Consider the following 57,406-nt stretch of genomic DNA (forward strand, 5'->3'; position numbering starts at 1 on the left):
AGAGTCGCGAGTTGCTTGGCAAAGGTGATCGGGTCGTGCTGCGCGGGCAAACCGATGCCCGTCCCAAGACGAATTTTTTCCGTCATGGCAGCGGCGGCCGCAAGCGCGATATAAGGATCCAGGCTGCGCTTGTATTCCTCGGCCAGCTCGGCCTCGCCCGTAGGCGCCGGGGTACGGCGGCTTGTCGGGATGTGGGTATGCTCGGGGATATAGATCGAGTAGAAGCCGCGCTCCTCGGCCGCACGCGTCAACGCAACCAGATCCATGGTCAGGTCCGTTGCATGAATTGTAACTCCCAGCTTCATTGCGAAACTCCTCCCGACCAACCCTTCTCGAACGAGGCCAGCATCACTGTTTCCAACTGCATGGATGCATGCAACCAGACGCCATCAACACGATGGTAGGTGTCGTTCTCCACGCCGACCATCCAGCGCTGCGATCCGTCCTGCAGTGTACAGGGAGAAAAGAGATCCCAGGTACCCTCGGCAAAATCTCCCCGCACCCTGATCCGGGGCTTGAGAAAGAAATGCCAGGCCCATCGGACCGTCGGATTTGCCAGACGGTCCTGGATCGCGGCTCGACCGCGCGCCACACCCAGAGAGCGTCCGCCATCCCAAACCGCATCTTCGGTAAACAACTCGGCCACCCGAGCGGCCATTTCCGATACGTGGGCGGGGTCCGGTGCCCCAGCGGAAATATGCGCGTGGCGGGAATCGACACGGGCGGCGTACTCCGCCTTGAGGCGCTCGATCGCCAACGTGCTCTCGGCCGCATCCAGGCGGGTCTCCAGGCTGGCAATTCGTTCTTCGAGAGATGGCATGCAAGCTTCCTCTAGTCTTCCGCACCGCCAGTCTCCAGCGTCCATCCACCCGCACTTGCCGACCACCCTCTCCATAAGGCAATAGTCCTGAGTATGCGGATTCTTGTTACCGGCGGCGCCGGCTACGTCGGTAGCCATTGTGCCAAGCTCCTGAAAAGAGCGGGCCATGAGGTCGTCGTGCTCGACAATCTATCCCGCGGCCATCGCGAGGCGGTGCGATTTGGTCCCCTGATCGATGCGGACCTGCGCGACGGGGCGGCCATCCGGGCAGCCCTCCAGGAACATCCGGTCGATGCCGTCATCCATTTCGCTGCACTGGCGGCTGTGGGTGAATCCATGGCTGCGCCGGAGCTCTACTTCGAGAACAATGTGCATGGCACGCTGAACCTGCTTGAGGCCATGCGCCAACAAGGCATCGACAAGATTGTCTTTTCCTCGACGTGCGCGACCTACGGCATCCCGCAGGAGGACCCGATCTCCGAGGCGACTCAGCAGAATCCGGTCAGCCCCTATGGCGAGACCAAACTCATGGTCGAGCAAATGTTGCGCTGGTACGGAACCTGCCACGGTCTGCGATGGGCCGCCTTGCGCTATTTCAACGTTGCCGGTTGCGACCCCGAAGGCGAATTGGGCGAGGAGCACGACCCCGAGACGCATCTGATTCCTCTGGCCATTGATGCCGCGCTCGGCAAGCGCCCGCCATTGGAAGTATTCGGCGACGACTATGCCACACCCGATGGCACCGCCATCCGCGACTATATTCACGTCTGGGATCTCGTCGAAGCCCATCGCCTCGCGCTCGAGAAACTCTGCGGCGATACCGTGAGTTTCGCCTGCAATCTGGGTACGGGAACAGGTGCCAGCGTCCGTCAGGTTCTGGCGGCAGTAGAAGAGGTGACCGGACACCCTGTTCCCCACAACATCGGACCCCGGCGGGCCGGTGATCCACCCAGTCTGGTTGCAGCCCCCGAGAAAGCCAACAAGATTCTCGATTGGTCGCCAACCTACCCATCCCTGGTCGACAGCGTCCGGCATACGCTCCAATGGCGCCAAAAACGCTGACGCTTTCGTGGAGGCGCGCACAGATCGCCGAGGGTGGCGCCTCGAAGTCGCCGAGGGTGGCGCACCCGGCGGGCCTCGCAAGCTCGGCCGTGGCGCTACTGGACGCAGAAAAAATTACCTGGATCGGCCCTTCTCCCATTCCGCGGAATCCCTGTTAGAGGTAATGTAGGGACAATCGTCTTTCGAAGGAGAAATTTGTGCATACAGATCTTTGTGAACGTCTCGGTATCGACCTCCCCATTTTCGCTTTCACCCACTGCCGTGACGTCGTTGTCGCAGTGAGCAAGGCCGGTGGTATCGGCGTCCTGGGTGCGGTCGGATTCACCCCGGAACAGCTGAAGGTGGAATGCGATTGGATCGACGAACGTATCGGCGACAAGCCTTATGGCGTCGATATCGTGATCCCGGGCAAATACGAGGGCATGGACCAGGTCGATCCTGAAAAACTCGAAGAGCAACTTCGCTCGATGATCCCTGATCAGCACCGCACCTTTGCCAAGAAGGTCTTTGCCGACCATGGCGTGCCGGAGCTCCCCGCAGAAGACAAGCACCACGAACTCCTTGGATGGACGGCGGTGACGGCGGCCCCTCAAGTCGACGAGGCCTTACGTCACCCCAACGTCAAACTCATCGCCAACGCACTTGGCACCCCTCCCGAAGATGTCATCGAACAATGCCAGAACGCCGGGCGGCTGGTCGCCGCCCTCTGCGGTAGCCCGCGGCAGGCGCTCAAGCATAAGGAAGCCGGTATCGATATCATTATCGCTCAGGGCACCGAGGGTGGCGGACATACCGGCGAGGTCGGAAGCCTTGTTCTCTGGCCACAGGTCATCGACGCCGTAGCGCCCACTCCTGTACTGGCCGCCGGCGGCATCGGCACCGGCCGCCAGATTGCAGCAGCCATGGCACTCGGCGCCGCCGGCGTCTGGAGCGGCTCGCTCTGGCTTGCCGTAGAAGAAGCAGAAGCACCCCCCGCGCAGAAGGAAAGTTATTTCAGTGCTTCGAGTCGCGACACTGTGCGCTCGCGTTCCTTTACCGGCAAGCCCTGCCGCATGCTGAAAAACGAATGGACCGAGGCATGGGAGAACCCCGAGAATCCCGACCCGCTCGGGATGCCCCTCCAGGGCATGGTCACCATGGAGTCCATCAGGCGCTCGCACCAATATGCCGAGGTCGCCCAGCCCGTCGCCTTCAACCCGGTTGGTCAGGTCGTCGGCATGATCAACGAGAGCGAGTCCGTGCGTCGGGTAATGCAGCGCCTTTCCGAGGAATACCTCGGTGCTGTGGACCGTCTCGACAGCCTGCAACCCAAATAGTCGCGAATCGCGGGGAGAACCTCGATGGAAGATCGTCTTTCACGCCTGTTTGGCAGGCTGACCATGCCGAGCGAAAAGCTCAGCCTGCCCGCGGCAAACGAAGCCCTGCCCGGGCGGGACGAGGCCATACCGGTGGCTGGCAAGCACTTCGTTTTGGGAACCGATATCCAACCGCCTTTTCCCGAAGGCCTCGAGCAGATCGTGGTCGGGCTGGGTTGTTTTTGGGGTGCCGAAAAATGCTTCTGGACAATTGAAGGCGTCCATACCACGGCCGTGGGCTACGCGGCCGGGCACACACCCAATCCCACCTATGAGGAAGTCTGCTCGGGCCGTACCGGTCATAACGAGGTGGTATTGGTCGTCTTTGATCCGGCAAAGACGTCTCTCGAAGATCTGCTCAAAGCGTTTTGGGAAGGCCATGACCCCACCCAAGGTATGCGCCAGGGAAACGATATGGGCACTCAGTACCGCTCGGGCATCTATACAACCAGCGATGCCCAACAAGTAGCCGCGGTTGCCTCCCGAGACCGGTACGCGACCGCACTCCGAGCCGTGGGCATGGAGGCTATTACGACCGAAATTCTCGGATCGGGCCCTTTCTACTATGCCGAGGATTACCACCAGCAGTATCTCGCCAAGAATCCGGCAGGTTATTGCGGACTCGGCGGCACCGGCGTGGTCTGCCCGGGAAGCTAGCGCAGGAACATTTCCGACGCCGGCGATCTAGAGCGGTAAAATCAGGGAAACGCGAAGTCCGGGTTCCGCATCTTCCAAAGTCACCTCACCACCATGAAGGTGAGCCACTGCGCGGACCAGTGACAATCCAAGCCCGCTGCCGGGCTCGGTGCGGCTGCCATCGGCGCGGCTGAAACGCTCGAAGGCACGATCGCGAAAATCTTCTGCCATGCCGGGTCCATCGTCCTGAACCATCAGGGTCTGGGAATCTTCCGTGCGCACCAGACGAATCTGAATTCGACCTCCGGAGGGCACATATTTTATCGCATTATCGAGCAAGTTCGCGAGAGCCTGTGCCAACAAATGAGGCTCGCCGCGAACCAGTGCCTGCCCCGTCGAGTCGCGAACCAGCTGCAAACCCGTCTCGGTCGCCAGAGGCTCGTAGGTATCGACCACATCGCCGGCCATATCGTCGAGATCGACATCCTGAAAGCGCTCTCTCTCGGCACCGGATTCCGCCAGCGTAATGGCTAGCAGCGCATTGAAGATGGACAGGATCCGATCCGCTTCGACCACCGTTTCCTGAAGAACCTGGCGGTAGGAGCCAGGATCATCTTCGGTCAATAATGCGACCTCGATCCGGCTTTTGAGCCGCGAGATCGGGCTGCGGAGATCGTGGGCGATCTCGTCCGACACCGATCGCATTCCCTCCATCAGACCCTCGATACGGTCGAGCATCCGGTTGAGGTTCTCCGAGAGATCATCGAATTCGTCGCCACCCGAACCGACCGGCATGCGCCGAGAGAAATCTCCGGCGAGAATCGCGACACTATTCTGGTTGATCTTTTCCAGCCGCGAGGACACGCGTCGACCGACGAAAAGCCCGCCAGCCACGCCCAAAACCAGCGTCAGGCCGAAGGCGCCGAACATCGCCTGCACAATCAAATCACGGAGTTTGGCGACTTCACCCAAATTGCGCCCGACCAAAAGGCGCAACCCGTCGGGCAGGTCGACAGCGCGAGCGCGCGCAAGCTCACTGCTCTCCCCCAGCGGAAATTCCACCACCTCTTGTCCCGCGGCCTCTCCGGCCGGCCAGTCCCTCAGATTCCCCGCCACCCATTCGAGCCTTTGGGTAGCGAGCATATAGATGGTGCTCCCCCCCGGTCGATCGGTGCTGCGTCGCGCCAGAATCGTCTTGATCTCGGCGACGCCCTTGCGCGAGAATTTCTCCTGTAACAACTCCGCTTCGGCCGAAATTTCAGCATCCACGCGTCCCTGGTCCAGAGAGAACGTCGACCAATAGAGAAAGCCGAGAATCGCAAGACTCGTGACGCAAAAGAGCAGCGTATAGACGAGTGCGTAGCGGAAGATAAGGCTGCGCTTGCGAGACGGCTTCATTCGCCCAACCGGTAACCGGCGCCTCGAACTGTCTCAAGCAGCGGCCTGTCGGGCGATCCACCAAGTTTTTTTCGCAGGCGACTCATATGAACATCAATCACATTGGTCTGCGGATCGAATTGATAGTCCCAGACACTCTCCAGAAGCATGGTTCGAGTGACCACCTGGCCGGGATGTCGCATCAGAACTTCGAGAATTTTGAACTCTCGCGGTTTCAGATCCAGGGTCTCCCCGCCCCGCCGCACGCGACGCGCCAGGAGGTCCATTTCCAGATCTGCCACTCTCAATGTGGTATCCGCCAGCGGCTGTTGCCCTCGACGCGTCAGAGCCTCCAGCCGCGCCAGCAGCTCCGAGAAGGCAAAAGGTTTGGTCAGGTAATCATCGCCCCCGGCACGCAGCCCCTCCACCCGATTGTCGACGCTATCCATGGCGCTCAGAATCAGAACCGGCGTCGCACTGCCCGTGCGCCTGACGGTTTCCACAATCGTCAATCCATCCATCTCGGGAAGCATGCGATCGACGATCAATGCATCGAAAGGGCCACTCAAGGCCAACGCGAGTCCGCGAGCTCCATCCCCTGCCAAATCGACGGTCCAGCCGCTTTCCCGGAGGCCCTTGGCGACAAATTGGGCCGCCTCCGCATCATCCTCGATCACCAAAACCCGCACAGTCCTTGCTTTGGCCGATGCTCGCCTCGCTCGCAACCGCCCGCTGATCCCGAAATCTGATTGCAAATAAAACCCGTTTAAAAACAGCTACTTGGCAGAGTCCATCGTTCTCCTGCTTCGCGGATCACCCCCGCCTGAAAGCGTGGCGCAAAATACGCGAATTTTCTCAGTTTGTTCACTCCCCGCGGCGTGTTAATCCTCACAGAACTTGAGGTATTCATTGAAGGAGAAACATGCACAGACCGCGCGGTAGGCGCTTCGTACCGGTACGCCCCGAGGAATCCAATCGTATCAACCGGCAAATCCGGGTCCCCGAGGTTCGCCTTGTAGGGGTCGACGGAGAGCAGTTGGGCGTCGTGGAAACGCAGGAAGCGTTGCAACGAGCACAAGAGGCCGGCCTCGATCTGGTTGAAGTCGCTGCCAAGGCACGACCACCGGTGTGCCGCATGATGGACTACGGCAAATTTCGCTACGCCAAGCAGAAAAAAGAAGCCGAAGCGAAAAAAAAGCAGCACACCACGCAGGTCAAGGAATTGCGCGTGCGGCCAGGTACCGATGTTCACGATATCGCTCGCCAGACCAAAAAAGCTCAGGAATTTCTGGAAGATGGTCAGCGTGTGAAATTCACCCTCCGGTTCCGTGGCCGAGAGATGGCCCACCAGTCGCTCGGGAAGCAGAAACTTCTCGATATCGCGGAGAATCTCGTGGAGTGCGGATTTGTCGAATTGGCGCCGCGGACCGAAGGGCGCATCATGCATCTGGTGATGGCTCCCGGCGCACGTAAAGCCAAGATCGAGCGACCCGCAGTCGCGCCGACGCCTGCAGCCAAGACCGAGCCGCCCCCTGCGAAGTGACCACGAGAAGTGAGCACCCAGTAGGGGCTGGCGGGGGTACGGCACGAAATCAATCGCCGTATCCATTGCGGAGTCCGCCAAGCCCGGCGGGGGCGGGTAGTGGACCTTTGCAGGCCGCTCCGTCAGACTCGTCGACGTGACCGAAATCGATCTCGCGATTCGTGCGGAAGTGCTGCACAAATCCTTCGGAGGGCGCCGTATCCTGAACGGCTTGTCACTCGAGTTGCGCGCCGGAGAGTGTCTGGGGCTGATGGGAGGCAATGGGGCCGGGAAGAGCACCCTGCTCCGCGTTCTCGGGGGCACCATGCGACCCACTTCCGGCAAGATCGAAATCTTCGGCTCGACACTACACGGCGACAAGGGTGTCCGAGCCCGCTCGCGGATCGGGTTTCTCGGCCACGAGAGCATGCTCTATCGTGACCTGAACCCGCGCGAGAATCTGGAAGTCTTCGCATCGCTCTATCGCTTGCCGGAAATCGACATCCGCGCTTGCCTCGATCGTGTCGGTCTGAGCCACGTCGGAAACCGACCCACGCGAACACTCTCGCGCGGCATGCTGCAGCGACTGGCTCTCGCGCGAGCGACGCTCCACAAACCTTCAATTCTCCTGCTCGACGAACCGTTCACCGGACTCGATGACAACGGAGCCAGTCTGCTTCGCGAAATTCTCGGGGAACACACCCGCCATGGCGGGGCCACTCTTCTGATCAGCCACGCGCTGCCGGAAGTCGCAGAACTCTGCTCGCGGGGCGTGATTCTGGACCGGGGTGCGTTCGCCTGCGAATTGCCCGAAATGCCTGGGGTCGAAGATCTGCAGCGGGTCTATCGCCAGACGATTCAGGGGCGACCATCCTGATGTGGCAGATTCTCCGCAAAGATCTCCGCATCGAGTGGCGTACCGGCGAGATTCTCTCGTCCATGCTCCTGCTGTCGATTCTGATCACTTTGGTTTTTGCCTTTACGTTGGAGCCTTCCCGTCTCCGTGGGCCGGAATTTCTGGGGGGGCTTCTGTGGGCAACCCTGCTTTTCTCAGGCACGCTTGCCCTGAACCGATCCTTCCTCCTCGAGCGCGAAGCAGGTGCCTGGACTGCTCTGGCCCTTTGCCCGATCGATCGAGGCTCCATCTATCTGGGCAAATTACTCGCCAATCTCGTTGTTCTTCTCGTCGGGGCGGCTGTGCTGCTCCCCTTGATGGTCTTGCTGCTCGGCACTCGCGATCTGCAGCCGAACCTTCTGCTCCCCGCCTCCCTGATTCTGGGATTGATCGGATTTGCCGCCATCGGAACCTTGTTTTCGGCGATGGCGAGCGGCACCCGAGCTCGCGAAGTTTTGATGCCCCTGTTGACCTTTCCGCTCCTGGCGCCTCTTTTGATCGCCGCTGCTCGCACCACCACCGCCGGGTTGACCGGCGAGCCCCTGGAGGCTGTCCAATCGTGGCTCCTGCTGCTCGGAGCTTTTGACCTTGTATTCGCCGTAGCTGGCTGGTTGTTTTTCGATTATGTCCTTGAAGACTGACACTCGGGTTTCTCATCCGTGGCGAGATTTCGCACTGCCCTTGCTGACAGGCGGCTTCATGCTGGCCGCCGTGATCCTGATTTTTTTCGTTGTTCCCAACGAGAAAGTTCAGGGCGTCACGCAGCGAATCTTCTACTTTCATGTCCACCTCGCGTGGATGGCCTTTGGTGGTTTCATTTTCGTCGCGATCGCCAGCGTCTGGTATCTCAGAACCGGCAGCGCTCGAGCCGACCAACTCGCACTCGCCAATGCCGAGGTCGGGCTGCTCTTCACCACTCTGGTTCTGGTGACAGGAGCGATCTGGGCGCGACCAATCTGGGGCGTTTGGTGGACTTGGGATCCACGGCTGACCATGTCCGTCGTCCTATGGGCCATCTATGCGGCCTACATCATGTTGCGCCGGCTGGGGCGTGGGGATGAAACAATCACCCGCTATGCAGCCGTGCTCGGCATCGTCGGCGTTTTGGATATCCCGATCCTTGTTCTGGCAATTCGACTCTGGCGCGGCGTCCATCCCGCTGTGGTGATTTCCAAGGACCCCGAAGCCGGCCTCAAGGATCCGACCATGATCTGGACCCTCGTTATCACAGGGGTCGCACTCGCCTTGCTCTTTACTTGGCTGGTCTCGTTGCGTGCACGCTTCGCCGCCATCGATGATGAACTCGAAACACTCCATTTGGAGGGAGAACGCTGATGACTGGTATCGATTTTCTCGGATATGCGTACAGTGCGATCTGGGTCGCTTTTTTCTTCTACCTCGTTTCCCTCGGGCGCAAGGCCCATCGTCTCGAAGAGGAACTTCGAGATCTGAAGAAATGATCCCTGCGCCGGGGTGGAATCACGGCTTTAGCCAGGAGCCAAGCTGCGCATGAAACATGCCCTGCTTTCCATTGTCGCAAGCTGCTTTCTAATCCTCGGCAATACTGGTTGTGGACCGACATCACGAGGACACGTCTCCCCGAACCTGCGTACCCCCTGGACTCCTCCCTCCGCAGCCGTTCTCGCTGCACCGCAGGAGGCTCCTGCCTATCCTCTGGAGGCAATTCCCGCCGACACGGCGCTCGACCTCGCGCAGATCATTGATATCGGACTCACCAACGACCCGGCGACCGCTCGGGCCTGGCTTACCGCCAAGCGAGCTGCCGCAAAGCGCATGGAAACCTTTGCGCTCTATCTGCCGGAAGGATCCCTCGATATTCGCGGCGGATGGATCGATATTGATGCCAATAAAACAGTTGAACTAAAACCAACTTACAGCATCGTGAATTGGGGACCGTCGACCTCGGTGGGGCTCCTCCTCTTTGACTTTTTTGGTCGCGAAGCATCGGTCGCCGCAGCGACACGAGCTCTCGATGCAGCCAACTTCAGTTTCAATCAGGAACTGCAGGACACCGTCGCCCGGGTCAGTCGGCAATATTACGACCTATGGTCAGCAACCGAGTCGGCCACAGCTGCTGCTGCAAGCCTCGAGGATGCCGAGGCTTCGCTCGAAGCCACTGATGAGAAATTCGAGGCAGGCCTCGCTCCAGTGCAGGACGTTTATCGCTCCAGGGCCCGGCTGGAAGACGCGCGCTTTCAGCTCTCGGAAACGCGCACGCAGATCGAGGAAGCGCGCGCGAGCCTCGCGGCCAGCATCGGCCTCGAAGAAATAGGCGCACTGCAGATCCACCCGCCAAGTCTTCCGGAGGATCAGATCTTTCTACTCGAGACGGTAAACGAGGCCACCGCGCATGCACTCCGCGTCAAGCCATCCTTGCTGGCTTCCTACGCCGAATTCGCCGCCGCCGAAGAGATAACCCGCGCAACCGAAAGCCTCCTCTTCCCGCAAATCGTGGCGGCGTATAATGCGGATTGGACCTGGGGCAAGTACACCAACAACCCCAGCCAGCAGCAAACTGCGTTTGCCGAGCTCCGTTGGAACGTCTTCGACCTCTTTCGAAATTACTATCAATTGGAAGAGTCGAAGATGGCAGCTCAGGAAGCCGCCGAAGCCGCACGTGCCGCCGAGCTCGAAACCGTATCGTCTGTCTGGTCCAGCTGGTACGCGTTCCGCTCCTCCATAGAGCAGGCGCGAGCGCGCGCCGCCGGGCTCTCAGCCGCCGACGAGACCTGGAAACTCACCAAGGCCAGCTACGATGCCGGCCTCAGCGATATTCTGGATCTGCTCACAGCTCAGTCCGACCTCGCGAGTGCTCGCGAGGAGAATATTCGAGCGCAGGCCAATGTCGCCACAGGCCTCATCGACCTCGCTCATGCCACCGGAACACTTTTCCCCGGTGAGCCGCTGCCGGAGACCAACAAATGAGAATCTTCCCTGCCCTTGCTCTGCTGATACTACTGATCTCTGCCTGCGGCGGCGATAGCCCACCTCAGGTCAAACCGGGAACTCCCGTGGAGGTCGCCACCAGTCGGACCGCTACCGTACCGCTCTACCTCGATGCCTTGGGGCGACTGGCTGCTTCCGACGCAGTCAATATTACGCCCCAGGTCAGTGGGCAGCTACTCAGCGCTCACTTCGAACAAGGCAGTCGCGTCGAAAAGGGGCAACTTCTCTTCCGAATTGATCCGCGCAAATATACAGCGAACCTGCAGGAAGCCGCGGGCAGGCTGGAACAAGCGGTGGCTGAGCTCACGGTCCGAGAGTTGGAGCTCGCGCGTAACGCCAATCTGGCCAAAAAAGATTTTGTATCCAAGCAACAATACGACCGCTTCGGCGCAGAGGTTGCCGAGGCAGAGGGAAGCGTCCTCAGCGCACAAGGTTCTCTCGCGACGGCAGAAATCAATCTCGCCTTCACCGAAGTTCGCGCACCAATCGCGGGTATTGCCGGCCTCTACCAAACTGATGTCGGAAATATCGTCACCATGGGAGGATCGGATACCCTCACCACAATCGAGTCACATGATCCGCTGTGGGTCGATATCGGCCTTCCGGGCTCAAGCATCGGCCGGCTCACGAAGCATCTTGCCAAGGCCGGAGGCCAATTGACGATCGAGGTGCGCGCGCTTGGAAGCAAGGCACCTCCGGCACCCGCCTTGCTCTCGATTGTCGATAATCGGGTTTCGGACAAAACCGGGACGGTCACCCTCCGGGCGACCCTCGATAACTCTGCAGGGAATTTCTGGCCGGGCCAACCCGTGCAAACCAGAACCCTGCTCCAGCAGGTCCCGGGAGCCATTCTGGTTCCCCAGTCCAGCGTGGGAGTTGGTCAGGCCGGCCCCTTTGTCTTTGTGGTCGAGGAAGACAAAAAAGTTCGGCAGCAATCTGTGACTCTGGGCCAGACACAAGGCAAGGATATCGTCGTCCTCACGGGCCTGAAGGCAGGCGTCGAGGTGGTTACGACCGGACGCATTCTCCTGAGTGATCAAGCGGAAGTCCGAATCGAAACGGCACCGACACCGACCCCAGGGAAGAACAAGGCCTCGTGAACCTATCCGAACCATTTATCCGCCGCCCCGTCACGACCGTTCTGGTGGCACTATCCGCAGTACTCTTCGGCATCTACGCGTACCTCACCTTGCCCGTGAGCGATATGCCCGATGTGGACTATCCGGTCTTTGTCGTCAACGCACAATTTCCGGGGGCCGAACCCTCCGTGATGGCCAACAACGTGGCTACCCCGCTCGAGCGTCAGATGATGGAGATTCAGGGCCTTGCTCAGCTCATCTCCAACAACACCTTCGGCAACACCCAAATCGTTCTGGTCTTCGATCTCGACCGCGACAGTGCAGGGGCCGCTGCCGATATTGAAGGTGCGATCAGTCGCGCTCAGCCCCAACTCCCCCCGGACCTCCCGACGCCTCCCAGCTACCGAAAATATAACCCGAATGAATTGCCGATTTTTTATGCCGGCCTCGCCAGTACTACGCTCACCGAATCTCAACTCTATGACTACGCCTACACACAGGTTGCACAACGACTGAACATCCTCCCCGGTGTCTCGAATGTCGTGGTCTACGGCTCGCCGCGAGCCGTGCGGATTCAGGTCGATCCCGAGAAGCTCTGGGCGTTGGGGATAGACATCACGGAAATTGCGGATGTCGTGCAACAGGGCTCCATGCTCACAGCCTCCGGAAAACTGCGCGGGCAGAAAGAAGCCTTTCTGCTTCTCCCCGAAACCCAACTGGAGACGGCAGAGGATTACGGAAATCTTGTCGTCGCAACGCAGAATGGCGAGGTGGTGCGGATCCGCGATATTGCGGATGCCGTCGACGGGATCCAACAACAGTATTTCCATATGGACTTCTGGGCCGACGAAGGCCTGCCCGAAGGAGCCACATCCGCCGGGTTTGCCGCCGTCGTACTTGGCGTCAGCAAGGCCGACGGGGCGAACTCCGTAGAGGTCGTTTCCGAAGTACTGGGATTGCTGCCCTTGCTTCGCCAACTGCTCCCGGGGTCGATCGAAATCGTCCCGATCTACAACAAGGCTACCAGCATTGTTGCTTCAGTAGACGATGTGCAGACCACCCTGCTGATTGCGTTCCTGCTGGTAGTTCTCGTGATTTTCCTTTTTCTCGGTCGCTTTCGAGACACAATTATTCCAAGTGTCGCGCTGCCTCTTTCTTTTGTCGTCACGCTCATCGCAATGTCGCTGCTGGGATTCAGTCTTGATAACCTGTCGCTTCTTGCTCTGACTTTGGCCATCGGTTTTCTGGTCGACGATGCTGTTGTTTTTCTCGAGAACGCCGTGCGACGAATGCAGCAATACGGCGAAACAGCCCCGGTAGCATCCGTCCGAGGTGCCAAGGAAATCAGTTTCACAATTCTTTCAATGACGCTGTCCCTTGCAGCAGTCTTCATCCCGCTCGTCTTCATGCCGGGCCTGATCGGTCGGATCTTTCGGGAATTTTCGATCACGATCATGATCGCAATCCTCGCCAGCGGCCTGATCTCTCTTACCGTGACGCCCATGATGTGCGCTCGCATGCTCGCGGCCCGCAATGAAGAGAACGAAACCAGGCTCGAGGCGTTCGCCAATCGGCTCGAGAAGCGCGTACTCGGCTTTTATGGGCGCACGCTGAACTGGTTCCTCGATTACAAACCGGTATCGGTTGCGATCTGGATCGCATGCATGGCCGGCACCATCATCCTGTTTCGCGCGCTACCCTCCGAATTCATGCCTGTTGGCGATAGTGGTTTTATCCAGGGCGTCTTTATCAGCAGCAGTAGTACCTCCCCCGAAGAAGTCCAGAAGCTTCAGGCCCAGGTCGATGGTGTTCTACGCGAGAACCCGGCTGTCTCCCGTGTGGTCACTGTCACCGGAATTCCGCAATACCTTTCCGAATCGCAAGGAATGGTGATCGCATTCCTTCGCGACCTGGACGAGAAATACGAAGTCGACGGGGTGACGCGAACCCGCCCACCGATCGACGTGGTCAACGCCGAGCTGCTCGCGAAGATGGGGGACCTCCCGGGAGTCCAGACTCTGATACGCCCGCAGCCGGTCATGAATATTGGCGGCAGCTCGGGAGTCAGCACAAATCAGGGGCAATATGCCTATCTGCTTTCCGGACTCGATGAGGAAAAACTCTTTGCGGTGTCAGAGCAACTTGTCGCCGCCATGAAGAAAGAAAAGGGGGCCCTTTTTGCCGATGTTTCGTCGAGCCTCTTCATGGATCTGCCCGAGCTGAACGTGGCGATCGATCGCGACTATGCGTCCACGCTAGGCGTTTCCGCGGGCGAATTCGCTCAGGTGATGTTTAACGCCTACTCGCAAAACTACTCCTACCTGATCAAGGATCCGAACGAACAATACCAAGTCATCGTCGAGATGGCCGACGACTTTCGCTCGGAACCGCAAAACCTTGCCAACCTGTACTTCCAACCACCACCCTCTCTCATTGATTCAGGATCGCCTCAGGGCTCCTCCAACCTGCCGAACCTCATTCCGTTCGAGGCGATGGCGACGAGCAGCCTGACCGCCGGCCCGCTGAGCATTTCGCACTTCGGCGGCATCCCCTCGGTGACTCTCTATTTCGATACAGCGCCGGGCGTTCCCCTCGGGAATGCGACCGATTGGCTGGAGCAAAAAGCAGCCGAAATCATTCCGGGCGATATCACGCACGGGCTCACCGGAAGCGCACAGGAATTCGCTGCCGTTGGGGAAGAGCTCGTTCTCCTGCTTTTTGTCGCGATCTTCGTGATGTACGTGATTATGGGGATTCTTTACGAAAGCTATATCCACCCCCTGACTGTGCTGCTCTCCTTACCCACAGCGACAGTGGGCGGCCTTTTGACGCTCTGGATCTTCGGCTCATCGGTATCGTTCTACGTGTTTGTGGGCATGTTCATGCTGATCGGCATCGTAAAAAAGAACGGGATCATGATGGTCGACTTCGCAATCCAGAGGCAGGAAGCAGGTGCAGATGCCCGCACGGCCATCCACGAAGCATCCTTGAATCGCTTCCGGCCCATCTTGATGACAACGGTTGCGGCGATCATGGGCGCGATGCCGATCGCGCTTGGCCTCGGAGCAGACGCCTCCTCCAGGATCCCGCTCGGACTGACGGTCGTCGGCGGTCTGGTGCTCTCCCAGCTACTCACGCTCTACGTGACTCCGGTCACCTTCCTCCTGATGGAAGCCGTTCAAGTAGGCGTCCTCGACAAATCGGCATTTTTCTCGCGACGTGACGTTCTAGCCGAAGCTCAGGCCGCAGACGAGGCCGATCAGACCAGCCAGAGCTGACGCGCCATTCAGCTGAGTTCGAGTCCCTCGAGGCTCCCCTCATCGCGCCAGGCCTGCAACAATTCGAAGAACTTCACCGATCCAGCGCCATAGGGGCCATTCTGACCGCTGCGCTCCCCGGGCTTGCCCTCGTTATTATAATAGCCCGGGGTGCATTCCTCGAGGAACTTCTGGCCGTCCCGAGCAAGACTGATGATGGTTTCGACCCATGCATCTTCCGCTTCTCGCGTCGTCTCGACGCGCGTCACCTCATTGGCCAGAGCATGGTTCACGATATAGGCGAGGTGCTTGGCCTGCTCGGCCAGAGCGTGCGGGAAGTTGACAGTGAACGCCGACTGCGTGTTCGAGAGAATAAAACAATTGGGGAAATCGCGGCTATGCATTCCATGCAATGTGCGAACTCCCTGCTCCCATTTGTCGGACAGGCTCAGACCATCGCGGCCATGCAGCTCGTAGCCCGAGCGCCGCACGTAGGAAGTACCCACCTCAAATCCGGTGGCGTAAATCAGACAATCTATCTCGTAAGAGACACCATCTACGACCACCGCGTTCTCGGTAATCCGCTCGACCCCCTTGCCTGCCGTATCCACGAGACTAACTGAAGGCCGGTTGAAGGTCGCCAGATAATCATCATGGAAACAGGGCCGCTTGCAGAACTGGCGATACCACGGCTTCAATGCCTCGGCGGTCGACTCGTCCTCGACAATCTCGTTCACTCGGTCACGGATTTGTTCCATTTTCTGGAAATCCGCGAGTTCCATTTTCTTCGCAATACCCGCCGGTGAAAGGTCTGCATTCTCCTCGTTTTGGACCATCACGAGAAGCTTGCGAATGATATCCGTCCAACCGTCCTTGACCAGATCTTCCGGTTGCCAGCCTCCGGATACGAGAATGTTGAAGTTATCCATCCGCGCTTGCTGCCAGCCGGGTTCCAGCGACTCCGACCAGGAAGAATCTGTCGGTCGATTATCGCGAATATCCACTGACGAGGGCGTGCGTTGGAAAACGAAGAGTTCCTTGGCTGCGGCTCCGACATGCGGAACGCATTGGATCGCAGTCGCGCCGGTGCCGATGATCCCGACCCGCTTGTCCGCCAGCTTGGTCAGATTGCCCGTGGAGTCCCCGCCGGTGTACGCGTAATCCCAACGACTGGTGTGAAAAGTATGTCCCTTGAATGAAGAGACACCGGGGATGCCCGGCAGTTTGGGTCGGTGCAAGGGGCCGTTTGCCATGCAGACGAAACGAGCACGCATGCGATCGCCACGGTTGGTCGAAACAATCCAACGGTTGGTCTCCTCGTCCCAATCCATGGCTGTGACTTCCGTCTGGAAGCACGCGTTTCGATAGAGGTCATATTTCTCGGCAATCGCGCGACTGTGGCGCAAAATTTCCGGAGCGTGAGCGTACTTCTCCTTCGGTACGTAGCCGACTTCCTCGAGCAATGGCAGATAAACGTAGGATTCGACATCACAGGCCGCACCCGGGTAGCGATTCCAATACCAGGTACCGCCGACATCGCCGCCTTTCTCGATCAGGCGCAAATCTTCGACGCCCGCCTGCCGTAAATGCGCCGCCGTCAATAACCCTCCGAAGCCACCGCCAACAATGATGACATCCACTTCATCGGAGAGCGGCGCGCGTGTATCGGCTCCGTCGATATAGGGATCTTCGACATAGGACGAAAACTCACCACTTACGTCCACATATTGTTCATTCCCGTCGGTGCGAATCCGCTTGTCGCGCTCCTGCCGATATTTTTCGCGCAAAGCCTCGGGATTGAAGCCGAGATCCTCGGCTGAGCTATTTTCCGTGTTTTCTGTCGATGCCATTCAAAAGTCCTTCTTTCGTCCCTCGTACCATGCCTCACTACGACGGCGATCGCACGAAGATTCCGCAGCAACGGCGAATCCGGGCTCCCACCCGGTCCGCTGAGCTTCCTACCCGCACTTCTCCTGATCCATACGATCCAGAATTTCCGGCCGAGAGGGAGCTTCTTGCCCCTGGCCGTGCGCAGCCGTTGGCACTCTCGCACGGGGTCTGAAAAGCTGTGCCTGTTGATTGAACTAAAGAATATTACCAAGGTTTATGACGGCAAAAAAGTAGTCGATGAACTGGATCTGACCGTCCGGGAAGGCGAGCTGCTCGTTCTGCTCGGGAGTTCCGGGTGCGGAAAAACGACGACTCTCAAGATGATCAACCGCCTCATCGAACCAACCAGCGGCACGATCCGGATCGACGGCGAGGACCATCGCCGCCGTGAAGCGTACGAGGTACGCCGCAGCATTGGCTACGTTTTCCAGCGAATCGGTCTTTTCCCCCATATGACGCTGGCCGAGAATATCGCGATCACGCCGCAGCTTCTTGGCTGGGGCGATTCGAAGATTCGCTCCCGAGTCGACGAACTTCTCGAGTTGGTAGAACTCGACCCGGAGCGTTTGCGCGATCGTCTCCCCGAAGAGATCTCCGGCGGGCAACAACAACGCGTGGGGGTCGCCCGAGCGCTCGCAGCTTCCCCGCGATTGATGCTGCTCGATGAACCCTTCGGCGCGCTGGACCCAATGACCCGCGATCGCATGCAGACGTCCTTTCGCTCGATTCACCGCCAACTGAATCTCACCGCCATCTTCGTCACCCACGATATGACCGAAGCACTTCTTCTCGGAGATCGGATTGCCGTGATGAAGGAAGGTGCTCTCATCCAGATCGGGACGCCGACCGAACTCATCCAGAATCCAGCCAGCGACACCGTCCGAGAGTTGATGGATACCCCGCGTCGGCAAGCCGACGCCGTCGAGGCCCTGCTCGGCAGGTAGGCGCATGGAGCATCTACTCGAACTCCTCCCCGACTATCTGACCGGGCACCTCCAGCTAACGCTACTGGCACTGCTCGCGGCCACCCTGATCAGTATTCCGCTGGGCATCGCAGCCAGCAGAGCGGCGCGCGTACAATCGATCGTTCTGGGTTTTGCCGGAGTCGTGCAGACAATTCCCAGTCTGGCACTACTTGCGGCGATGGTGCCGCTGCTCGCGATGCTGAACTTGCCCAGCATCGGGTTTCTGCCGGCCATCATCGGTTTGACCCTCTATGGACTCTTGCCGATTCTTCGAAATACCGTGACTGGCCTGCAGGAAGTAGACCCCGCATACAAAGAGGCTGCACGAGGTGTCGGAATGACGACCTGGCAGCAACTGCGGCTCGTCGACTTGCCGCTGGCCATGCCCGTGATCGTCGGCGGCGTACGCACAGCCACCGTCTGGACGGTCGGGATCGCAACGCTCTCCACTCCCGTGGGAGCTACCAGCTTGGGAAACTATATTTTTGGAGGCTTGCAGACACGCGATTTTGCGTCCGTCCTGCTCGGCTCGGTTGCCGCCGCATGCTTGGCCCTGGTGCTGGATGGTCTGGTGAGCAGCCTCGAGAAAAGTATACGCACGGGAAATCGACGTCGACGCTGGGCGACGCTGGCGATGATGGCCGCGCTCTATATCTTTGCGATCGGCAGCCTTGTTCTTCCCTGGATTCGCGGCGGTGAGCGCCCCATCACTCTGGCCGCGAAGCCGTTCACCGAGCAATATATCCTCGCGGGCATCCTTGCCGAACAAATCCATACGGAAACCGGGCTCGCGACCGACACGCTCGAGTCTATCGGATCGACCGTGGCATACGAGGCGCTGCTGGACGGCAGTATCGATGTCTACGTCGATTACTCGGGCACCCTGTGGCTCGGCCTGCTCAAGCGCAAAGATGCTCCAAGGTCTCGCGAGGAAGCCCTCGAGGCTATCGAGGCCTACCTCGCCACCAAGACGAACGCAGTCTATGTGGGAGCGATCGGGTTCCAGAACAACTATGCCCTCGCCATGCGAAGCAAAGAGGCAAAGCGTCTTGGCGTGAAAACAATCAGCGACCTTGTCCCCTATGCTCCGCAGCTCAAGCTGGGAGGCGACCTTGAATTCTTCTCGAGGGCGGAGTGGCCCTCCCTGAAAGAAACCTACGGGATTCGCTTCGCTCAGACCCGACCGATGGATCCCTCTCTCATGTATCAGGCCGTTGCACACGGCGGCGTCGACCTGATCACGGCCTATACGACCGACGGCCGTATCTCGGCGCTGGACCTGACCGTTCTGACAGACGATCGCCATGCTATCCCACCCTACGACGCCATCATTCTTGCGAGCGCTCGGGTGGCGCGAGAACACCCCGAGGTCCTCCGTGCCCTGCGCCCCTTGATTGGTGCGATTGATGCCGATGAAATGCGTGCGATGAATTTCGAAGTCGACGAGGGACAGAAGCAACCGCGAGCCGTTGCCGCCGCCTTCCGTAAAAATTCCCTGCCTCCGACCCCATGACTCGACTCGAAAAAGCTCGTCGTATCCACCGTATTCTTGAAGACTACTATCCTGAGCCGCCCGTACCACTCCTCCATACCGACGCGTTTACGCTGCTGATCTCGGTCCTGCTTTCCGCGCAAACTACCGATGCACGAGTCAATATCGTGACACCGGCCCTCTTCGCAGAGGGCCCGGACCCGATACGAATGGCTCGTCTCGGAGCACCACGAATCCTTCATCATATTCGTTCGTGTGGTCTGGCGCCCGGGAAGGCTAAAAATATCGACGCACTTGCCAAGCTTCTTCTCGAGCATCACGACGGCGAAGTACCCGCGGACCTCGTTGCTCTCGAAAAACTACCGGGCGTCGGTCATAAGACAGCCAGTGTCGTCATGGCGCAGGCCTTCGGTGTTCCTTCTTTCCCGGTGGACACGCATATCCACCGACTGGCTGCGCGATGGAATCTTTCCAACGGTCGTAACGTGGAGCAAACCGAGCGAGACCTGAAGAAAGTGTTTCCTCGAGATTCGTGGAATAAACTACACCTGCAAATCATTTACTTCGGACGCGAGCATTGTCCCGCGCGAGGGCATTCTCTGGCAGATTGTCCGATCTGCGGATGGGCCGCTACGAAGAAGCGGATGCGCGAGGAGAAGAACGGATCGAACCCAAGGTAGCCACCACCAGGTTTACGCCCAATCCCAGCAGGCCGGAGTGGACGCCGAAGACCGTCTTTGCGCCGAGGAGAGCCCCGCCCACCGCGATCCCCGTACCAAGCAGAAGTCCGATCAATGTAGGCCACGCTCGCAAACGGCTCCAGTGCAGCGCCACCAGAAATGCCGGCACGCATTGCACCAAAAGCTCCATTTTCAACTCGATCAGACGCCATAACGTGAGCTCTCTTTGGATCGCGAAAGGAACCATCGCAAAAAGAACCAGCGCCGCGAGCCATTTGCCGATCTTTGTTGTCCCGGGATCGCTCCGATCGCGACCGAGGATATCGCCAACAGCGAGGGAGCCCAGCGACAGCAGGCAAGAGTCCGCTGTCGACATGATCGCTGCCAGGGCGCCCACAAACACCAGAATCGCGGCAAACATCGGGATACCGCCTGCGGTCGCCCATTCCCCCAGCAGGTAGGGCATCACTTCGTCGCTGGCGACACCAGCAGCAGGATCGATCCGGGCAATTGCAGCAAACCCGATCAAGGTCACGACCAGTGTCGTCGTGAGCGGCATGAAGGTCATGATGGCGAAGGAGCGCTGCAGGACTCGTCCACTGCGTGCTGCAAATATCCGTTGAATCGCCTGGGGGTACAAAATACTACCGAGGCCGAGAAGTGCGACCGTGCTGAACCAATTGATGCAGGTCTCCGTATCCGGAATCGCGATAGCGCCCGGCCGCAGGGCCTCGACGCGCTCCGTAATATTGGAAAGACCGCCACCATCTCCCATCAACCAGAACAGGAGTGCCGACAAACCAAAGAGCATCAGAATTCCCTGCCCGGCATCCGTCCAGGCAACTGCCCGCATTCCACCCAGACTTTCGTAAAAAAGGATCACCAGGGCCAGACTGATGACACCGACTTCGTGTGGAATGATACCTTCGGTCACGCGACTCGTCATCGTGCCCATCGCCTGCAGTTGCGCGAGAAGGAAATTGGCCAGTGCGATCACCATCAGAATACCGATCGCCGTTGCCAAAAGCGGCCCGGCCGGATCATCGCGGAAACGATGCCGAACCCAGTCCCCCGGCGTCACAAATCCATGCTCGGCGGCGATCGGTCGGAGTCGCGGAGCGATCGCATGAAAGAGGACAATGATCGCCATCATGAATCCGGTCGACATGATAAAGGAGAATCCCGCCTGATAAGCGCGGCCCGGGTAACCGAGAAGCGAGTTCCCGCTGTAGGCAGTTGCGTAGAGTGTCAGAAAGAGAACGAATACGCCCAAATCTCTACCCGCGAGAAAGTGATCGCTGGGCGAAGCATCCTGCCGGGAGCGGCGGGCGATCTCGGCCACGGTTGCGAGGACCAGAAGGTAGCCCCCCAGAGCAACGACACCCAGCTCACCGAAGCTCATGATCCCTCAACCTCGGGGTCTTGCAACATCCAGGCGATTGAATTCAAAATTGCGACCCCTGTATAGCAGGCGACCGCATACGCCACCCAATCAGGGAGCCCGAAGACGATCTCGACCGGATAGTCAGCAGGGCGGTACCAGGGCACCGAGAGAATATAGAGCCCCGCAATGCAGACAAACAAAAACCGCCGCAGCCGAGTTCGCCAGTTGCGTGTGTTCATCCCGGGTCACTCGGTAGCTGGCACGGGCGTAGCTGCTGCGTCGGCGACTGGCGCCGCGCTGGCAGTGGGAGCCGACGCGGCAGCGTCGTCCTCAAGAGGCAACAAGGCCGTGACTCGATCCATGAACCCGATCGTCTCGGCGACAATCTGATCGGCGTTTGAAACTGCTGCGCATCCACCACCCGACAAACGAGAAAACGTGAGCTTCATGCGCCTGACGGCCTTCTCAAGACAACTATTTTCGATAGGCTCACCGCTGCGAGCCGCAAGACCGTAGCATCGGACCATCATTTTGGTGCCCTGCACCGCGGTCGCCAGTTGCTTCTGCATGCAGCCCCCCTTGGATCGAGCCTCTGCCGAAACCGGGAAGAGAAGCAATCCGGCCAGGAGTGTCAGCGCAAGAAGAGATCTCAAGATGCAGCCTCGATGAATTTGCGGATCTCCGCTGCAGTTTCTACCGGCTTCGCCACATGTGGCACCTCGCCGACATCAGCGATGCTTGCCGTTGCAGCGCCCTCGATTCCATTCGCAATCGCCTGCATTCGCTCCGGCCAGGAGACATCCCTCTCGCCTGCGAGGCAAAGCGTGCGTGTGGAGACCGCCGCCAGTGTCGGTGCGACTGTCTCCTCGGCCAGTCGTTGCACCAAGGCAGCTACGGCGGTCAGATCCATCGGTCGACCTTCGACTTTCTCTCGACTGATCGGGCCGAAGAGAGCATGCGCGATCCCTTCAAGCCCATTCATTCGACCCGATTTCACGATCTCATTGAAAAGAGTTTGCTGCGCAGGCGTCGCGTTCATCCCGTCGCCGATGACCACCAGACTGGAAACGCGGGATCGATCAATCCTCGAGATGTGCAAGGCAACCAGACCTCCCAACCCGTGTCCGACAATATCTGCGGCCGCAATATCGAGCCCATCCATCGCCTTGAGCACATCGCCGGCGAGATCTTCCCACTGATAAGGCGGCTTCGGCGACCCCGACCAACCATGCGCGCGGAGTTCCAGCAGCAGGACACGCCCCATGGACTGAAGTTCCGGGACGATATCATTCCAGACGTCGATCGTCTCGGCGAACCCGTGCAGGAGGATAATCGTGCGATCCCCTTCCCCGCTCAAACGGTAGCGAAGCTCGTGTCCCCCTACGTCGATCTTTGTAGTCTCCTCAGCCATGGTCTGCCTCTCAGGTTATCCTTTTGAATAAGTCTCGTTCTTGCGATGATGGCCGGTCGCTAGTCACTGACTTGCGGTCTCGTTGCCATGAAAAGAACAGCTACACCGGCAAGAATATAACCGCCAGCGATCGCCATGGGTATGGAGTTTTCCACATTCCACGGAAGAAATGCCGGCGATCCGGGAAACGGCGAATGAATAATCCCGAAGAGCGCGGCCCCGGCAGCCAAAAACAGCACGCCCGCGGCCGCTGCAAAGCGTCCATCGATCAGATGAGCCACTACGGATCCAAAAATCATCGCAGAAAATACGAATCCGGCACCGAGGATCAACAAGCTTTGATAACGGATACCCGCCTCGCCGGTCAGATTCGGCCCATTACCGCCCGCACCGACAAGCATCTGATCGACAATAATCAGGATCGTGCTGGCCATGACCGGAATAAAGCACGCAGCCACCGCCGGCCCGTGACGCTTCGGTACTGCGTGAAAAGCCTGTGAGCCGATTTCGATACCGATGAAAACGAGAATCGGAATAATGGCGACCTCCGGGAGTACATGGACCAGCCAGGAGAGGTACCCGAACATACCCCCCAGACCAACAAAAAGAGCGGTGGCCAGAGTGTAGGCGGCCCGCCCTCCCATCCGCTTGTAGGCCGGGTGACCAATATAGGGGGTCGTCTGCACCACACCCCCCACCAATCCGGCAATCAATGTGCTGATGCCCTCGGTCAGCAGAATGGATCGAGTATCGTACACATCTCCGGCCGACGCGGCCGATTCGACGTTATCGATACCTCCAATGATCGTGGCAAAGGCCAGCGGCAAGGCGAGGGGCAGGTAATCGACAGCAAGCGAAATGCCCTGCCAAAATCCCGTGGTTGGCCACGGAAACGTAACGGCAAAACCCGGCGTCCCGGGGAATAGAGGCGCATGTGGCAACCAACCTGCGGATCCCAGGCCGTAGAACAAGCCGGTGGAGATCGCGACCACCAGAAGAACCGGTGGCAAGCGAAGCGGGAGCTCCACCCGACGCAGCAAAACCAGAAGCAGCAGGAAAAGTGAGAACACACCAACCAGCGGGTTCTCGAAGAGCTCCAGCATCGGCATGAAGGCGATCAGGCAAATGCCGATCGAGCCGATCGTGCCCAGCATCGCGGCCTGTGGGATCCAATGCCGGAGACGTGCTGCCGGCCAGGTCACCAGCAATTTGAAAATGCCCATAAAGACCATCAGCGCCATGCCGGCCTGCCATGCCAGGTCAGCATCGCCCGTCCGCTGGTACAGCGGCCCCAGAGCACCGAACGTCAGCCCGAAGAGAGAGACCGTATCGATACCCAGAGGCATCGCCGTCACATCATCGCGGCCGGTTTTTTTCGCCAGACGAAAGGCCATCCAGGTGTAGATCAGATCTCCGATCAGGACACCGGCCGCTGTTCCGGGCAACATTTTCCCCAAAACCAGATCTGCCGGATAGTCGAATACCTGAATCAAAATCGTGCTGAAGACGATCAGTTGGGCAACGTTGTCGAAGGTCAGGCCCAAAAAGGCGCTGAAATCTCCCGCCCTGGCCCACCGATACTTGCCGCTCTCCTCGTCCGCCATGGTTCCCTCACCTCTCTTGCGACGGAACATACCATGTTCCCACCAGAGCTCGACCTGTTGGTCGGATGTCCGCTGGAGTGCTACCCGAGGCAACATGAAGCATCTTCTGATCCTTCATCATTCCCAGACCGGCGGAACGGGGAAGATGACGGCAGCCGTCCTCGAAGGCGCTCGCCGAGAACCAACGATCGATACCCGGGAGCGCTCGGCTCTGGAAGGAACCCTGGAAGACCTTCTTTGGGCCGATGGCGTCATCTTCGGCACCCCCGAGAACTTCGGCACGATGTCGGGGGCTCTGAAATTTTTCTTCGACGAAACTTTTTATCCCGCGCAAGGAAAAATCCGGTCTCTGCCCTATGGTCTTTTCGTCAAATGCGCCAATGACGGAACAGGAGCTGTTCGCGACGTCGAAAGAATTCTGCGCGGCTACCCGATGAGTCCCATCGCCCCCGCACTTGTCGCCAAGGGAGATCTTACCGAGGAGGTTCTGCAAAATTGTCGCGATCTCGGTCAGACAATGGCCGCAGGCCTGGATATGGGATTATGGAGTTGATCCGTCGCACGACCTGGGCTCTCTCCGCCACGTTGTCGATCGCGACCGTGATGGTTGTCCTGATCACCGCTCACGCCCCCCGACAGGAGGGCCTTTTAAGGGACCTCACACGAGAAAATGGAGTCGTGGAATGGGCCAGCGTGGTGATCCTTGTCGTGATCGCCCTCGTCGCCGGCCGCGCGCTGCTCCTCGACCGCAAACAGCCCGCCCTGCCGGCGGGCGGGCGCGGGATCCTGATTGCACTGGTTTTTCTGGCCACTCTCGCCGCTCTCGAAGAAATCAGCTGGGGGCAGCAAGTTTTCGGTTTTCGATCGAATAAATTCTTCCTCGATCACAACCTGCAGCGGGAAACCAACCTTCACAATTTGATGCCTGCTTCCATCTCCTCATCCGCGATCAATACGGTGATTTATGTCTTCTTTCTCTGGATTCCATGCGGTTTTCGGATGGCACCGAACTCTCGGCTGGCAATCGGGATTCGCTCCCGTGAGTGGGACAACTTCCTGCCGAGCCTGAACACAATCCTGATCTTTGCCTTTGGCTCGACCCTGCAAGCCTACTTTCTGCTGCCGACATGGAGCGACACCTTGGCACTTCTGGTGACTCTAGCCCTCCTGGGTCGAACACTCCTTGTTCAACCCGCCACACGATCAAACGACTGGGCTCATTGGGCGTGGGTTGTCTTTTGTGCGGCGACCTTTGCGATCCACCACGACATCTTTCGCTTCGCGAATATGCAATACGAAATTCGGGAACTTGTGGTGGTTCTCGGCTGCCTGCACTGGATCACCGACTGGACAATCCCAGCGATCCAACAGCCGAAGGGGTCCACTCGGGAATCAGCGGCAAAGCAGGGGATCGCGGCCTGATACGTCAGCTGGCAACGATCCCGGGAGCGGGCAGCCAGACGCGGAAAATAGCTCCTTCGCCGGGCGCACTCTCGACCGCCAGGGTTCCTCCCAGAAGATCCACCAATTGGCGCACCACATGGAGACCGAGACCCGTGCCCCGCAAGACACGACCCTCAGTGCGATCGATCTGCCGAAACGGCTCGAAGATGATCTTCTGAGCTTCCTTGCCAATACCGATACCGGTATCTTCCACCGCGATCTCGACGCCGGTATCGCGGGCCGTCGCCCGCAAAAAAATACCACCTTCATCCGTGAACTTTACGGCATTGGAAATCAGATTCTTGATAATCAGTTTGATCTTGTCCGCGTCGGATTGGAGCGCCGGCAGGTTCGGTGCGATATCCCAGGCGTAGGAGAGACCTGCCTCCTGCCGGATCTCTCGGGTCTCGATTTCCACCTCCCGCAGAAGGTCGGAGAGGACCACTTTCCCGAGGCTGACATCTCCCACCTTGGGATCAATGCCGGCAGCAAGAGAACCTTCCAGCATCTCGGCCAATTGGCGCCCGCTGCGATCGATCCGTCGAATCAAGTCTCGGGGGTCAGTCGACGTCAGGTCGCGCTCCTCTTCGAGGAGCAGCTCCGTGTACCCCAGAATCACATGCAATGGCGATCGCAGAGCGTGCGATAATGCGGAAACGAACTCTTCCTTGCGACGATTCGCTCGTCCCAATTCCTGAACCAATCGGGCATTCTCGAGGGCGAGAGAGCAGAGCTGCGCTGTGCCACGAGCCAGTCTGCGCTGTTGCTCATCGAACCCTTTTTCGGCATCCCGCAAACAGGCGCTATGGAAGCCGATAATTTCCTCGCCGCGACGCAAAGCCATGAACAAGGTTCGCTCCGGAAGGTTGATGGGTTGCCGCTCGATCGATCGGACGGCCCCTCCAGCCTCGGATCGAACCTCGACGATTTCGTCTCGGTCAAAGGCCTCAAGAATTTCGCCAAAGCTCTCTCGCAAAGGTTCCGCCGTCTGGAGATGCCTCCATTGCTCGGCTGAATCCCCATCACCGGCCACAATCAGGAAAGAGCTTTCCTCCGGGCTCCAGAGATACGTATGGCTGGCATCACATTCGAGAATTTCCGTCGTCGCTTCGCAAAGTCGATGCAGCATGACGGAGGTATCCGATGACCACGCGAGCTGGCGACGAATTTTTGCCAGACCTGCATTCACCCATACCTCGTCGCTGAGCAGCAACCGGGCCTGACGGACTTCCGTGATGTCACGAAAAAGGAGCACCCCGCCCGAGATCAAGCCTCCATCGATTCGCGGCGACCAGCGGTACTCGATGATGCGACCATCCGGAAACTCGATCTCTGCGGGCGGAGGCGTCTCTGATTGGGCCAACAAACTCAGAAATTGATCGCGAGCGGCCAGGGGGTCCGGGAGCAGCTGAACCATCCGATCACAAATATCCAGCGCGGAACCCTGCTCAAGTGCCGCGGGTAGAATCCCCCACATCTCCACGAAACAGCGATTGAACTGAGAGATCTCACCCGCCTCATTGATGACCAGAATTGCCTCGCTGGTCGCGTCGAGAACAACATCGATCCACCGATTGGATCGGTCTCCCGACGCGGAATCGACCGGTTTTATTTGCGAAGAAGTTGCCATTGGGTCTGAGGCAGGAGATCCCTGCACCCCTGATTCTAGCACTCGCTGACAACCACGGGAAATCCCCTGAATCGAGGGACGGGTCCTTGTCGGTGCCGGCAAAGTGGACAGCAGCCCTCTCAAGGCGTTATCCAGACCAGACAAGTTATTCTGCAGGAGAAATCGATATGAGCGAAAAGCGTTTTGAGGGAAAAGTATGCATCGTCACGGGCGCGGCTTCCGGGTTGGGCCAAGCCACCGCCGAGGTCCTGGCCGCCGAGGGGGGACGCGTTGCCTGTGTGGACATTTCCTCAGCAGCTGCCGAGGAAACCGCTGAGGGAATTCGCAAATCCGGCGGTGACGCCAGCGCCTATACGATCGACGTCAGCGACTTTGCTTCCGTCGAAGCCGGCGTGGAGGCTGTTGCTGACAGCCTCGGTCGCCCTGAAGTTCTGATCAATTGTGCGGGCATCGGTCGATTCCAGCATTCCCACGAAGTCGGAATGGACGATTGGCAACGAATTATAGGGGTCAACCTGACCGGCACCTTCCTGATGTGCAGACACACGCTGCCGCATCTTCTCGAAGGTGGCGGCGCCATCATCAATATCGCATCCAATGCCGGCCTGATGGGACAACCCTATTCGGCAGCCTACTGCGCCTCCAAGGGGGGCGTCGTGAATCTGACGCGAGCGCTGGCGGATGAATATCTCGAACAGGATATCCGGGTCTCCTGCATTGCGCCCGGTGGCATCGAAACAGCGATCCAGAAATCCTTCCAGGAAACCATGCCCGAGGGATCCAACTTCAAGAAGCTGATGCGGATCACGTCGCCGTTGGGCAACTCGCAGCCTATCGAGATCGCCCGGTTTATTGCTTTCGTTGCCTCCGAGCATGGCCGTTATATCACGGGAACCATCCACTCGATGGACGGCGGTCTGACCCGCTGAGGAACGTCCTCAGCGGAAAATAGCGCCCGCAAGCGCCAATCCGAGCGCAGCCAGGGTCGCCGAGTTGAGCATCGCGGAAAATTGGTGCAAGCGGGCGTAATACGGATCGTCGGCATTCTTGTCGCGCAGACGAGGCCGGAGAACTTCGCCGCCGTAAAGGGAGGCCACCAGGGCGAGGGCTACAGGAAGCGCAAGCCGGGCCAGTTCCCCCTCGCTCAAGCCCTCCCGCCCCAGTAACACGGCCCCCAGAGCGACGAATCCGCACAGGACCCCGAGTCGGTAGTAGCGCGTGAAAATAGGGCGCAGAAAACGACGCGCCTCACCGGGAAAATTACGATGAGCCGCTGGAGCGACTACGAACGAGAAGAAGAAAACCGAGCCGAACCAGGCGGCGACCGCGAGAGAAAATACCAAACGCAACAAGAGAACCCCCTCAGGTCGGGATATCGGCTTTTTCGCGCAGTACGATTTTATCCAATCGCACTCGCGAGGAGCTGCTCAAAGCATAGACGACTGCTTCGACGACATCCTCCACCCGCATCATTTCGGGGGTTCCGGTCCAGCGGGAGATTGCCTCGACCGAAGCCATCAAGCCCGGATCAAATTCTCGGACGGCCGCACCACCCCCCTCGGTGCCACCCACGTTACCGATATGCATCTCGGTAAATCTCACGCCCGTGCTGCCATACTCGCCACGCAAGGCCGTCAGAAAATGGGACAGACCCGCTTTGCCGGTCGAATAAATCGCCAGATGCGGGATCGCGAGGCCCGCTGCGGTCGACGTTACGTGAAGGATATGGCCGCTATCGCGCGGCAGCATGTCCTGGAGAGCCGCCTGGGTGACACGGATCGAGCCCAATAAATTGGTCTCGAGCATAGTCACCCACTCCTCTTCCGGCTGATCCGCGAAAGGAGCAAACCAGAGCACAGCCGCGGTTCCGATCAAGGCATCCAGCGGCACGCCGCCCTCGCGAATCGAGGCAAATAGTCGGGTGACGCTCTCCGGATCACTGACATCGCAGGCATGCGCTACAATCCGGCCTTCGGAATCGCGAGCATAGGCCTCGATCGCATCCACGCGTCGAGCCGCCGCATGAACCGTGGCACCCTCGGCGGCCAGCCGTTGGGCGATGCCGGCGCCGATTCCTACAGATGCCCCCACCACCAGAAATGTTTTCTCTGAAAAAATTCCCATACTCATGGTCCTACCTTCTTCCGCCGACTTCTCCATCCCCCCGCCAACGATGCGATGCGACCCCGCAAGCTCAAACATCGCCAATGACCGGCCCACCGCCCGGTTCAGCAGACGAAAAAAAAGGGTTGGAGCATGCGCTCCAACCCTTTTCTTGTTGCGTTATCGCGCCGCCTAGAGCTTTCCCATCGCCGCGAGGAAGGGGATGATGACCAATGAGACGATCGACATCAATTTGATCAGAATGTTCAGGGACGGACCCGATGTATCCTTGAAAGGATCTCCGATCGTATCGCCGATCACAGCCGCGGAGTGGGCTTCTCCGCCCTTGCTCTCGCCGGGGATCTTGCCCTGCTCGATCGACTTCTTGGCGTTATCCCAGGCGCCACCGGCGGTTGCCATGAAGAGTGCCATCAAAACGCCTGTCGTGGTCGCCCCGGCCAGCAATCCACCCAAAGCAGAGGCACCCAGCAACCATCCGACGATAACCGGACTGGACACGGCAATCAGACCCGGCATCACCATTTCCCGCAGCGCCGCCTTGGTGGAGATATCGACACAACGCGCGGAATCGGGTTTCACGCCTTCCTTGCCTTCCAGAAGGCCGGGAATCTCGCGGAATTGACGACGAATCTCCTCAACCATCTCGCCTGCGGCCTTGCCCACCGAGGTCATCGTCATGGCAGCCACGACGAACGGCAAGGAGCCGCCGATCAGAAGTCCGATCACAACGATCGGATCGGTCAGCTCAAGCGAGAAGGGAATATATTCCGTACCATTTTCGAGCGCGCTCATGCGCAGGAAGCGCTCCACTTCGGAGGAGAAGGCTGCAAAGAGGGCTAACGCGGTGAGCGCCGCAGAGCCGATCGCAAATCCCTTGCCGATCGCCGCTGTGGTGTTGCCGATCGAATCAAGACCATCGGTGATTTCGCGCGTTTCCTCGCCCAAACCACCCATCTCCGAAATGCCACCGGCATTGTCAGCGACCGGGCCGTAGGCATCGACGGTCATCGTCGCACCAACGGTCGCCAACATCCCGACAGCCGCCAGAGCAATGCCGTAGAGTCCCGCGAAGTAGTTGGCGATAAAGATCCCGATGGTGATCAGAATGAGCGGCAGGAAGACACTTTCCATGCCGATGGCAAGACCGGTGATCGCGTTGGTCGCCGGACCGGTCTTCGAGGCTTCGGCAATCCGTTGCACCGATTTGGTCTGAAAGCCGAGGACCTTGTCCACGGAAGTGTAGTACTCGGTCGCCAACCCAATGGCGACGCCAACGATCGAACCGCAGATCACGGCGTAGACCGGAGCCAGCGGAAGTCCCAAAAAGGAGACGACGATCAAGGAGATAATCCAGAACAAGGCTGCGGCAATCAGGGTGGTATTTCGCAGCGCGGCGGAAGCCTCGCCCTCTTTCAACCAGTTCATCGAGAAGACGCCGACCAGGCTGGCACCGAGGCCGATCAGTCCGAGAAGAATGGGCAACGCCATCAGACCCACGCGATCCTGAGCGGTAATTTCATAGGCCATATCGTACATGCCGCCGGAGGCGGCCGCGGTGACTGTCGCGCCCAGCACGATCGACGCGATAATGGATCCGACAAAGGATTCAAAGATATCGGCGCCCATGCCGGCAACGTCACCAACGTTATCGCCGACGTTATCAGCGATAACGCCCGGGTTGCGGGGATCATCCTCGGGAATCCCGGCTTCGACCTTGCCCACCAGATCGGCCCCGACGTCGGCGGCCTTGGTGAAGATTCCACCGCCCACGCGGGCGAAGAGGGCAATGGACGAGGCTCCCATGCCGAATCCGGAAATATATTGCACCGTCGAAGTATCGCTTCCCCAAACGAGATAGAGGACGGCCACGCCAAGCAAGCCCAGGCCCGCCACGGACAGGCCCATCACCGCGCCGCCGTTGTAGGCGGTCAGCAGCGCCGCACCGGCACCGTCCTGCTTTGCCGCCATCGCAGTCCGCACATTGGCCGAGGTCGCCGCACGCATGCCTGAATAACCAGCGACGATACTCAGCAAAGCGCCCATCAGAAACGCGACCGCGGTCTGCCAGTCAATCGCCAACAGCAGGAGTATCGCGACGCCGGCAACGAATACCGCCAAAACACGATATTCGGCCCGGAGAAACGCCATGGCTCCGTCCTGGATCTGCTGTCCGATGTCGGCAACGACGGGGTCATCGACCTGAACGGCGTCCACTTTCCGATAAAGACGGAAAGCTGCCACCAAGCCAATCAAGGCCAAAATGAGAGCAAGTACACCTAACGTTGTCGTGGAAATCATTCGTGAACCACCGGTTCTCGGGCCAATTGAACCCGTCTATCTATAAGGAAGAAAAGTCTTCGAGGACCACGAATCATTAGCGAATCCGATGCTGTGGGACAAGGCTGCCTTCAAGCGTGCTGCCATCCTCTCTGCCTCCCCCTGCGCGGGGATTCGTGCGATAATTGAAGCCTCGGGGGACATTGGCACACGTGGATTACGACACCATTGGAGAAAAAGCGGGCCTGAGAACTCTGGCCATCGATATCGGCGGTACCGGATTGAAGATGATGGTGCTCGACGCCTCGGGCGTTCCGGTGAATGAAAGGGATCGCGAGCGCACGCCATCGCCCGGGACGCCTCGGGCCATTCTCGCGGTCCTCGCAACGCAGATCGACCGCCAGCCGCAATTCGACCGAATTTCCGTCGGTTTTCCCGGCGTCGTGATCGAAGGAATCGTTCGAACCGCTCCGAACCTGAGCCCCGAATGGCACGAATTTCCGCTCGCGGAAGCCCTGCGAAAGCAGACGGGCCGAGAGACCCGGGCAGCGAATGATGCAGATGTTCAGGGCCTCGGCGACATCGAGGGCATTGGCGTCGAACTCGTTCTGACCCTCGGAACCGGCTTCGGTTCAGCTCTGTTTATGGCGGGCACCCTGGTTCCGAATCTCGAGCTTGGACACCATCCCTTTCGCGGCGACCGGACCTACGAGGACTATGTCGGCAAGCCGGCCCTCGAAGACATCGGGAAAAAACGCTGGCGCAAACGGCTGCTCAAGGTCCTCACCCAGATTCAGCCCATCTGGAATCCCCGCAAAATTTATTTGGGCGGGGGGAATGCCAAGCTGGTCAAACCCGAGGATCTGCCTGAAAACGTAAAGATTTGCCCCAATGCGGCGGGCATCACCGGGGGAATCGCCCTCTGGCGACAGACAGCCGGCCCTCGCGACCAGGGGGCGCATCCCGCAAAGCATAACCCCTAATCCGCGCATCCCGGCCTGATTTGGCCAGTAACCGCGCATTATTGCACGCTTTGCGACTACCGGAACGCCCTGAATCCGGGGGTCATTTCGGCACAGCGGTTGCAAATGAAGGGCACCCGATGCCCCGCCACCCCTCCTACAACCCAACCCCTGATCCACCGAAATCAGCTGCGGGCCTGGTCGATATGGCCGCGCTGAATGCGGATCTGGAGGATGCCAACACAGCAACCCACGCCATAGGGCTGATCGCCGCGATCTTGGGAGCGCGGTTTCTGCTGACCTCCGTATCCCCCGAGGCAAGTCCCGCTGTTTATGTCGCCTGCGGCGTCTACGCCGCGTCTTTGATCAGCGTTTTTGCCGCGTCATGCCTCTACCACAGCGCGACCGCACCTCGCCAAAAGCGGATCCTCCGAGCGGTCGACCAAATATGCATCTATTTGCTGATTGGAGGGACGGCGACGCCTCTCTTCGAGACGCTGCTTCCGCCGCCGCTCGCAGGGACCATGGTCCGCACCGTCTGGAGCATCGGTGCATTGGGGATTGCCCTGCGCGTCTGCTTTCCCTCACGGTTCGATGGGATCGGAATCCTCCTTTGCCTCGCCATGGGGTGGTGCGGGGCCGGAACATTGGATTTCTTTGTGCCCGAGACACCCTCGCTCGCCAAACCTCTGATCATTGGTGGCGGGATCGCGTTTACCGGCGGACTGCTCTTCTATCTGAGCGAACCCTGGTTTCGCTGGGGGCATGTCATCTGGCACCTTTTTGTTCTGGCCGGCACCGCGCTCCATTTTGGTGCGGTTCTGGTCTCGGTAGCCTAGCGCTTCGCGGGCGACCCCCGCTTTGGCTGCTGTGGGTCTGCTGGCTGCACCCAACCGCCGAAGCCCCGCGTGAGGGCATCGGCCGCTTTCGGCCCCATCGATCCGCAATCGTAACGGTGCGCTCGTCCCACCGGGCCAAGAATCTTGTCGATCACACCCCAGGTCCCTTCGACCGCACGCTCGGTTGCAAACAGGGTGGGATCTCCATGCAGGGCATCCCCGATCAGTCGCTCGTAGGGCAGCGCCGTATGCCCGAGAGCCTCCGAAAAGTCGACATTCAAATTCACACTCGCGGATTCCAGCCCGGATCCAGGTCGCTTGGCCTGCACATCCATCGAAACCCCGGGATTGTGTCCGAGTCGGAAGTGCAGCCGGTTCGGCAAGGGATCTTTTTTTCCGTGACCGAAAAATGCCTTGGGCGGCTCGTGCAATTCGATAACCGCTTCGGTTGCTGTGACACCCAACCCCTTGCCCGTCCTGATAAAGAAGGGCACGCCTCCCCAGCGCCAATTTTCGATGTCCAGACGCAGGGCGCAAAACGTTTCTGTTTTTGATCCGCGACGGACGCCTTCGACCTCCTGATAGCCCCGATACTGCCCACGAATATAATTCTCGGGTTGCACTTGCTGCATCGAATGGAAGACCTTGATTTGCTCCTCATGCAGACTCGATGCTTCCGCACTCGCTGGCGGCTCCATCGCGAGAAGCGCCACCACCTGCATCAAATGGTTCTGGACTACATCCTTGAGGGCCCCAACATCGTCGTAGAAAGCCCCACGGTCCTCGACAGCAAAAGACTCGGCCATGGTGATTTGCACCGAGCGTATATAGCGCCGGTTCCAGATTGGCTCGAAAAGCGTATTCCCGAAGCGAAAGACCAGAAGATCCTGAACCGGATGCTTCCCGAGATAATGGTCGATTCGGTAGATTTGGTCTTCACGCAGCACCCGAAGCAACGCCTTGTTGAGCTCCCTTGCCGACTTCAGGTCGTGTCCGAAGGGCTTCTCGATCACCACCCGAGCGCCCGAAACAAGATCCGCTGCCTGCAGCTGGAGAACCACCTTTTCGAAAAGTGCCGGCGGGATCTCGAGATAAAAGAGCGGGTGTTTTTTCTTGCCCATCGCTTTTTTCAGCCGGGCAAAAGTCTCGGCATCCAGATAGTCGCCGCGAATATACTTCATTTTTGATGCCATCTGGCGAAACACGGAGGGCTTGCATTTGATGCCTGCCGCCTCGATCGCCTCGCGGGCGTATTTCACCAACCCGGCATCGTCGATATCGGAGAACGCCACACCGATAATGGGAACCTTCAGCAAGCCTCTTTCGGCCAGTCGATAAAGTGAGGGGAAAGTCATCTTGCGAGCCAGATCACCGGTCGCACCGAAGACCACGAGTACATCGGAGCTTTTAGAACCCATGAACGCGACCTGCCCCTTTCGCGCCTCCGGGTCAAGCGCAATCCGAGGGAATCAGCCGGGGCGTAAAACCAATCCGTTTATGATTCAATCTCCCCGATGGATGATGCAGACGAACAACCACTCGAAATTCCCTGGCGCGACCTCTCCGGTTCTGCTCTCGACGCCCTGATCGAAGAATTTGTCACTCGCGACGGAACGGACTACGGAGCACAAGAGCGCGATCTCGCATCGCGCAAACAGGATGTGCAAAGACAAATCGAGCGCGGGGAAGTGTGGATTGCCTTCGACCAGAACTCGCAATCCGTGAATCTACTGCGCCGACGGTAACTCTGGCGAATGGGAGCGACTCGATGGCAAGATCCCTCAACTCGAAGAGCCCGGAGGGAACGGCCCGTATGACTCGAGAAGGCGGGGCCGCAGAAGCTCCGTCCAGCGGTCATAACCATCCTGGTTCAAATGCAGGCCGTCGAAAATATAGAAGTCACCGGGAGTGCCCCCTTCATCCAGAAGGGTCCGGCCTGTAGGCACGAAGAAAATCCGCGGGTTCTCCTGCGCCATCGATTCAAGCGCGGCATCTACTTTGATCATTTCAGGCCACTTCTCCCACCGGAGTGGCGAGGGCTTCATCGAAAGCAGCCACACATCCACCTGCGGCAGTTCTGTCTGCACGATATCGACAAATTCCTTGAAATCGTCGATCAAGTCGTCCGCGCTTTTCCCGGAACCGAGATCATTACCCCCGACGAAGACGACGACCGCCCGAGGCGCATAAGGTATGATGATCCGGCGAATATTATGGACCACGTGCTCCATATGAGCACCCCCGAATCCCCGTTGGAGGACTCGAAGAGGCGACATATCCGCCGTCAAGGAGCGCCAGAACCGAATGCTTGAGCTTCCGGTGAATACGATTCCCCCCGGAAGTGGCGCCTGCTGTGCATCGGCTGCCTCGAAGACCAGAATTTCATCTTCGAAAAACGTCGGATCGCCGGCGGCCAGTCCTTGCCGCCAAAGAAGGAATGCGATGAGCAACGCGATGCCGCAGGCGAGAGCGAAAACGGTCAGCAGAAGCTTCTTGATCATCCGGCTCTCTCCGGCGCCACGCGGGCGGCCCGCTCGAGGTTGGCGCAGGCGCCCGGAATGCGAGCGCGCTGCAAGGCACGCGCGCATTCCGGATCGACCACTGTAACTTAACTCAACTCAGCCCGAGTATAGCCAAGCAGGCTTCGAGCGATGATCAGGTGCTGAATTTGACCGGTGCCCTCATAGATATCGATGATCCGACAGTCTCGAAACCACTTCTCGAGCAAATGATCTTCCGAGATTCCCATTGGGCCGAGGATCTCGATACAACCCTGCGTCACTTTGCGGACCGCCTCCCCGCCCTTGGCTTTGGCGATCGAGGCCTCCATATTGTTGGGCTGACCCTCGTCCGCCAACCAGGCCGCGCGCATCACCGTCAGGTAGGCAGCTTCCTGAAGCGCTTCCAATTCAAGAAATCGCTTCACAATCGCATTTTCGCTTCCGGCACCACCCCCGTATGTGAGTTCAATCCCGACCTTGCTCAGCTCGTCCTTGGTGAAGTCGAGCGCTGCCTGCGAGATTCCCAGACCGAGAGCTGCGACCGCAGGACGGGTCATATTGAAGGTCTTCATCGCACCCTTGAAGCCCCCGGAGCCTTTCTGGGCGACCTTCTCGTCCCCACCAAGCAGGTTCTCCCGCGGAATGCGACAATTCTCGAAATGGTAGGCCGCTGTATCCTCGGCACGAATCCCGAGTTTCTTTTCTTTTTTGACAACATTGAAACCGGGAGTTCCCTTTTCGATCAGGAAGGATTTGATCCCTGCCCGACCGGCGGTCGGGTCGAGTGTCGCCCAAACCACCACCCCTGCCGCACGGACACCGAGCGTCACAAAAATCTTCTCTCCATTGATGACCCACTCATCGCCATCGAGCGTGGCTGTTGTGCGCAACGCCGAAGGATCCGACCCGCAGCCGGGCTCGGTGATGGCCATGGCCAAAGTCATCGAACTCCAGCGGGCGACCTGCTCGGGGGAACCTGCAGCCTGCAAGGCCGCATTGCCAAGACCACCGGGGGACCGGCGGACTTCGACCGCATAATCTCCCCAGGTCCTCTCGATGGTCAGACCCATATGGAGGACGGCAAACCCGCCATCTTCGCCGATGACGCGCTGCCCGATGAGATCACGGCGAGCGGCCGGAAGGTCGGCCCCCTCGGGCAGGACCTCCGGTGGCATTTCATGCTCTTCCTGAGCGTCATAGTATCGCGCGTATTTGCGCGCGATCAGACTCTCTTCTCGCATCATGTTGAAAATTTTCTCGTCTCTTTCGGAAACCTGAAAGTCTATCATTTTTAAACTCCTGCTCAGACCGTTGCGGCGCCTTCAAGGACCCCGAGTGTGCGCGCATGGCGGTACCACATCTCTACAGGGTACTCGCGAATGAAGCCGTGGCCACCAAAAACTTGAAGGCCATTGTCAGCGATTTTCATGGACTGCTCCGCGGCATAGCGTGAAGCAAGATGAGCCGATCGGGTCGCCTCCACGCCTTTCTCAAGCTCCGAGGCGGCTTTCCAGACCAACCAACGCATGGAGTCAATCTCGATGGCCATATCCGAGAGCATGAATGCGACTGCCTGTTTGCGGCCAATCGCCTCACCAAAAGCGACACGCTCGGTGGCATAAGGCGTAGCGTACTCCAGAACAGCCCGGGACAATCCTACCTGAACGGCAGCTGTACCCACGCGGGCCGCATCCAGAATCGAGCGGATATCACCACCTTCATCGCCGCCGAGTCGGTCGGCCGCCGACACGCGGACCTGATCCAGGTCCAGAGAAGCTGTTGGAAGCGCGCGCAAGCCGAGAGATTTGCCGGACTCACTAATCGTCAGACCCGCAGCATCTCGCTCGACGATGAAGGCTTCAAGGTTCTTGTCAGCGCCCTCGGCATCACCATTACGCGCGATGACAAGGAAATGACTCGCCGAGTCCGCGAGGGGAACGAAGCTCTTCTTGCCAGTCAAGATCCACTCATTCCCGGAAAGGGTAGCCGTTGTTTTCAACTGCAAAGGATCAAAAAGAGGTCCGGGCTCAATCAACGCGAGCGAGGCCGGGTGAAACTTTTCTTCGCAAAAAAGTGGGAGGAAACGATCCTTCTGATCCTCGGTGCCATGGTCGACAATCGCAAAAGCAAAAAGCGCCGGCGCCATCGCCGCCATCGCGAGTGCCGGGTCTCCGTAGGCAAGCTCCTCGAGCGCCATCGCGCCAAGCAGGGGCGAGCGTGGCATTCCCGCACCGCCATTCTCCTCGGGAATTTGTGCGACGGTCAGCCCGAGCGCCCACGAAGCGTCGAGAAAACCCTCCGGGAGTGCTGCCTGTTCGTCCGCATCACGAGCGGAATCGCGCATCGCTGCGGCCGCAAACTCACGTGCCGTGGTTCGGATCAGCTCCTGCTCTTCTGTTGGCTTAAAAGAAATCAAGTCGTTGTCTCCTGATGTTTCGGTTGAATTTTGATCACCCGCAAGATTAATGCACTGAAACCGCAAATTTCAAGGCGACCACAACGGAGGAGATATCGATGAAATTCGGAGTGATGTTCAGCAACGTGGGCCCCATGGGAACACCAGACTTTCTTCCCGATTTCGCACGAATGAACGAAGCAGCGGGCATGGAGTCTCTCTGGACGGTGGAGCACGTCGTTGTGCCGGAAGGGTACAAATCTCAGTACCCCTACAGTCGGGATGGTCGTATGCCCGGCCCGGAAAACTCACCAATTCCGGATCCGATCATGCCGCTGGTTTACGCCGCAGCCTTCACGACCAAGATCAAGCTGGGCACGGGTATCCTGATCCTGCCGCAACGACACCCCTTCTACGTTGCGAAGGAGGTCGCTACTCTCGATGTTTTATCCAAAGGCCGCGCGATCTTCGGCATCGGTGTGGGATGGCTTGAGGAAGAATTTGACGGCCTCGGCATCCCCTTTCAGGACCGGGCCTCGCGGACGCGAGAATCCGTCGCCGCGCTGCGGTCGCTCTGGAAGGCCGATCCCGAAGCATTCGACGGAAAGTTCTTCAGTTGGGGACCCATGAACTCCAATCCCAAACCAGTCCAGGGGCACCTCCCCATCGTGATGGGCGGTCACACGGATATCTCCGCCAAACGGGCCGCTCGCTATTGCGACGGCTTCTTCCCCGCGATCGCTGATCCGGAAAAGGTCGCGCACCTCATTCAGGTGCTGCATGCCGAGTGCGACAAATTGGGCCGTGACCCGTCCGAGATCGAGCTATCCGTGGGTGCGGGTGCGATCGACCTCGACGGTATCAAGCGCTTCGAGGATATGGGCGTTGCTCGGATTGGTGTGGCCCCCGCAGGTTTCGACAAGAACTCCCTGGAGCAGGGCCTCTCGGCGTTCACGGATTCCGTTCTTTCCAAACTCTGACTCTCACCGGAATTGGTCTGCCGGGAGAGCCCCGGCAATCACGGCAGATCAAGACCGGCTTGTGCCTCGACTGCACTTCGAGCGGCCTGCCGAAGATCCTGTTCATTGCCCGGTCGAGTCACAAGGCGTCCAATATCAGGAAACCGCTCGCGAACGCTGCGTGCCTCGCCGATCGGGCAAGTCGCAAGGACTGCGGTTTTTGCCTCGCCCGCCAGACGCAAAACTTGCTCGATCTCTTCGGTGACGAGGCTTGGATCGGCGCGAAGTACCAAAAGATCGTAGGGGACGTCGGCTGATGCCAGAATCCGACAGACATCCGAGAAGCTGTCGGCGAGAGTCACCTCACAACCCCAGGATTCAAAGAGCCCCCGGAGATGGAGAGCAAGCCGGCCCGGTTTTTCCCATAGAACGAGCCGGCCAGCCGATGGCACCTCGAGGTCCATGGCAATCTCGGCATCTCCCTCGACGAGGGGGAGCTCGAAAGAAAAACGACTTCCCTTGCCAAGTACTGATTTGACTTGAATCTCGGCGCCCATCATGACGACCAGCCGTTGCGAAATTGCCAGACCGAGTCCAACACCGCCAAACTGCCGCGTGGTCGATGCATCTGCCTGGCGAAAGACATCGAAAATAATTCCCATATCCTCCTTTGCCATTCCGATGCCGCTATCCTCGACGGAAACCCGTAGCCGAGCGCTATCATCGGCACCGGTTGCATCGGAAACTTTGATGTCCAGGGCAACATGGCCGCTATGAGTGAATTTCACGGCATTCCCGATCAGGTTCAGCAGGACCTGACGGAAACGCGTCGGATCACCCACAATGAACTGGGGGACATCGGCATTTGCGGCCAGAATCAGTTCGACACCCTTGGCCGAGGCTTGCACCGCAAAGGTATCGATCACGCCTTCTGCCAGCCTTCGAATATCAAAGGAGATTTTTTCCAATTCGATCTGACCGCTCTCGAAACGCGAGAAATCCAGAACATCACCGACCAGCGCGATGAGGGTTTCTGCGCATGATTGGGACCGATTGAGGAAATCGCGGCGCTCCCCATCATCAGTGGCCTCGAGCGCCATCTCCGTCATACCAAAGATACCATTCAGCGGGGTGCGGATCTCATGGCTGATCGTCGCCAGAAACTCGCTTTTCAGGCGGTCGGCCTCCTCTGCCGCCTCTCGCGCGCGTACCTGCGTCCGTTCCGCCGAACGACGTTCGCTAATGTCGCGCAAGAATGCCGTAAATTGGACCGACGCCGAAAGACTGGATCGCGTGATGGTAAGTTCGATCGGAAACTCCCGACCGGTTTGGTGCAATGCCTCAATCTCGATACGAGAACCTACGACCCGAGGGGCACTCCCGCTGCGCAGGCGCGCCATACCGGCCCCATGCGCTTCGCGATAGCGGGCCGGGATAATCGTATCTGCCAAACGTCTCCCGACGACTTCTTCGCGTGACCATCCAAAGATCGCGTGCGCCTGATCATTCCACTCAACGATATTTCCCATATCGTCGGCAATCACGACCGCATCGAGAGCACCATCGAGAACGATTCTCTCCCCCTGAATCCGAAGCTCGAGTTCATGAATTGATTGAACGGCATCCGTCAAGGTCGAACGACGGATCCACGTCAGCAGGATCGCGAGGGCACCGGTGCCGAGCAATTGGGGAACCAGGTTCGATCCCGTATCCGGTGGCAAGCGAAACTCGATCGTCAGCCATCCAAACACCCAGGCGATCAGGGTCAGCAAACTCATCGCGCGAAGATCAAACGACAGGCAGCCGATTCCGACCATGCTGGATAAAAGAACGTAAAAACTGGACGCGTTGGCAGATACTTCAACTACGGCAGCGCTGAAAGAAAGCCCGACCAGTCCAGCCAAAAACAGCGCACGGACTTCCCGGCCGCCTTTGCCGCCCCGGACCCAACGCCCCAGGCCGAGAAAGATCGCCCCCACAACCAACGACGGCAGGACGAAGCTGCTGTCCAGATCGTCTGGCGGCAAAAAGAAATTCACCAATGCCAATCCAAGATAGATCACGCCGACCCAGAGCAAGGCTCTTGCAGTGGTTTCGTGAGCTTGCTCACTCATCGCGGCTTCGAAAGCAGCCGGTTGGATCGGGCTGGACACGTTTTCTCTCTAGCACTAGTGAACCGTCGGCCCCACCCAAGTCGCGCGAATTCACTTGCAGCCGATCGTCGCAGATGGCAGTCCCGTTCCATGGCTATGGAGACCCGTCCTTTTACCATCGATATTCCCGAAACAGTATTGCAAGATTTGCAGGAGCGTCTGGCACGCACGCGCTTTCCCGGCGAAATCGCCGGTGCGGACTGGGGCTATGGGACGGACCTCTCCTATCTCCGTGATCTCGTTACCTTCTGGAAGGATAGCTACGATTGGCGCCAGCACGAGACACGATTGAACCAACTCAACCAATTTGAGGCACGGGTAGACGATCTATGGGTCCACGTCGTCCATGAAAAAGGGACGGGACCGGCACCCATGCCTTTATGCATTACTCATGGTTGGCCGGGTTCGTTCGTGGAATTTGAACAAATCCTCGGTCCGCTGACCGATCCCGCAGCGCATGGCGGTGATCCCGCTGATGCCTTCGACGTCATCCTTCCATCAATGCCGGGATACGGATTCTCCGAAGCGGCCACCACGCCCGGTATGGATTGTGAGAAAATCGCTGATATGTGGGTCAAGCTGATGCGTGGACTTGGCTACGATCACTTTGCCGCACAAGGTGGTGATTGGGGCGCGATGGTTACGGGTATGCTGGGGTCGAAATACCCCGAAGAACTCATCGGCATTCACCTGAACATGGTCGTTGCCTTCCCCGGTGATCCCGCGAAAGCTCTCGAAGGACTCAGCCCGGAGGACATGGCCGCACTCGGCGATCTTGACCACTTCCAGAAACAGGAGACCGGCTACCAGCAAATTCAGGGGACCAAGCCACAAACGCTCGCATACGGATTAAATGACTCGCCGGCCGGGTTGGCTGGTTGGATCATCGAAAAATTTCGCACCTGGAGTGACTGCGACGGCGACCTGGAAAGCATCTACACCAAAGACCAACTGCTGACCAATATCATGCTCTACTGGCTACCTGAATCGATCGGGTCTTCGGTGCACCTTTACTGCGAATCGATGCGTGCGGGTAAATTCCCGCCAACCGATTACCGGGTAGAGGTTCCCACGGGTGCGGCCATCTTCCCGCAGGAAATCATCCGCCCCCCACGGGCGTGGATCGAAGACACCTACAACCTCCAGCATTACCGCACCTTCGATAAAGGCGGTCATTTTGCGGCCATGGAGCAGCCTGCCGCCTTGGTGGAATCGATTCGGGACCATTTCCGACCGCTGCGAGGATAGTTCTCAGGCGCGGAGTCCCGTGTCCTCGGGGAAACCCAGCATCAAGTTCAGATTCTGAATCGCGGCGCCAGCGGCGCCCTTGCCCAGGTTGTCGAGGAGACCAACCAGCAAAATATGCCCGTCCGGGTGCGGCAGTACCGATAACGAAACCGCGTTCGTCCCGTTCCATCGGCCGGGGTCCAGCGTCTTTTCGTCACCGAGGAACTCCTCGGAAAACGGCATCACTTTCACAAAGAGCTCGCTCGCATAGCGATCTTTCAGAAGAGCATGAATCGTCGCGCCGGTGGCACCCGGCTGCAAAAAAGAGGCATGCAGCGGAATCTCGACTCGCATCCCGCTGGCGAAGGGCCCTACGGCCGGAAGAAAATAGGGTGCCTGTTCCAGACCGCAAAAATGGACCATCTCCGCGATATGCTTATGCTGTCGATCGAATGCGTAAGGCGCCTCAAAAGGTAATCCCGCCAAATCACCTTGAGGATCCTCCCACTTTTCAATCAACTGCCGTCCTCCGCCCGAATAACCCGATAGAGCGTGAATGGTAATCGGCGCTTCCTTCAGCAGAAACCCCTCCTCCAGAAGCGGCGCGAGTCCGAGGATCACGCTGGTCGGGTAACAACCCGGGTTGGCCACCAGGCGGCCTTCCCGAATGGACTCCCGCTGCAGATCCGAAATCTCGGGCAACCCGTAAACAAAATCCAGGCTGACGCGGTGAGCACTGCTCGCGTCGATGATCCGTGTATCTCCAGCTGCGACACTCGCGACCGCCTCACGCGATGCTTCATCGGGAAGGCAGAGAATTGCCAGATCCGCCTGACGCAGAAAATCACGCCGGACATCCAGAATCTTGCGATCGGCTTCCGCTGGAGCGATCAGTTCGATATCCGACCGTGCGGCCAATGCTTCATGAATCCGCAGGCCAGTGGTGCCAACGTGCCCATCGATGAAAACTTTCACAGCCATCTGGGCATCATCGCAGGCCCGACCCCCTCTGCGCCAGTCCGGCACTTCCACAAACGTCGATGCCGACTTACAGGCCGTCTCGGCTCAATCTGCCTACCGAGTGGCCCACGCCGCCTGCAGGCGCAGCAGAGCCGCAGCCAGAAGCGGGATCGCCACAGGCCAGGCGGCCGGACTACTGGTCTGGGCGAGTACAATCCAGATCCACCAGGACCCGATCAGGTGAAATCGACGCCACCGGACACGACCGAGCATCCTGACCGAACGATCATTCGATGTGGCTGCCATGGCAAAAGTGAAAAAATAAGCCAATCCGCCACCAGCCAAAGTCAGAATATCGAGACCGGCCAGAAAGGGGTCCGGGTACCACAAACCCAGCGCCAGCAACGCAAAAAGATGAAGGAGTTGGGACCAGGCAAAAAGCAGACCCACGGCACGACGGTTCCGGCGCATCCAGCTCGTGGTCGTGTTGGTGAAAAGCCGGCACACGGGCGCGGTGGCAAAGGCCAACGCGAATATCAGCATGGATGCACGGCCGCTGCTCCGAATCATCAAACGCAGATTGGCCTCGGAAACCGGGAGCAGCAGCCCCAGATAGGCGACGGCCAGCAGCGCACAGAAAACCGGCAACCAGGTCTTTCCCGCGCGCTTATGCCGGCCAGCCTTCTCTCCCAATCGATTTTCAAAGCTCATGCATTCTCGAAGATGACAGTCCCCCGTAGGCAAGCAAACGAAACTTGGGTAGAGGTGGGCGCGTGCGAGAAGTGAAACCTTGAACAAGACGATTGCCCGGCTCCTCGTCAGTCTGGTCGTCCTCGGGGTCCTCTTCATCAATGTCGGCCCGGCAAAGTTGGGGCACGTACTGCTCGAGGTGCAGCCCCTCTGGTTTTGGGGAGCATTTATCGCCTACAATTCAGGCCAGGTCGTCAGTGCATTGCGCTGGAAGACACTCGGTGATGCGGTGGGCTTCGAGACAAGCGGATTGTCCTACATCCGCATCTATTTCATCGGGATGTTCTTTGGAATCGCGATCCCCAGTACGCTGGGAACCGATGGCACCCGAGCACTCTACCTGGGACGAATACCACCTGGCGCCACCAGGGCCCTGTCGACGGTGGTCGGAGATCGAGTCATTGGTCTGGTCACACTGATGACCGTGGCAGCGCTGGCGCTCCTGTTCGGCCCGCGCGGCGATCTACCACCTATCCTCGCTCTGGCGCTTGGTCTCCTGTCGGGGGGAAGTCTGCTCGCCTGGATCACGGCCCCTGCTCTGGCCTCCTTGCTTCCCGAAGGAAACCGCCTGCGCGAGTTGATCCGAGGCGACCTCCTGCCGCTCTTTCGCCACCCAAAACTTCTCGGCAAAGCATTTACGCTTTCGATTCTGGTGCATCTGCTCCATATCGCCGGGCAGAAGTTCCTTACCGATGCTCTGAGCCTCGACGTCAGTTGGGGATTCATCGCGATTTATCATCCCTTGATCGTCCTCGCGACAGCGATTCCGATCACCATAGGCGGCTTCGGCTTGCGCGAAGCAACCTATGCTCTGCTGCTCCCCTTCGCGGGCATTCCGGCCGACGATGCCATCGTCCTGTCCTTATTGTGGTGGGCTGTAGGCGCGCTTGGTGGCCTGCTCGGTGGTGTCATCTACGCCGCCAGCGGAGGAGCGCCCGCGGCACCCGGCAGGCCACCTGCCGGACCCGCGACCGGCTGATTGCGATATGGTCGCCAGCAACGCCGTTACAATCGGATCGATGCTCGCATCGTTGACTCCGGGCAAGGGCGCCCACTCGAGAATTCGACGACGCAGTGGTCCCGCGCGAAGATTCTCCGGGCGCAAGGCCAGTTCCTGCCGCAAGGCGTGATCGATACGATCAATCGCGGGTCGGATCTGCTCCTGCAAGGAGAAGATTTCGAGCGCACCCTCGCCTCGCTGCAACTGGGCCCGCTGCACTGCTTTGGCCGCCGCAAATTGTGCCTCGACCAATGCCACATAGGGCTCGATTTCCAGATGCGCTTCCGCAGCAACTCGTGCCGCGCGACGACGGATAGCCTGCTCCCGGCCGGAATCCTGAATCGGCAGCGATTGAGCTCTTTTTGTTTCTGCGACAAAGGGCATGACCTGCAGCCGGCGCGCCACCAGATCCGCGAGGCGCTCCTCTGCGGGGGACAGCCTTGGGCCGGTATCCGGAATGTAGCGCCGCCGGCGCTCCGCAAGCTGGCCGCTCGCCTCTTGCGCGGCCAGCCAGGTATCGATGGATTCGAGCAAGCCCGCCTCACCAGCGCCTAGCCAATAAGCCTTGCGATCCGATTGGAGAACCCGCGCTACCCGCGGCGCCGGATGAAAACTTCGGATCTCGAGGGTATCGGTCACCACAGCATCCACTAAGCCGCGGGCGAGCAAATCGGGAAGTGTCCGGTTCTCGTCCACCAGGATCAGAGCGACTCCGGGCAAGTGGGCCCGGGCGACGCGCTCCAGGTGACCGCCTCGATTCACGGCAACGCGCAGACCGGGAGTATCCAGCATCGGCACTGCTCGTTGGTTAGAAACGACTACAATGGCATCGGCTGTGGCTACGGCCCGCGACATTGGCGCCTGAATCAACCGATCACCACGAACCGTAATCCCGCTCATCGCCACCGCAAATCGCTCGTCAGCGAGGTCGCTGGTCAGATCCGGCCAGGTAAAGGGAACAACCTCGAGGATGCGGCCCTTGTCGACAGACCACGCCTTGGCCATCGCGACATCATAGCCCTGCAAGCATCCCTTGGCGTCGCGGTAGGCGAACGGAGGGTAATCGCCACTCATCCCGACTCTGACAGGATGGGCGCACCCCACCAGGCCCAGCAGAATCAGCAGAACTATCGCCTGTCGGCATTTTATTGGTTGAGCCGACGGCGGCACTGTCTTACGCTTGTTCCATGATCGCATGTCTTGACCTCGAAGGTGTTCTCATACCGGAAATCTGGATCAATGTTGCCGAAAGAACCGGTATCGAAGCATTGACCCGCACGACCCGCGAAGAGCCGGATTACGACAAACTGATGCAGTACCGGCTGGACATTCTTGACCAGCACGGGATCACCCTGCCGCAAATACAGGAAGTGATCGATGGCATGGGTCCCCTCCCGGGCGCCAAGGAGTTCCTGCTCTGGCTCAAAAGCCGGGCCCAGGTGATTATTCTCTCGGATACTTTCTATCAATTCGCTCACCCGTTGATGCGGCAACTCGAATTCCCCTGCCTGTTCTGCCACCGGTTGGAGGTCGAACCCAGTGGCCATATCAGCGGATACGAACTGAGGTTGGAGGATGGCAAACGTCGCGCGGTGCAGGCGCTGAAAGAGCTGAATTTCCATATCGTGGCATCCGGTGATTCCTACAACGATACCACGATGCTCGGCGCCGCCGACGGCGGTATTCTCTTCCAGCCGCCGCAGAATGTCATCGATGAGTTCCCCCAGTACCCCGTCGCACGAGACTATGATGATCTGCGACGAGAATTCATCGCGGCCTCCAATGGCGAAATTTCAGATGATTGATTCGGTTTTACCGCCGCCCTCTCTCGGCTAAGGTCTTCGTATGATCGAGCTCGAAAAAGACCTCTACGATGAGATCAAGACATTCGCTCTTGAAGCCTTCCCCGAGGAATGCTGCGGCTTCATCCTGTACGATATCGCCGAGGAAAAAGAGGTCGTTCGTCCGATCTCCAACGTAGCCACCGAACGCCATGCTGCCGACCCGAAGAACTTCCCCCGCGACGGCAGCGACGGTTATATCATGGAGGAAAAAGAGCTTCTGACCGTCAGTCAGGACCTCGATTCGGGCGCCTACGAGCTCCGCTCAATCTACCACTCTCATCCGAACAGTCGGGCCTATTTCTCCAGCGAGGACGAAGCCCGAGCGATGCTTTGGGACGAGCCCATCTACCCGGAGGCCGTCTATATCGTGCTCGGCGTTGACGGAAAGGCAGTCCACGGAATGTCCGCGCATCAATGGAACGAGGAGCGGCGCGAATTCGAGGACGTCCGCATTCGCCACCTCTGATTTCCAACCTATTCGGCAGTACGCTCCTGTCCGGTCTGCCCCAGCACCATCAACACCGCGCCCGGCAAGGCACGAAATAAATCGCGACTGCGTGCAACAATCGCAGCGGTCACCGCAAGCCCCGTCCCACTTCCCTGGAAACTGAAGATTGCCGCTTGCGCCCCTTCCAAGGCTCCCACCGAGCCTGGGATCGGCAGCGCGTGAGCCAAGCCGACTCCCATGATGGCGCCAGCCAGCTCAGGCAATGTCGGTGACGCCGCGAAGACCTGGAAGGCAATGGTGAATTCAAGAAAGATCAGCGCGTTCAGAAATAGTGCAAAACCGATGATCCAACCCATTTGGGATCGACGCTGAAAGAGCAGGAGTCGCAACGAATCTTCGATATCGATCAAAGCCTCCGGGGTTGCTCCCAACCGCTCCAACATGCGAGCAAACCGCCCTCGCATCAAGGAGTCTCCACGACCCAGTCGCCGCACGAGATAGATCCCGACAGCAAAAAAGCTCAATCCGCCCAAAACGACTGCCAACAGCAACTGCTCGCCCAGCGCCTGATTCCGAGTCGCGAAAAGTGTGCAATAGACGACGGCAAAGCTCAGATTCGCCAGCAACTCGATCGCTCGGTCAATGATGACACTTGCAACCGCCGGCCCCGGCGGTACCGGGCGTTTTACGAGGAGAAAAGCGCGCAACGGATCTCCGCCCAGCTTGGCGCCCGTTGTCACCGAACTCACCGTCACCCCGGCAAACCACATCGACAACAGCGACGAGAGTGGAACGGATACGCCCAGTGCCCGCAAGACCATCCGCCAACGAAAAGCGATGCCTGTGGCAATCAAAAAAAATGAAGCCACGTAAACGGGCAGCCAACGAATCTGCACCCTCTCGAGCGTATCGAGAATCAGGCGCGGACCCGCTTGCCAAATCAACCAAAAAAACAACAGGAAGCCGAGCCCCGAAAACAGGGATCGGTAGAGGCCGCGCTTCATGCGCGCTCGTCCGGCAATGCAAGCGGAAGCACCCAGATCATGAGAGAAAAGGCCGTGAGCAGACCCAGCGCGGCCACCATACCCAACCCGCCAAGTGCGGGGTATCTGGAGAGAGCCAGTGCACCGAATCCGACCATGGTGGTCGCTGTCGTGATTGACAATGCCCGCCCGCCGCGCTCCATCGCGGGCCCTACCGCCTTCTCCTCACGATAGCGAGCGAGCAGAAAAAGGCCGTCGTCCAGGGCAATCCCCGCGACTAGCGGGAGCATGATGATGTTGACGGGTGTCAATACGATTCCCAGCCAACCCGCCATGCCGAGCGTCCCCAAAACGCTCAAAATCGGCAATGCCAAAAGCGCGAATAAAGTCCGCGGTTGCCGCTCGCGCCAAGCCAATAGAGCCACGGTCAGGAGCATGACCAGAACCAGAAAATTCATGACCTCCTCGCGCAAGGTCTTTTTGAGCTCGGCTTCCATCAAGGGACGCGCAGCCACCTGCAAGGAAACTTCGGGGGGCAAGAGGAGATCCTGCTCGAGTTCCTCGGCGACCAACCGGAGCGCCGCAGAGCTCTGCGGCGTAAACGAAACCAGAATGGCGGTCCCGGCAGCATCTCGCCTGATATGGTGCTCGAGAATTGGCTCCATCCCGGGGAGTGGTCTCTCCAACGCCGACTCTGGTTGTGGCACCGTGCGGAGAGACCGCAATCCCGCAGCGAAAGCGGTCGTTCGAAAACCGGCTTCTTCGAGGGCATTCTCCAGAGCGGCTGCAGCCTCTTCTCGTGGCTGCGCTGTCCACCAGTCGATCCTCTCGGTCTGAGTCGCCAGTGAAGGCAGCAAGCTCGCGGGACTGGTCACCGAAACGACCGCACCGCTTTCGATAAAATCTTCAAGGCGCTGCGTCGTCACTTCGACACCCTGCAAAAGGGCCTCCACGCCGTCCGCCCCAGCATCCGGACCAATGCCCAGCATTACGGATCCGTGTGGGTTGGTGAAACCGAAATGCTTTCCGATCTCGTCCTGAACTGCGGCGGCCTCACTTTGACGAGGCCGCAAGGCAAAGAGATCTGTATTGAGGCGAACATGCGAGAGGCCCACGACGACCCACACGAGCCACAAAACCAGCGCGAATCCAAATAGCCGTCGTCGTCGCGCAACCACCGAAGCCAGTCGTGCCAACCATATGGCCCGGCCGGGAGCATGCCCACCAACACCGGCCCCCAGCAATAAAGCCGGCAGCAGAATCATCGTTGCCAGAGCATTCCAGAAGATTCCGATAGAGGTCAGCAAGCCCAGCTGCGCGATTCCCTGCAGGGAGGCAAAACCAAGCAACCCGAAAGCCAGACCCGTCGTGACCGAAGCGATCGCTATGGGCCAGAAAAGGTGGCCCAGCGTCGACGCCAGAGCGTCCTCCGGGCTTCGATCTCCCCTGACCTCTTCGCGAAAACGCGTATGGAAATGAATAGCGGCATCGATTGCCAAACCATAGAAGATCGCGGCAAAGGCCAGGGAGATCACGTCGAGGCGCTGGAAAATCAGCAGACCCGCGGCAAGCGTAACGAGAGACCCCAGCAGGAGATGATAGCCCAGGATCGGCAAGAAACGTCCGCTGCGGGCCGCCACAAGAAAGATGAACAGGACTCCAAAAAAGGCGGCGCCGGTATAGCGCATCAAATCGAGTCGCATCATCGCGGCGTCTTCTCGAGCGAACGCGAATGCACCTGTATAACCAACACCAAGAGATTCCTGCTCAAGCGGTGTCCATTGGCTGCGGGCCTTGGCCTCGGCTCGCGCCAACCCCTCGGAGAGACGAGCGACCTCGTCCATCGAATAGCCGGCGTTGGTCGGTTGGATCAGGAGAAGCAGACGCTGTCCGTCTTTGGACATCAGGTATTTGCTTCCCGGTGACAAAGCGCGATCGGGCCGATTCCGCTCGAGCGATTCTCCCAGAATCCCCGTGAATCCAAGCGGATCCGCGGCCATTCGTGCAGCCATGGCTCCGCTGCCCGGCAACGCCAGAAGACCGCGGATGCCCGCGGCAATCTCCTGCCCCAGACTCGGGTCGAGACGCTCCTGCACCGCGGGTCGGAAATCCTTGCTGGTATAACGGACGAAACCGCCGTCGACTGAAAAGTCCACAAAAGCGCCGACATCGATCGACCCGCGAACACCGGCTACCGCTTCTTCGACCGCAAGCGCTGCCACGAAGTCTTCCGCGAAACGAGTTGCCATCGCCTCATCGGGCGCACGAAGCACCGCAACAGCCGCGTCTCGCGCGGCAAATCGACTGACAAATTGTGCGTAGGATTCAAAGGCAGGAGCGCCGGATGGAAGCATCGAAACCAATCCGACATCAACTCGTAACCAAAAGAGAGACGACGCGGAAACGAACAAAAGAAATAGCGACGCCCAGCGAATCCCGGCGGCATAACGAACGATCCATGCCGCCAGAGTCCGGATGCGAGGGTTCGCGTCGCGATTCACGGTTGATTCTCCGCAACCTCGCGACGGACCACCACATCGATAAAGCGAATCTTGCTGGTATCGCCGGCTGTCGTCTCGAGCATCACCTCCGATAGACCGCCTTCGGGCCCACCGAGGACCATTACCATCCGGGTCAGATCACTACCGGCTCCCGCTATCCTAGGCGTCAGCGCAAAGCTGTCTTTCACCGGGCCTGCGACGACTCGAAACTGATCTATCTGAGCTGCGCTCCCGCCGAGAAACAAATCGGTCATTTCCCGAAGCCCTGCGGCTGCTCCCACCGAGGGCAATGTGCGTAACTGTCCGGGGCGCCCCGCTCGGATCTGATCACCCTCGATCTCCAGAACTAACGCTTCCGGGTTTTCAATTACCCATCGAACCCGATCGGGGCGCTCCAGCATAAAAGTTCCTGCCGACACCAGAGGCTTGGCAAGCAGCGGGGTCTGCCGGTGCTGCAAAAAGCGTCCCTCGATCCTCTGCACATCCGACTGTCGAATCATCCAGGCCTTCAGATCACTTTCGACCTCTCCCCCGGAAGCATTCGCATGAGCGATCAAGCAGATAAAAAACGCGGCCGAAAGAGCACATCGCACCATTTTTCAGGAAGCAGTCTGTTCCTGTGCTGCGATAATGAAGTCCGCCAGAGCAGCGATCGATGCGAAAGCCGTTTTTGCTGCTTCTTCGTCCGCGATCACGACTTCGAATTCTTCCTCGATCAGGACGACGAATTCGAGGGCGTCAATCGAATCCAGCCCCAGGCCATCGCCGAAGATGGCGTCGTCGTCGACAATCTCGGCCGGGGACACCTCGAGACGAAGGCCGTCGACCAGCAGTTCCTTGGAGCGTTCGATTATTTCGCTTCGCGACCTCATCTTGATCGAATGCTTACTTCTAGATTCCCGGTGGTACAAGGAGCGGAAACCATGAAAAAGTCCTGAATCCGGGCCCGGCAAGTGAATTTCATCCAAACCGGAAACATATATTCAGCAGGGGGCCGCCTTGCCCAAGAGATCAAGAAACGCGAGACTGGAGCAGGTAGACTTTCATGGAACTTGAACTGCAGGGAAAAAAAGCTTTGGTCACGGGGGCCAGTCGCGGAATCGGCCTGAGCATAGCGAAACGACTCTCGGCCGAGGGCGTTACTGTCGCCATGAATGCCGGGCACGACGAAGAACGTCTGGACGCGGCCGTGGGCGGCGTCCAGAATGCCGTCGCCGCATTCGGCGATATCTCCGACCCGTCCGCAGTCGATGCTCTTTTCAAGGGACTGAAAAAAAGCATCGGCGGCATCGACATTCTGGTTCATAACGCCGCTCGCACCAGCGATGGGCTTCTGATGATGATGAATCATGCAAGTTGGCGAGAGACTCTCGATGTCTCCCTCGATGGCGCCTTCCTATGCTCCAAGGCCGCCCTGCGATCCATGATTGCCGCTCGCGGCGGGAGAATCATTCAGGTCATCTCGCCAGCGGCCTTTCTCGGCAAGCCCGGTGCCGCCAACTACGCTGCGGCGAAAGCCGGTCTGCTCGGACTGACCAAGACGTTGGCCGGCGAGGTCGGTCGCTACGGCATAACCGCGAACGCCATCTGTCCCGGCTGGGTGGATACCGAACTGATCGCGGGAATGGAACCGGAAATTCGCTCACTTGAGGAATCTCGAATTCCCCTGGGCCGGTTCGCTGAAACCGAAGAAATCGCAGACGCCGTTCTCTTTCTGGCTTCACGGCGGGCAAACTATATCACCGGCACGACTCTGGTCGTCGATGGTGGTTTGACGATGCACGGATGAGACGAGTTTATATCACCGGCATGGGTGCGATCACCGCAGCGGGCCCCGATGTCGCGTCCTTGATGAAAGCGCTGCGCGAAAATCGCTCCTGCATAGGACCGCTCGATCTGTTTCCCACCGGCGACACCCCTGTCCAGATCGCCGGGCAAGTCGGCGATATACCCGCGCCTGAAACGCTCGATCGTAAAGATCTTCAACGCGCTTCACGCAGCGACCTGCTTGCGGCCGCAGCCACAGCCGAAGCATTCGCCGAATCGGGCCTGGCCGCAGCGCCTCCCGACCCCGCCAGGTTTGGCGTGGCGATCGGAAGCTCGACCGGGGGGATGCTCGAAACTGAATCCTACTACGAATCCTACCATTCGGGCCTTCCCCTGAACCCACACAGGCGAACCCTGCTATCGGCGACCGTCGGAGCCAGCGCAGACCTTGTTGCCAGCATGGTCGGGGCACAGGGCCGACGCCTCGCGCCCTCCACCGCATGCTCCAGCAGCGCTCTGGCCATCGCGATGGGCAAATTATGGATTGAATCCGATGCCGCCGATGTTGTGGTGGCCGGAGGTACGGATGCCCTCTGCCGCATGACCTTCTCGGGATTCCAATCTCTGCGCGCGATGAGTCCGGAACCGTGCCGGCCTTTCGATCTCAATCGTCAGGGTCTCTCCCTTGGCGAAGGCGCTGGTATCGTGATTCTGGAGTCGGAAAGCCACGCCGCCAAACGAGGCGCACTCCCTCTCGCGCGAGTCGCCGGAGCCGGTATGTCCTGCGATGCAACGCATCCAACCGCTCCGCACGAAGAAAGCCGCGGCGCCATTGCCGCACTCAGCGGCGCACTCGAGGATGCGGGACTCGTGCCGGGCGATATTGATTATATCAATGCGCACGGCACTGGTACTCCACAAAACGATGCCGCCGAGGCCCGCGCGATCCGACGAGTTCTCGGAGATACGGGTGATTGTCCGGTATCTTCCACCAAGGGTGTTTTCGGGCATCTCCTCGGGGCCGCTGGCTCTGTCGAGGCAATTTTGTCGAGCCGCGCCATGATCGAAGGCTTTCTTCCGCCACAGGTCGGGCTGCTCGATCCCGACCCCGAGTGTCTTCTTTCGTTCGTGCGCGAGCCTCGCCCCGCTGTCCTCGAAACTGTCGTTTCCAATTCCTACGGTTTCGGCGGGAACAACGTCAGTCTCGCTCTGAGTCGGACATGAACGATCCTGTCGTGATCTCCGGGGCGGGTCTGATCACCCCACTCGGCACAGGAGCCAGCGCTGTTTGGGCAGCCATCGAGCGAGGCGAATCCGGTATTCGACATCTCGAAGACGACGACCCGCGATTCGCCCGCGGCGTCGATCCCGACAAGGCACCCGCCTGCCGGTTCGGGGGCTTCGTTCAGGGCTTCACGCCGCGAGAATTGATCCAGTCCAACCAGCTCCGACGGATGGATTGGTTGTCACGCCTGCTGCTGGGTTCCGCGCGCCTTGCCATTCAGCACGCCAATATCGAAGAAGAGATCGCCTCGGCCCCCGAGCGAACGGCGATCGTCGCGGGATCTGCTTTCGGAGCCCAGCGCGAAACTCAGGAGTATATTGATCGGCTTTTGAGCCGTGGACTCGGGGCCGGCCAGCCTTTCCTCTTCCCTAATCTCGTCCTGAATGCTGCCGCTGGTTGGGCGGCGATCGAATTTGATATTCAGGGACCCAATATCACGGTCTCCGAGCATGAAGCATCCGGCGAAACTGCTCTGGTCACAGCCTTCGACCTTCTTGCGTCCGGTTCTGTCGACCGAGTCCTCGCCTCCGGCATGGACGAGTTCAGCCAGGTACTGCTGCACGCGTTGGAAGATCGCCACCTGCTGGACCCTCGATGTCTCGGCAAACCGGAGAATAAGGCCTCGGGCAGACGCAATTTGATCCCCGGTGAAAGCGGCAGCACCTTGGTGCTGGAACGCCTCTCGAGGGCTCGCACGCGCGGGCACGAACCGCTCGCTGTTCTCGCGGATGCGGCCACCATGGGAACCGGTAGTCGAGCCCATCAATTTACGGCACCGAAAGCTGCCGCTGCTGCTGTGCAAGGGTGGCTACAGAACCGGGATGTTGACCTCCTGATCAGTTCCGGTGCCTGCAGTGCAGCCCGAGATGCTGTCGATCAAGCGATCGGCGAAGCTGCCGGGAACCCGACACAAATCGACCTGAGCGCCTATGTCGGAGAGACTCCCTCCGGTGGGGTCCTCGCTGCCGCGATCGGCGCTCTCTCTTGCGCCGCCGGGCACGGCCCGGGCACAGCAGCCGTATCGCCTCTCTCCAATGTTCTGATCAGCGGCGTCGCCCGCGGGGGTCTGGTCGCACCCCTCCTTTTACAAAGCCTCGAGAAAGGGATCGCCGGCCCTCAATCCTGATCGCCGGAAGGTGAAGTCTTCGGCTCCGAGTTCTCGGCGGCCGCGCCACCTCCGCGGCGGCCGCGTCGACGCCGACGCCGTCTTTTTTTCGGCGCACCGTCCGCACCGGCGGCCTCTGCCGAGGGCCGATTTTCGTTATTGGCGCCCGTTTTCTTTCGGCCGCGACCCTTGCGTTTTTTCTTGCCGCGACGAGGCGGTGCCGTGACTGGCTGAAAGAAGGTTGCGGGACGTTCGGGGCGACCTCGGCAGATATCGCATAGGCCGCATTCTTCCCCGTCCTCTTCGCCGAAATAAGATCGGAGATAAACGGCCCGACAAACCGTGCTCTTGGCATAATCAGCCAACGAATCGAGTCGCCGTGAATCCTGCGTCCGCAAGTTGGCAAACTGGCCCGCGAGGCTGCGTACCTTTTCGTCCACTTCATCTGTCGGCACCAGTACTTCGATGATGCCTTCCTCATCGAACTTCACGATGCCGGCCTCTTCGATTGGTACCAACAACGCATTCGTGGTGCGGTCGCCGAGTTCAGCAGACAGAGCCAAAGTTTTCAGATCCGGCTTTCTTCCCTCGCCCGCCCAGGCAGCAAGAGCCTCGCCCAGTCGATAGAGTTGCTCGGGGCGCAGCCGGCTGCGTGAGAGCAGAGCCTCATGGGTTTTTCGATCCTCCTGAGGGTCATGCAAGAGGATACAATTCGACTTGTTACCGTCGCGACCACTGCGTCCCGCTTCCTGAACGTATTGCTCCAACGACGCCGGTGACTGCGCGTGCGCCACATATCTTATATCCGGTTTATCGATACCCAGACCGAATGCACTGGTCGCCACCATCACGGTGCGACGACCGGGCTTCATGAACATTTCCTGCTCTTTGTTCCGGTCGCCCGCGCTCATTTTCCCATGATAGCGATGCGCCGGAATACCCAATTTCAGAAGGATACCGTAGACGATATCGACTTCCTTGGTTGTCGTGCAGTAGATGATGCCGGGACGCCGCAGGCGCTGTGCCAACCGCGCGAGTCCCCGAAGGCGCTCGGCCTGTTGCGACTCGAGGACTTCGAAGGCAAGGTTCGACCGATGAGGTGAACCCGCCACGATCCTTGGTTCCCGCATTCCCAAAAAGCGCATCACGTCCGTGCGAACTTTTTCCGTGGCTGTAGCCGTCAGGGCCATCAGCGGCGGCGCACCCAGCGCGCGGAGCCTCTCACCAAGTCGCTGATAGGCCGGCCGGAAGTCATAGCCCCATTCCGAAATACAATGCGCCTCATCGATTGCAGCGAGCGAAATTCCGGACTCCTTCAGCGCTCCGGAAATTTCTTCGTTTGCCAGGGATTCAGGCGTCGTCATGACGAGCAGAGGTCCACCCTGGCGAATCTCCTCAATCGCCGCCTCCCGCTTCTTCCCGCGAACCGTACCGTCGATACGAACGCACGGCACCTCGTATTTGATCAACTTTTCGTGTTGGTCCCGCAGAAGAGCCAACAACGGCGAGATCACTACCGTAGGCTTCGGTAGCAGCATGGAGGGCACCTGATAACAGGCTGATTTGCCGAAACCGGTCGGCATGACCAAAAGGACATCCTCTCCGGTCAAGGCAGCATCGATCCCGCTTCGCTGCTCTTCGTGCAAGGAAGGGATCCCGATCCGACGAGCCGCATGATCCATCGGCTCTGCGTCCTCCGGAAGGGGCTCCATCACGACTTTTTCCGGCGCTCGGTTTGTTTCCGAATCATTTCGACGCCGGCCACGGCCCGAGCGACGTCTACGTCGTCGAGGGGTTTGTTCTCCAGAGACCTCTGCGCTCATCGGCAGGCCTCCGGGCAAGAATCTCTGCCCATTT

Annotated in this window: 55 protein-coding genes; 28 read left to right on the plus strand and 27 right to left on the minus strand. The window is 59.1% G+C overall.

Annotation, left to right across the window (positions count from 1 at the left end; all coding sequences use genetic code 11):
• Both P8K07_12510 and P8K07_12515 read right to left on the minus strand, forming a co-directional pair.
• Positions 1–305, minus strand: a 305-nt coding sequence (locus tag P8K07_12510; protein ID MDG1959336.1) for an LLM class flavin-dependent oxidoreductase, incomplete at its 3' end; no start/stop codon positions are given.
• Entirely contained in the window at positions 302–820 is a 519-nt protein-coding gene (locus P8K07_12515; protein MDG1959337.1) for a nuclear transport factor 2 family protein, read from the minus strand. The genes P8K07_12510 and P8K07_12515, both read right to left, overlap by 4 nt.
• A 93-nt stretch (positions 821–913) precedes the next feature.
• Between P8K07_12515 and galE the strand changes: the two genes are divergently transcribed.
• The 3 genes from galE to msrA all read left to right on the plus strand — a co-directional run bounded on the left by galE (position 914) and on the right by msrA (position 3,894).
• The gene (galE, locus tag P8K07_12520) at positions 914–1,882 is read left to right on the plus strand and encodes a UDP-glucose 4-epimerase GalE (protein ID MDG1959338.1); all 969 of its coding nucleotides are present in this window, start codon (positions 914–916) and stop codon (positions 1,880–1,882) included.
• 197 nt (positions 1,883–2,079) lie between these two features.
• A complete protein-coding gene (locus P8K07_12525) occupies positions 2,080–3,198 on the plus strand; it encodes a nitronate monooxygenase family protein (protein MDG1959339.1) in 1,119 nt (372 codons plus the stop codon).
• A 24-nt stretch (positions 3,199–3,222) separates the two neighbouring features.
• Positions 3,223–3,894: a peptide-methionine (S)-S-oxide reductase MsrA gene (gene msrA / locus P8K07_12530; GenBank protein MDG1959340.1), complete on the plus strand. Its 672-nt coding sequence runs from the start codon at positions 3,223–3,225 to the stop codon at positions 3,892–3,894.
• A 27-nt stretch (positions 3,895–3,921) separates the two neighbouring features.
• Here the strand turns inward: msrA and P8K07_12535 are convergent, their stop codons facing one another.
• Both P8K07_12535 and P8K07_12540 read right to left on the minus strand, forming a co-directional pair.
• Complete coding sequence (locus P8K07_12535) at positions 3,922–5,271, minus strand: ATP-binding protein (GenBank protein ID MDG1959341.1); 1,350 nt, start codon at positions 5,269–5,271, stop codon at positions 3,922–3,924.
• Positions 5,268–5,939 (minus strand): response regulator transcription factor, encoded by a 672-nt coding sequence (locus P8K07_12540; GenBank protein ID MDG1959342.1) that lies wholly within the window; start codon positions 5,937–5,939, stop codon positions 5,268–5,270. The genes P8K07_12535 and P8K07_12540 overlap by 4 nt, the downstream gene beginning before the upstream one ends.
• 233 nt (positions 5,940–6,172) lie before the next feature.
• On the opposite strand from P8K07_12540, the gene infC reads away from it, so the two are divergent.
• The 8 genes from infC (at position 6,173) to P8K07_12580 (ending at position 14,991) form a co-directional block, all read left to right on the plus strand.
• Positions 6,173–6,793 (plus strand): translation initiation factor IF-3, encoded by a 621-nt coding sequence (infC, locus tag P8K07_12545; GenBank protein ID MDG1959343.1) that lies wholly within the window; start codon positions 6,173–6,175, stop codon positions 6,791–6,793.
• 136 nt (positions 6,794–6,929) lie between these two features.
• Complete coding sequence (gene ccmA, locus P8K07_12550; GenBank protein MDG1959344.1) at positions 6,930–7,649, plus strand: heme ABC exporter ATP-binding protein CcmA; 720 nt, start codon at positions 6,930–6,932, stop codon at positions 7,647–7,649.
• Positions 7,649–8,308 (plus strand): heme exporter protein CcmB, encoded by a 660-nt coding sequence (locus P8K07_12555; protein MDG1959345.1) that lies wholly within the window; start codon positions 7,649–7,651, stop codon positions 8,306–8,308. Before ccmA ends, P8K07_12555 begins: the two co-directional genes overlap by 1 nt.
• Positions 8,292–9,002, plus strand: a complete 711-nt coding sequence (ccsA, locus tag P8K07_12560; GenBank protein ID MDG1959346.1) for a cytochrome c biogenesis protein CcsA — start codon at positions 8,292–8,294, stop codon at positions 9,000–9,002. Before P8K07_12555 ends, ccsA begins: the two co-directional genes overlap by 17 nt.
• Positions 9,002–9,127: a CcmD family protein gene (locus P8K07_12565; protein MDG1959347.1), complete on the plus strand. Its 126-nt coding sequence runs from the start codon at positions 9,002–9,004 to the stop codon at positions 9,125–9,127. The genes ccsA and P8K07_12565 overlap by 1 nt, the downstream gene beginning before the upstream one ends.
• 49 nt (positions 9,128–9,176) lie before the next feature.
• Positions 9,177–10,613, plus strand: coding sequence for a TolC family protein (locus P8K07_12570; protein ID MDG1959348.1), 1,437 nt, complete (start codon positions 9,177–9,179; stop codon positions 10,611–10,613).
• The gene (locus P8K07_12575) at positions 10,610–11,734 is read left to right on the plus strand and encodes an efflux RND transporter periplasmic adaptor subunit (GenBank protein ID MDG1959349.1); all 1,125 of its coding nucleotides are present in this window, start codon (positions 10,610–10,612) and stop codon (positions 11,732–11,734) included. The genes P8K07_12570 and P8K07_12575 overlap by 4 nt, the downstream gene beginning before the upstream one ends.
• Positions 11,731–14,991 (plus strand): efflux RND transporter permease subunit, encoded by a 3,261-nt coding sequence (locus tag P8K07_12580; protein ID MDG1959350.1) that lies wholly within the window; start codon positions 11,731–11,733, stop codon positions 14,989–14,991. The genes P8K07_12575 and P8K07_12580 overlap by 4 nt, the downstream gene beginning before the upstream one ends.
• An 8-nt stretch (positions 14,992–14,999) precedes the next feature.
• On the opposite strand, the gene P8K07_12585 is transcribed toward P8K07_12580, so the two are convergent.
• Positions 15,000–16,820 (minus strand): NAD(P)/FAD-dependent oxidoreductase, encoded by a 1,821-nt coding sequence (locus P8K07_12585; protein MDG1959351.1) that lies wholly within the window; start codon positions 16,818–16,820, stop codon positions 15,000–15,002.
• A gap of 225 nt (positions 16,821–17,045) precedes the next feature.
• Here P8K07_12585 and P8K07_12590 point away from each other — a divergent pair, with 225 nt between their 5' ends.
• From P8K07_12590 to nth, 3 genes are read left to right on the plus strand one after another with little or no spacing between them, the layout of a single operon-like run.
• Positions 17,046–17,804: an ATP-binding cassette domain-containing protein gene (locus P8K07_12590; GenBank protein MDG1959352.1), complete on the plus strand. Its 759-nt coding sequence runs from the start codon at positions 17,046–17,048 to the stop codon at positions 17,802–17,804.
• 4 nt (positions 17,805–17,808) lie between these two features.
• Positions 17,809–19,338, plus strand: a complete 1,530-nt coding sequence (locus P8K07_12595; GenBank protein MDG1959353.1) for an ABC transporter permease/substrate-binding protein — start codon at positions 17,809–17,811, stop codon at positions 19,336–19,338.
• On the plus strand, positions 19,335–19,997 hold the full coding sequence (nth, locus tag P8K07_12600) for an endonuclease III (GenBank protein MDG1959354.1): 663 nt from the start codon (positions 19,335–19,337) through the stop codon (positions 19,995–19,997). Before P8K07_12595 ends, nth begins: the two co-directional genes overlap by 4 nt.
• On the opposite strand, the gene P8K07_12605 is transcribed toward nth, so the two are convergent.
• Genes P8K07_12605 through P8K07_12625 form a run of 5 tightly spaced genes read right to left on the minus strand, consistent with a single transcriptional unit; the run spans position 19,948 to position 24,492 of the window.
• Positions 19,948–21,399 carry a sodium:solute symporter family protein gene (locus P8K07_12605; protein ID MDG1959355.1) on the minus strand — a complete coding sequence of 484 codons (1,452 nt, stop codon included), beginning with the start codon at positions 21,397–21,399 and terminating at the stop codon, positions 19,948–19,950. The genes nth and P8K07_12605 overlap by 50 nt on opposite strands.
• Positions 21,396–21,620, minus strand: a complete 225-nt coding sequence (locus P8K07_12610; GenBank protein MDG1959356.1) for a hypothetical protein — start codon at positions 21,618–21,620, stop codon at positions 21,396–21,398. Before P8K07_12610 ends, P8K07_12605 begins: the two co-directional genes overlap by 4 nt.
• A 6-nt stretch (positions 21,621–21,626) precedes the next feature.
• Entirely contained in the window at positions 21,627–22,034 is a 408-nt protein-coding gene (locus tag P8K07_12615) for a hypothetical protein (protein MDG1959357.1), read from the minus strand.
• A complete protein-coding gene (locus P8K07_12620; protein MDG1959358.1) occupies positions 22,031–22,792 on the minus strand; it encodes an alpha/beta fold hydrolase in 762 nt (253 codons plus the stop codon). The genes P8K07_12615 and P8K07_12620 overlap by 4 nt, the downstream gene beginning before the upstream one ends.
• Positions 22,793–22,851: 59 nt before the next feature.
• The gene (locus P8K07_12625) at positions 22,852–24,492 is read right to left on the minus strand and encodes an MFS transporter (GenBank protein MDG1959359.1); all 1,641 of its coding nucleotides are present in this window, start codon (positions 24,490–24,492) and stop codon (positions 22,852–22,854) included.
• Between P8K07_12625 and P8K07_12630 the strand changes: the two genes are divergently transcribed.
• Both P8K07_12630 and P8K07_12635 read left to right on the plus strand, forming a co-directional pair.
• Positions 24,491–24,949, plus strand: coding sequence for an NAD(P)H-dependent oxidoreductase (locus P8K07_12630; GenBank protein ID MDG1959360.1), 459 nt, complete (start codon positions 24,491–24,493; stop codon positions 24,947–24,949). The two genes, P8K07_12625 and P8K07_12630, sit on opposite strands and share 2 nt — an antisense overlap.
• Entirely contained in the window at positions 24,940–25,818 is an 879-nt protein-coding gene (locus tag P8K07_12635) for a hypothetical protein (GenBank protein MDG1959361.1), read from the plus strand. The genes P8K07_12630 and P8K07_12635 overlap by 10 nt, the downstream gene beginning before the upstream one ends.
• Before the next feature lie 4 nt (positions 25,819–25,822).
• On the opposite strand, the gene P8K07_12640 is transcribed toward P8K07_12635, so the two are convergent.
• A complete protein-coding gene (locus P8K07_12640; protein ID MDG1959362.1) occupies positions 25,823–27,469 on the minus strand; it encodes an ATP-binding protein in 1,647 nt (548 codons plus the stop codon).
• 167 nt (positions 27,470–27,636) lie between these two features.
• Between P8K07_12640 and P8K07_12645 the strand changes: the two genes are divergently transcribed.
• Positions 27,637–28,398 carry an SDR family NAD(P)-dependent oxidoreductase gene (locus P8K07_12645; GenBank protein MDG1959363.1) on the plus strand — a complete coding sequence of 254 codons (762 nt, stop codon included), beginning with the start codon at positions 27,637–27,639 and terminating at the stop codon, positions 28,396–28,398.
• A 9-nt stretch (positions 28,399–28,407) separates the two neighbouring features.
• Here the strand turns inward: P8K07_12645 and P8K07_12650 are convergent, their stop codons facing one another.
• The 3 genes from P8K07_12650 to P8K07_12660 all read right to left on the minus strand — a co-directional run bounded on the left by P8K07_12650 (position 28,408) and on the right by P8K07_12660 (position 31,891).
• Positions 28,408–28,821, minus strand: coding sequence for a DUF4149 domain-containing protein (locus tag P8K07_12650; protein MDG1959364.1), 414 nt, complete (start codon positions 28,819–28,821; stop codon positions 28,408–28,410).
• A gap of 10 nt (positions 28,822–28,831) precedes the next feature.
• Positions 28,832–29,599 (minus strand): SDR family NAD(P)-dependent oxidoreductase, encoded by a 768-nt coding sequence (locus P8K07_12655; protein MDG1959365.1) that lies wholly within the window; start codon positions 29,597–29,599, stop codon positions 28,832–28,834.
• Between the two features lie 165 nt (positions 29,600–29,764).
• Positions 29,765–31,891, minus strand: a complete 2,127-nt coding sequence (locus P8K07_12660) for a sodium-translocating pyrophosphatase (protein ID MDG1959366.1) — start codon at positions 31,889–31,891, stop codon at positions 29,765–29,767.
• A 191-nt stretch (positions 31,892–32,082) separates the two neighbouring features.
• Between P8K07_12660 and P8K07_12665 the strand changes: the two genes are divergently transcribed.
• Entirely contained in the window at positions 32,083–32,853 is a 771-nt protein-coding gene (locus tag P8K07_12665) for an ROK family protein (GenBank protein ID MDG1959367.1), read from the plus strand.
• A gap of 119 nt (positions 32,854–32,972) precedes the next feature.
• Positions 32,973–33,671 carry a hemolysin III family protein gene (locus P8K07_12670; protein ID MDG1959368.1) on the plus strand — a complete coding sequence of 233 codons (699 nt, stop codon included), beginning with the start codon at positions 32,973–32,975 and terminating at the stop codon, positions 33,669–33,671.
• On the opposite strand, the gene zwf is transcribed toward P8K07_12670, so the two are convergent.
• A complete protein-coding gene (zwf, locus tag P8K07_12675) occupies positions 33,668–35,089 on the minus strand; it encodes a glucose-6-phosphate dehydrogenase (protein ID MDG1959369.1) in 1,422 nt (473 codons plus the stop codon). The genes P8K07_12670 and zwf overlap by 4 nt on opposite strands.
• A gap of 96 nt (positions 35,090–35,185) precedes the next feature.
• Here zwf and P8K07_12680 point away from each other — a divergent pair, with 96 nt between their 5' ends.
• On the plus strand, positions 35,186–35,416 hold the full coding sequence (locus P8K07_12680) for a YheU family protein (GenBank protein ID MDG1959370.1): 231 nt from the start codon (positions 35,186–35,188) through the stop codon (positions 35,414–35,416).
• A gap of 36 nt (positions 35,417–35,452) precedes the next feature.
• On the opposite strand, the gene P8K07_12685 is transcribed toward P8K07_12680, so the two are convergent.
• From P8K07_12685 to P8K07_12695, 3 genes are all read right to left on the minus strand, one after another.
• Positions 35,453–36,172 carry a GDSL-type esterase/lipase family protein gene (locus P8K07_12685; protein ID MDG1959371.1) on the minus strand — a complete coding sequence of 240 codons (720 nt, stop codon included), beginning with the start codon at positions 36,170–36,172 and terminating at the stop codon, positions 35,453–35,455.
• A gap of 107 nt (positions 36,173–36,279) precedes the next feature.
• Positions 36,280–37,461, minus strand: a complete 1,182-nt coding sequence (locus P8K07_12690) for an acyl-CoA dehydrogenase family protein (GenBank protein ID MDG1959372.1) — start codon at positions 37,459–37,461, stop codon at positions 36,280–36,282.
• Between the two features lie 14 nt (positions 37,462–37,475).
• Positions 37,476–38,588, minus strand: a complete 1,113-nt coding sequence (locus P8K07_12695; GenBank protein ID MDG1959373.1) for an acyl-CoA dehydrogenase family protein — start codon at positions 38,586–38,588, stop codon at positions 37,476–37,478.
• Positions 38,589–38,686: 98 nt separating this feature from the next.
• Between P8K07_12695 and P8K07_12700 the strand changes: the two genes are divergently transcribed.
• A complete protein-coding gene (locus P8K07_12700) occupies positions 38,687–39,547 on the plus strand; it encodes an LLM class F420-dependent oxidoreductase (protein ID MDG1959374.1) in 861 nt (286 codons plus the stop codon).
• A gap of 38 nt (positions 39,548–39,585) precedes the next feature.
• Here P8K07_12700 and P8K07_12705 read toward each other — a convergent pair whose 3' ends face one another.
• On the minus strand, positions 39,586–41,679 hold the full coding sequence (locus P8K07_12705) for an ATP-binding protein (protein MDG1959375.1): 2,094 nt from the start codon (positions 41,677–41,679) through the stop codon (positions 39,586–39,588).
• 96 nt (positions 41,680–41,775) lie between these two features.
• On the opposite strand from P8K07_12705, the gene P8K07_12710 reads away from it, so the two are divergent.
• Positions 41,776–42,927 carry an epoxide hydrolase gene (locus tag P8K07_12710; protein MDG1959376.1) on the plus strand — a complete coding sequence of 384 codons (1,152 nt, stop codon included), beginning with the start codon at positions 41,776–41,778 and terminating at the stop codon, positions 42,925–42,927.
• A gap of 3 nt (positions 42,928–42,930) precedes the next feature.
• Here P8K07_12710 and argC read toward each other — a convergent pair whose 3' ends face one another.
• Both argC and P8K07_12720 read right to left on the minus strand, forming a co-directional pair.
• Positions 42,931–43,887 carry an N-acetyl-gamma-glutamyl-phosphate reductase gene (argC, locus tag P8K07_12715; protein MDG1959377.1) on the minus strand — a complete coding sequence of 319 codons (957 nt, stop codon included), beginning with the start codon at positions 43,885–43,887 and terminating at the stop codon, positions 42,931–42,933.
• Positions 43,888–43,980: 93 nt separating this feature from the next.
• Positions 43,981–44,577 carry a hypothetical protein gene (locus P8K07_12720; protein MDG1959378.1) on the minus strand — a complete coding sequence of 199 codons (597 nt, stop codon included), beginning with the start codon at positions 44,575–44,577 and terminating at the stop codon, positions 43,981–43,983.
• Positions 44,578–44,656: 79 nt separating this feature from the next.
• Between P8K07_12720 and P8K07_12725 the strand changes: the two genes are divergently transcribed.
• Positions 44,657–45,595, plus strand: coding sequence for a lysylphosphatidylglycerol synthase transmembrane domain-containing protein (locus P8K07_12725; GenBank protein ID MDG1959379.1), 939 nt, complete (start codon positions 44,657–44,659; stop codon positions 45,593–45,595).
• On the opposite strand, the gene P8K07_12730 is transcribed toward P8K07_12725, so the two are convergent.
• Positions 45,479–46,690 (minus strand): transporter substrate-binding domain-containing protein, encoded by a 1,212-nt coding sequence (locus P8K07_12730; GenBank protein MDG1959380.1) that lies wholly within the window; start codon positions 46,688–46,690, stop codon positions 45,479–45,481. The genes P8K07_12725 and P8K07_12730 overlap by 117 nt on opposite strands.
• Before the next feature lie 113 nt (positions 46,691–46,803).
• Between P8K07_12730 and thrH the strand changes: the two genes are divergently transcribed.
• Both thrH and P8K07_12740 read left to right on the plus strand, forming a co-directional pair.
• Positions 46,804–47,421 (plus strand): bifunctional phosphoserine phosphatase/homoserine phosphotransferase ThrH, encoded by a 618-nt coding sequence (thrH, locus tag P8K07_12735; GenBank protein MDG1959381.1) that lies wholly within the window; start codon positions 46,804–46,806, stop codon positions 47,419–47,421.
• 40 nt (positions 47,422–47,461) lie between these two features.
• Entirely contained in the window at positions 47,462–47,926 is a 465-nt protein-coding gene (locus P8K07_12740; GenBank protein MDG1959382.1) for a Mov34/MPN/PAD-1 family protein, read from the plus strand.
• A gap of 8 nt (positions 47,927–47,934) precedes the next feature.
• Here the strand turns inward: P8K07_12740 and P8K07_12745 are convergent, their stop codons facing one another.
• From P8K07_12745 to P8K07_12760, 4 genes are read right to left on the minus strand one after another with little or no spacing between them, the layout of a single operon-like run.
• Positions 47,935–48,912: a lysylphosphatidylglycerol synthase transmembrane domain-containing protein gene (locus P8K07_12745; protein MDG1959383.1), complete on the minus strand. Its 978-nt coding sequence runs from the start codon at positions 48,910–48,912 to the stop codon at positions 47,935–47,937.
• On the minus strand, positions 48,909–51,392 hold the full coding sequence (locus tag P8K07_12750; protein ID MDG1959384.1) for an MMPL family transporter: 2,484 nt from the start codon (positions 51,390–51,392) through the stop codon (positions 48,909–48,911). Before P8K07_12750 ends, P8K07_12745 begins: the two co-directional genes overlap by 4 nt.
• Entirely contained in the window at positions 51,389–51,988 is a 600-nt protein-coding gene (locus tag P8K07_12755; GenBank protein MDG1959385.1) for an outer membrane lipoprotein carrier protein LolA, read from the minus strand. Before P8K07_12755 ends, P8K07_12750 begins: the two co-directional genes overlap by 4 nt.
• Positions 51,989–51,991: 3 nt before the next feature.
• Positions 51,992–52,264: a phosphopantetheine-binding protein gene (locus tag P8K07_12760; protein MDG1959386.1), complete on the minus strand. Its 273-nt coding sequence runs from the start codon at positions 52,262–52,264 to the stop codon at positions 51,992–51,994.
• A gap of 173 nt (positions 52,265–52,437) precedes the next feature.
• Here P8K07_12760 and P8K07_12765 point away from each other — a divergent pair, with 173 nt between their 5' ends.
• From P8K07_12765 to P8K07_12775, 3 genes are read left to right on the plus strand one after another with little or no spacing between them, the layout of a single operon-like run.
• Complete coding sequence (locus P8K07_12765) at positions 52,438–53,181, plus strand: SDR family NAD(P)-dependent oxidoreductase (GenBank protein MDG1959387.1); 744 nt, start codon at positions 52,438–52,440, stop codon at positions 53,179–53,181.
• Entirely contained in the window at positions 53,178–54,383 is a 1,206-nt protein-coding gene (locus P8K07_12770; GenBank protein ID MDG1959388.1) for a beta-ketoacyl-[acyl-carrier-protein] synthase family protein, read from the plus strand. The genes P8K07_12765 and P8K07_12770 overlap by 4 nt, the downstream gene beginning before the upstream one ends.
• Complete coding sequence (locus P8K07_12775; protein ID MDG1959389.1) at positions 54,380–55,570, plus strand: beta-ketoacyl synthase N-terminal-like domain-containing protein; 1,191 nt, start codon at positions 54,380–54,382, stop codon at positions 55,568–55,570. Before P8K07_12770 ends, P8K07_12775 begins: the two co-directional genes overlap by 4 nt.
• Here P8K07_12775 and P8K07_12780 read toward each other — a convergent pair.
• The gene (locus P8K07_12780; protein MDG1959390.1) at positions 55,561–57,261 is read right to left on the minus strand and encodes a RecQ family ATP-dependent DNA helicase; all 1,701 of its coding nucleotides are present in this window, start codon (positions 57,259–57,261) and stop codon (positions 55,561–55,563) included. The two genes, P8K07_12775 and P8K07_12780, sit on opposite strands and share 10 nt — an antisense overlap.
• Positions 57,262–57,406 lie beyond the last annotated feature (145 nt).

The sequence above is a fragment of the Candidatus Binatia bacterium genome (assembly GCA_029248525.1).
Taxonomy (GTDB): domain Bacteria; phylum Desulfobacterota; class Binatia; order UBA12015; family UBA12015; genus UBA12015.

Coding starts and splice junctions, on each gene's coding strand:
- P8K07_12620 (MDG1959358.1), bottom strand. CDS start 22,792: ATGGCTGAGGAGACTACAAAGATCGACGTAGGGGGACACGAGCTTCGC.
- P8K07_12605 (MDG1959355.1), bottom strand. CDS start 21,399: ATGAGCTTCGGTGAGCTGGGTGTCGTTGCTCTGGGGGGCTACCTTCTG.
- P8K07_12595 (MDG1959353.1), top strand. CDS start 17,809: ATGGAGCATCTACTCGAACTCCTCCCCGACTATCTGACCGGGCACCTC.
- P8K07_12555 (MDG1959345.1), top strand. CDS start 7,649: ATGTGGCAGATTCTCCGCAAAGATCTCCGCATCGAGTGGCGTACCGGC.
- P8K07_12625 (MDG1959359.1), bottom strand. CDS start 24,492: ATGTTGCCTCGGGTAGCACTCCAGCGGACATCCGACCAACAGGTCGAG.
- P8K07_12635 (MDG1959361.1), top strand. CDS start 24,940: ATGGAGTTGATCCGTCGCACGACCTGGGCTCTCTCCGCCACGTTGTCG.
- P8K07_12660 (MDG1959366.1), bottom strand. CDS start 31,891: ATGATTTCCACGACAACGTTAGGTGTACTTGCTCTCATTTTGGCCTTG.
- P8K07_12565 (MDG1959347.1), top strand. CDS start 9,002: ATGACTGGTATCGATTTTCTCGGATATGCGTACAGTGCGATCTGGGTC.
- P8K07_12690 (MDG1959372.1), bottom strand. CDS start 37,461: ATGATAGACTTTCAGGTTTCCGAAAGAGACGAGAAAATTTTCAACATG.
- P8K07_12700 (MDG1959374.1), top strand. CDS start 38,687: ATGAAATTCGGAGTGATGTTCAGCAACGTGGGCCCCATGGGAACACCA.
- ccsA (MDG1959346.1), top strand. CDS start 8,292: ATGTCCTTGAAGACTGACACTCGGGTTTCTCATCCGTGGCGAGATTTC.
- P8K07_12670 (MDG1959368.1), top strand. CDS start 32,973: ATGCCCCGCCACCCCTCCTACAACCCAACCCCTGATCCACCGAAATCA.
- P8K07_12535 (MDG1959341.1), bottom strand. CDS start 5,271: ATGAAGCCGTCTCGCAAGCGCAGCCTTATCTTCCGCTACGCACTCGTC.
- P8K07_12640 (MDG1959362.1), bottom strand. CDS start 27,469: ATGGCAACTTCTTCGCAAATAAAACCGGTCGATTCCGCGTCGGGAGAC.
- P8K07_12680 (MDG1959370.1), top strand. CDS start 35,186: ATGGATGATGCAGACGAACAACCACTCGAAATTCCCTGGCGCGACCTC.
- argC (MDG1959377.1), bottom strand. CDS start 43,887: ATGGCTGTGAAAGTTTTCATCGATGGGCACGTTGGCACCACTGGCCTG.
- P8K07_12760 (MDG1959386.1), bottom strand. CDS start 52,264: ATGAGGTCGCGAAGCGAAATAATCGAACGCTCCAAGGAACTGCTGGTC.
- P8K07_12655 (MDG1959365.1), bottom strand. CDS start 29,599: ATGAGTATGGGAATTTTTTCAGAGAAAACATTTCTGGTGGTGGGGGCA.
- P8K07_12515 (MDG1959337.1), bottom strand. CDS start 820: ATGCCATCTCTCGAAGAACGAATTGCCAGCCTGGAGACCCGCCTGGAT.
- P8K07_12740 (MDG1959382.1), top strand. CDS start 47,462: ATGATCGAGCTCGAAAAAGACCTCTACGATGAGATCAAGACATTCGCT.
- P8K07_12775 (MDG1959389.1), top strand. CDS start 54,380: ATGAACGATCCTGTCGTGATCTCCGGGGCGGGTCTGATCACCCCACTC.
- P8K07_12710 (MDG1959376.1), top strand. CDS start 41,776: ATGGAGACCCGTCCTTTTACCATCGATATTCCCGAAACAGTATTGCAA.
- P8K07_12630 (MDG1959360.1), top strand. CDS start 24,491: ATGAAGCATCTTCTGATCCTTCATCATTCCCAGACCGGCGGAACGGGG.
- nth (MDG1959354.1), top strand. CDS start 19,335: ATGACTCGACTCGAAAAAGCTCGTCGTATCCACCGTATTCTTGAAGAC.
- msrA (MDG1959340.1), top strand. CDS start 3,223: ATGGAAGATCGTCTTTCACGCCTGTTTGGCAGGCTGACCATGCCGAGC.
- P8K07_12780 (MDG1959390.1), bottom strand. CDS start 57,261: ATGGAGCCCCTTCCGGAGGACGCAGAGCCGATGGATCATGCGGCTCGT.
- infC (MDG1959343.1), top strand. CDS start 6,173: ATGCACAGACCGCGCGGTAGGCGCTTCGTACCGGTACGCCCCGAGGAA.
- P8K07_12610 (MDG1959356.1), bottom strand. CDS start 21,620: ATGAACACACGCAACTGGCGAACTCGGCTGCGGCGGTTTTTGTTTGTC.
- P8K07_12685 (MDG1959371.1), bottom strand. CDS start 36,172: ATGATCAAGAAGCTTCTGCTGACCGTTTTCGCTCTCGCCTGCGGCATC.
- P8K07_12730 (MDG1959380.1), bottom strand. CDS start 46,690: ATGAGTGGCGATTACCCTCCGTTCGCCTACCGCGACGCCAAGGGATGC.
- P8K07_12765 (MDG1959387.1), top strand. CDS start 52,438: ATGGAACTTGAACTGCAGGGAAAAAAAGCTTTGGTCACGGGGGCCAGT.
- P8K07_12570 (MDG1959348.1), top strand. CDS start 9,177: ATGAAACATGCCCTGCTTTCCATTGTCGCAAGCTGCTTTCTAATCCTC.
- P8K07_12645 (MDG1959363.1), top strand. CDS start 27,637: ATGAGCGAAAAGCGTTTTGAGGGAAAAGTATGCATCGTCACGGGCGCG.
- P8K07_12755 (MDG1959385.1), bottom strand. CDS start 51,988: ATGGTGCGATGTGCTCTTTCGGCCGCGTTTTTTATCTGCTTGATCGCT.
- P8K07_12745 (MDG1959383.1), bottom strand. CDS start 48,912: ATGAAGCGCGGCCTCTACCGATCCCTGTTTTCGGGGCTCGGCTTCCTG.
- galE (MDG1959338.1), top strand. CDS start 914: ATGCGGATTCTTGTTACCGGCGGCGCCGGCTACGTCGGTAGCCATTGT.
- P8K07_12585 (MDG1959351.1), bottom strand. CDS start 16,820: ATGGCATCGACAGAAAACACGGAAAATAGCTCAGCCGAGGATCTCGGC.
- P8K07_12770 (MDG1959388.1), top strand. CDS start 53,178: ATGAGACGAGTTTATATCACCGGCATGGGTGCGATCACCGCAGCGGGC.
- P8K07_12575 (MDG1959349.1), top strand. CDS start 10,610: ATGAGAATCTTCCCTGCCCTTGCTCTGCTGATACTACTGATCTCTGCC.
- P8K07_12720 (MDG1959378.1), bottom strand. CDS start 44,577: ATGAGCTTTGAAAATCGATTGGGAGAGAAGGCTGGCCGGCATAAGCGC.
- zwf (MDG1959369.1), bottom strand. CDS start 35,089: ATGGGTTCTAAAAGCTCCGATGTACTCGTGGTCTTCGGTGCGACCGGT.
- thrH (MDG1959381.1), top strand. CDS start 46,804: ATGATCGCATGTCTTGACCTCGAAGGTGTTCTCATACCGGAAATCTGG.